The 57,671-nt window shown below is 53.3% G+C and carries 50 protein-coding genes and 3 pseudogenes (1 of these 53 running past the window's edge); 34 read left to right on the top strand and 19 right to left on the bottom strand.

Features of this window, described 5'->3' with window-relative positions:
- A protein-coding gene (locus ACR0BD_RS17370; RefSeq protein ID WP_480832291.1) for an adenylate/guanylate cyclase domain-containing protein crosses the window boundary here: on the top strand, positions 1-443 show its 3' end. 1,300 nt of this gene lie to the left of the window's left edge; only the last 443 of its 1,743 coding nucleotides appear in the window; the start codon falls outside the window, past its left edge; the stop codon is at positions 441-443.
- 150 nt (positions 444-593) lie between these two features.
- On the opposite strand, the gene ACR0BD_RS17365 is transcribed toward ACR0BD_RS17370, so the two are convergent.
- Positions 594-1,379 (bottom strand): DEAD/DEAH box helicase family protein, encoded by a 786-nt coding sequence (locus ACR0BD_RS17365; RefSeq protein WP_480832289.1) that lies wholly within the window; start codon positions 1,377-1,379, stop codon positions 594-596.
- 1,390 nt (positions 1,380-2,769) lie between these two features.
- Between ACR0BD_RS17365 and ACR0BD_RS17360 the strand changes: the two genes are divergently transcribed.
- The 3 genes from ACR0BD_RS17360 to ACR0BD_RS17350 all read left to right on the top strand — a co-directional run bounded on the left by ACR0BD_RS17360 (position 2,770) and on the right by ACR0BD_RS17350 (position 3,937).
- Complete coding sequence (locus tag ACR0BD_RS17360) at positions 2,770-2,925, top strand: hypothetical protein (protein ID WP_480832287.1); 156 nt, start codon at positions 2,770-2,772, stop codon at positions 2,923-2,925.
- Positions 2,925-3,614, top strand: a complete 690-nt coding sequence (locus tag ACR0BD_RS17355) for a hypothetical protein (protein WP_480832285.1) — start codon at positions 2,925-2,927, stop codon at positions 3,612-3,614. Before ACR0BD_RS17360 ends, ACR0BD_RS17355 begins: the two co-directional genes overlap by 1 nt.
- 74 nt (positions 3,615-3,688) lie before the next feature.
- Positions 3,689-3,937: a ParB N-terminal domain-containing protein gene (locus ACR0BD_RS17350; protein ID WP_480832283.1), complete on the top strand. Its 249-nt coding sequence runs from the start codon at positions 3,689-3,691 to the stop codon at positions 3,935-3,937.
- Here ACR0BD_RS17350 and ACR0BD_RS17345 read toward each other — a convergent pair.
- The 3 genes and pseudogenes from ACR0BD_RS17345 to ACR0BD_RS17335 form a co-directional block, all read right to left on the bottom strand.
- Positions 3,929-4,900 (bottom strand): annotated as a pseudogene (locus tag ACR0BD_RS17345) (fatty acid desaturase). The gene ACR0BD_RS17350 and the pseudogene ACR0BD_RS17345 sit on opposite strands and share 9 nt — an antisense overlap.
- A 114-nt stretch (positions 4,901-5,014) precedes the next feature.
- The gene (locus ACR0BD_RS17340) at positions 5,015-5,221 is read right to left on the bottom strand and encodes a cold-shock protein (protein ID WP_170328727.1); all 207 of its coding nucleotides are present in this window, start codon (positions 5,219-5,221) and stop codon (positions 5,015-5,017) included.
- Between the two features lie 507 nt (positions 5,222-5,728).
- Complete coding sequence (locus ACR0BD_RS17335; RefSeq protein WP_480832282.1) at positions 5,729-8,449, bottom strand: LuxR C-terminal-related transcriptional regulator; 2,721 nt, start codon at positions 8,447-8,449, stop codon at positions 5,729-5,731.
- A gap of 166 nt (positions 8,450-8,615) precedes the next feature.
- Here ACR0BD_RS17335 and ACR0BD_RS17330 point away from each other — a divergent pair, with 166 nt between their 5' ends.
- Both ACR0BD_RS17330 and ACR0BD_RS17325 read left to right on the top strand, forming a co-directional pair.
- Positions 8,616-9,029, top strand: a complete 414-nt coding sequence (locus ACR0BD_RS17330; RefSeq protein WP_480832280.1) for an ester cyclase — start codon at positions 8,616-8,618, stop codon at positions 9,027-9,029.
- Between the two features lie 171 nt (positions 9,030-9,200).
- Positions 9,201-10,280, top strand: coding sequence for a DUF2652 domain-containing protein (locus tag ACR0BD_RS17325; protein WP_480832278.1), 1,080 nt, complete (start codon positions 9,201-9,203; stop codon positions 10,278-10,280).
- A gap of 645 nt (positions 10,281-10,925) precedes the next feature.
- Here the strand turns inward: ACR0BD_RS17325 and katG are convergent.
- Positions 10,926-13,100: a catalase/peroxidase HPI gene (katG, locus tag ACR0BD_RS17320; protein ID WP_480832276.1), complete on the bottom strand. Its 2,175-nt coding sequence runs from the start codon at positions 13,098-13,100 to the stop codon at positions 10,926-10,928.
- 157 nt (positions 13,101-13,257) lie between these two features.
- On the opposite strand from katG, the gene ACR0BD_RS17315 reads away from it, so the two are divergent.
- Entirely contained in the window at positions 13,258-14,154 is an 897-nt protein-coding gene (locus tag ACR0BD_RS17315; protein ID WP_480832275.1) for a hydrogen peroxide-inducible genes activator, read from the top strand.
- Positions 14,155-14,159: 5 nt separating this feature from the next.
- On the opposite strand, the gene ACR0BD_RS17310 is transcribed toward ACR0BD_RS17315, so the two are convergent.
- Positions 14,160-14,906, bottom strand: coding sequence for an IclR family transcriptional regulator (locus tag ACR0BD_RS17310; RefSeq protein WP_480832273.1), 747 nt, complete (start codon positions 14,904-14,906; stop codon positions 14,160-14,162).
- A gap of 216 nt (positions 14,907-15,122) precedes the next feature.
- Between ACR0BD_RS17310 and ACR0BD_RS17305 the strand changes: the two genes are divergently transcribed.
- The 10 genes from ACR0BD_RS17305 to kce are packed head-to-tail and all read left to right on the top strand — an operon-like array spanning position 15,123 to position 23,722.
- Positions 15,123-15,959, top strand: a complete 837-nt coding sequence (locus ACR0BD_RS17305; protein WP_480832272.1) for a cyclase family protein — start codon at positions 15,123-15,125, stop codon at positions 15,957-15,959.
- Positions 15,960-16,002: 43 nt separating this feature from the next.
- Entirely contained in the window at positions 16,003-16,374 is a 372-nt protein-coding gene (locus tag ACR0BD_RS17300; RefSeq protein ID WP_480832270.1) for a cupin domain-containing protein, read from the top strand.
- Positions 16,374-17,159, top strand: coding sequence for an SDR family NAD(P)-dependent oxidoreductase (locus ACR0BD_RS17295; protein ID WP_480700298.1), 786 nt, complete (start codon positions 16,374-16,376; stop codon positions 17,157-17,159). The genes ACR0BD_RS17300 and ACR0BD_RS17295 overlap by 1 nt, the downstream gene beginning before the upstream one ends.
- A 3-nt stretch (positions 17,160-17,162) precedes the next feature.
- A complete protein-coding gene (locus ACR0BD_RS17290) occupies positions 17,163-18,086 on the top strand; it encodes a 3-hydroxyacyl-CoA dehydrogenase family protein (RefSeq protein WP_480832269.1) in 924 nt (307 codons plus the stop codon).
- A 43-nt stretch (positions 18,087-18,129) separates the two neighbouring features.
- Positions 18,130-19,410 carry an ABC transporter substrate-binding protein gene (locus tag ACR0BD_RS17285; RefSeq protein WP_480832267.1) on the top strand — a complete coding sequence of 427 codons (1,281 nt, stop codon included), beginning with the start codon at positions 18,130-18,132 and terminating at the stop codon, positions 19,408-19,410.
- A 50-nt stretch (positions 19,411-19,460) separates the two neighbouring features.
- Positions 19,461-20,189, top strand: a complete 729-nt coding sequence (locus ACR0BD_RS17280; RefSeq protein WP_480700295.1) for an ABC transporter ATP-binding protein — start codon at positions 19,461-19,463, stop codon at positions 20,187-20,189.
- Positions 20,182-20,889: an ABC transporter ATP-binding protein gene (locus ACR0BD_RS17275; protein WP_480700294.1), complete on the top strand. Its 708-nt coding sequence runs from the start codon at positions 20,182-20,184 to the stop codon at positions 20,887-20,889. The genes ACR0BD_RS17280 and ACR0BD_RS17275 overlap by 8 nt, the downstream gene beginning before the upstream one ends.
- Position 20,890: 1 nt before the next feature.
- Complete coding sequence (locus ACR0BD_RS17270; protein WP_480832264.1) at positions 20,891-21,754, top strand: branched-chain amino acid ABC transporter permease; 864 nt, start codon at positions 20,891-20,893, stop codon at positions 21,752-21,754.
- The gene (locus tag ACR0BD_RS17265; RefSeq protein WP_480832262.1) at positions 21,751-22,779 is read left to right on the top strand and encodes a branched-chain amino acid ABC transporter permease; all 1,029 of its coding nucleotides are present in this window, start codon (positions 21,751-21,753) and stop codon (positions 22,777-22,779) included. The genes ACR0BD_RS17270 and ACR0BD_RS17265 overlap by 4 nt, the downstream gene beginning before the upstream one ends.
- 4 nt (positions 22,780-22,783) lie before the next feature.
- On the top strand, positions 22,784-23,722 hold the full coding sequence (gene kce, locus ACR0BD_RS17260; protein ID WP_480832260.1) for a 3,5-dioxohexanoate:acetyl-CoA acetone transferase: 939 nt from the start codon (positions 22,784-22,786) through the stop codon (positions 23,720-23,722).
- A 416-nt stretch (positions 23,723-24,138) separates the two neighbouring features.
- Here the strand turns inward: kce and ACR0BD_RS17255 are convergent, their stop codons facing one another.
- Together ACR0BD_RS17255 and ACR0BD_RS17250 are read right to left on the bottom strand one after the other, a co-directional pair.
- Entirely contained in the window at positions 24,139-25,068 is a 930-nt protein-coding gene (locus tag ACR0BD_RS17255; protein WP_480832391.1) for a LysR family transcriptional regulator, read from the bottom strand.
- Between the two features lie 42 nt (positions 25,069-25,110).
- Positions 25,111-25,818 carry an IS6 family transposase gene (locus tag ACR0BD_RS17250; protein ID WP_480832259.1) on the bottom strand — a complete coding sequence of 236 codons (708 nt, stop codon included), beginning with the start codon at positions 25,816-25,818 and terminating at the stop codon, positions 25,111-25,113.
- Between the two features lie 246 nt (positions 25,819-26,064).
- On the opposite strand from ACR0BD_RS17250, the gene ACR0BD_RS17245 reads away from it, so the two are divergent.
- On the top strand, positions 26,065-26,946 hold the full coding sequence (locus ACR0BD_RS17245) for a 5'-methylthioadenosine/S-adenosylhomocysteine nucleosidase (protein WP_480832257.1): 882 nt from the start codon (positions 26,065-26,067) through the stop codon (positions 26,944-26,946).
- A 312-nt stretch (positions 26,947-27,258) separates the two neighbouring features.
- Here ACR0BD_RS17245 and ACR0BD_RS17240 read toward each other — a convergent pair whose 3' ends face one another.
- A complete protein-coding gene (locus ACR0BD_RS17240) occupies positions 27,259-28,281 on the bottom strand; it encodes a patatin-like phospholipase family protein (protein ID WP_480832255.1) in 1,023 nt (340 codons plus the stop codon).
- Positions 28,282-28,628: 347 nt separating this feature from the next.
- On the opposite strand from ACR0BD_RS17240, the gene ACR0BD_RS17235 reads away from it, so the two are divergent.
- From ACR0BD_RS17235 to ACR0BD_RS17225, 3 genes are all read left to right on the top strand, one after another.
- The gene (locus tag ACR0BD_RS17235; protein ID WP_480695896.1) at positions 28,629-29,216 is read left to right on the top strand and encodes a fatty acid desaturase CarF family protein; all 588 of its coding nucleotides are present in this window, start codon (positions 28,629-28,631) and stop codon (positions 29,214-29,216) included.
- A gap of 530 nt (positions 29,217-29,746) precedes the next feature.
- On the top strand, positions 29,747-30,799 hold the full coding sequence (locus tag ACR0BD_RS17230) for a TRAP transporter substrate-binding protein (RefSeq protein ID WP_480832253.1): 1,053 nt from the start codon (positions 29,747-29,749) through the stop codon (positions 30,797-30,799).
- Between the two features lie 230 nt (positions 30,800-31,029).
- Complete coding sequence (locus ACR0BD_RS17225) at positions 31,030-31,770, top strand: class I SAM-dependent methyltransferase (protein WP_480832251.1); 741 nt, start codon at positions 31,030-31,032, stop codon at positions 31,768-31,770.
- Positions 31,771-32,174: 404 nt separating this feature from the next.
- On the opposite strand, the gene ACR0BD_RS17220 is transcribed toward ACR0BD_RS17225, so the two are convergent.
- Positions 32,175-35,312: an efflux RND transporter permease subunit gene (locus tag ACR0BD_RS17220; RefSeq protein WP_480832249.1), complete on the bottom strand. Its 3,138-nt coding sequence runs from the start codon at positions 35,310-35,312 to the stop codon at positions 32,175-32,177.
- 15 nt (positions 35,313-35,327) lie between these two features.
- Positions 35,328-36,476: an efflux RND transporter periplasmic adaptor subunit gene (locus ACR0BD_RS17215; RefSeq protein WP_480832247.1), complete on the bottom strand. Its 1,149-nt coding sequence runs from the start codon at positions 36,474-36,476 to the stop codon at positions 35,328-35,330.
- 157 nt (positions 36,477-36,633) lie between these two features.
- Between ACR0BD_RS17215 and ACR0BD_RS17210 the strand changes: the two genes are divergently transcribed.
- From ACR0BD_RS17210 to ACR0BD_RS17200, 3 genes are all read left to right on the top strand, one after another.
- Positions 36,634-37,767 (top strand): patatin-like phospholipase family protein, encoded by a 1,134-nt coding sequence (locus tag ACR0BD_RS17210; RefSeq protein WP_480832245.1) that lies wholly within the window; start codon positions 36,634-36,636, stop codon positions 37,765-37,767.
- A gap of 317 nt (positions 37,768-38,084) precedes the next feature.
- A complete protein-coding gene (locus ACR0BD_RS17205) occupies positions 38,085-38,309 on the top strand; it encodes a DUF5993 family protein (RefSeq protein ID WP_480832243.1) in 225 nt (74 codons plus the stop codon).
- 9 nt (positions 38,310-38,318) lie between these two features.
- On the top strand, positions 38,319-38,900 hold the full coding sequence (locus ACR0BD_RS17200; protein WP_480832241.1) for a disulfide bond formation protein B: 582 nt from the start codon (positions 38,319-38,321) through the stop codon (positions 38,898-38,900).
- Positions 38,901-39,094: 194 nt separating this feature from the next.
- Here ACR0BD_RS17200 and ACR0BD_RS17195 read toward each other — a convergent pair whose 3' ends face one another.
- Together ACR0BD_RS17195 and ACR0BD_RS17190 are read right to left on the bottom strand one after the other, a co-directional pair.
- A complete protein-coding gene (locus tag ACR0BD_RS17195) occupies positions 39,095-39,301 on the bottom strand; it encodes a hypothetical protein (RefSeq protein WP_480832239.1) in 207 nt (68 codons plus the stop codon).
- 139 nt (positions 39,302-39,440) lie between these two features.
- Complete coding sequence (locus ACR0BD_RS17190) at positions 39,441-39,731, bottom strand: YgjV family protein (RefSeq protein WP_480832237.1); 291 nt, start codon at positions 39,729-39,731, stop codon at positions 39,441-39,443.
- 377 nt (positions 39,732-40,108) lie between these two features.
- Here ACR0BD_RS17190 and budA point away from each other — a divergent pair, with 377 nt between their 5' ends.
- The 4 genes from budA to ACR0BD_RS17170 all read left to right on the top strand — a co-directional run bounded on the left by budA (position 40,109) and on the right by ACR0BD_RS17170 (position 44,633).
- Positions 40,109-40,897, top strand: coding sequence for an acetolactate decarboxylase (budA, locus tag ACR0BD_RS17185; protein ID WP_480832235.1), 789 nt, complete (start codon positions 40,109-40,111; stop codon positions 40,895-40,897).
- A gap of 278 nt (positions 40,898-41,175) precedes the next feature.
- The gene (locus ACR0BD_RS17180) at positions 41,176-41,703 is read left to right on the top strand and encodes a DedA family protein (protein ID WP_480832233.1); all 528 of its coding nucleotides are present in this window, start codon (positions 41,176-41,178) and stop codon (positions 41,701-41,703) included.
- A gap of 111 nt (positions 41,704-41,814) precedes the next feature.
- Entirely contained in the window at positions 41,815-43,119 is a 1,305-nt protein-coding gene (locus tag ACR0BD_RS17175; RefSeq protein WP_480832231.1) for a CitMHS family transporter, read from the top strand.
- 599 nt (positions 43,120-43,718) lie between these two features.
- Complete coding sequence (locus ACR0BD_RS17170; protein ID WP_480832229.1) at positions 43,719-44,633, top strand: substrate-binding domain-containing protein; 915 nt, start codon at positions 43,719-43,721, stop codon at positions 44,631-44,633.
- Between the two features lie 391 nt (positions 44,634-45,024).
- Here the strand turns inward: ACR0BD_RS17170 and ACR0BD_RS17165 are convergent, their stop codons facing one another.
- Both ACR0BD_RS17165 and ACR0BD_RS17160 read right to left on the bottom strand, forming a co-directional pair.
- A complete protein-coding gene (locus ACR0BD_RS17165) occupies positions 45,025-46,035 on the bottom strand; it encodes a carbohydrate kinase family protein (protein ID WP_480832227.1) in 1,011 nt (336 codons plus the stop codon).
- Positions 46,036-46,375: 340 nt separating this feature from the next.
- A pseudogene (locus ACR0BD_RS17160) lies at positions 46,376-46,564 on the bottom strand (IS6 family transposase); the annotation flags it as partial.
- A gap of 381 nt (positions 46,565-46,945) precedes the next feature.
- On the opposite strand from ACR0BD_RS17160, the gene ACR0BD_RS17155 reads away from it, so the two are divergent.
- Genes ACR0BD_RS17155 through ACR0BD_RS17140 form a run of 4 tightly spaced genes read left to right on the top strand, consistent with a single transcriptional unit; the run spans position 46,946 to position 51,894 of the window.
- Positions 46,946-48,880, top strand: coding sequence for an adenylate/guanylate cyclase domain-containing protein (locus ACR0BD_RS17155; protein WP_480832225.1), 1,935 nt, complete (start codon positions 46,946-46,948; stop codon positions 48,878-48,880).
- On the top strand, positions 48,873-49,580 hold the full coding sequence (locus tag ACR0BD_RS17150) for a 50S ribosomal protein L11 methyltransferase (protein WP_480832224.1): 708 nt from the start codon (positions 48,873-48,875) through the stop codon (positions 49,578-49,580). Before ACR0BD_RS17155 ends, ACR0BD_RS17150 begins: the two co-directional genes overlap by 8 nt.
- Positions 49,577-51,253, top strand: a complete 1,677-nt coding sequence (locus ACR0BD_RS17145; RefSeq protein ID WP_480832222.1) for a transporter substrate-binding domain-containing protein — start codon at positions 49,577-49,579, stop codon at positions 51,251-51,253. Before ACR0BD_RS17150 ends, ACR0BD_RS17145 begins: the two co-directional genes overlap by 4 nt.
- Entirely contained in the window at positions 51,250-51,894 is a 645-nt protein-coding gene (locus ACR0BD_RS17140; RefSeq protein ID WP_480832395.1) for an ABC transporter permease, read from the top strand. The genes ACR0BD_RS17145 and ACR0BD_RS17140 overlap by 4 nt, the downstream gene beginning before the upstream one ends.
- Before the next feature lie 64 nt (positions 51,895-51,958).
- On the opposite strand, the pseudogene ACR0BD_RS17135 reads toward ACR0BD_RS17140, so the two are convergent.
- Together ACR0BD_RS17135 and ACR0BD_RS17130 are read right to left on the bottom strand one after the other, a co-directional pair.
- Positions 51,959-52,199: pseudogene (locus ACR0BD_RS17135) on the bottom strand (IS6 family transposase); the annotation flags it as partial.
- A 21-nt stretch (positions 52,200-52,220) separates the two neighbouring features.
- Positions 52,221-52,679, bottom strand: a complete 459-nt coding sequence (locus ACR0BD_RS17130; RefSeq protein ID WP_480832220.1) for an NUDIX hydrolase — start codon at positions 52,677-52,679, stop codon at positions 52,221-52,223.
- 269 nt (positions 52,680-52,948) lie between these two features.
- Between ACR0BD_RS17130 and ACR0BD_RS17125 the strand changes: the two genes are divergently transcribed.
- Together ACR0BD_RS17125 and ACR0BD_RS17120 are read left to right on the top strand one after the other, a co-directional pair.
- Positions 52,949-54,352, top strand: coding sequence for a pyridoxal phosphate-dependent decarboxylase family protein (locus ACR0BD_RS17125; protein ID WP_480832219.1), 1,404 nt, complete (start codon positions 52,949-52,951; stop codon positions 54,350-54,352).
- A gap of 421 nt (positions 54,353-54,773) precedes the next feature.
- The gene (locus ACR0BD_RS17120) at positions 54,774-56,651 is read left to right on the top strand and encodes an adenylate/guanylate cyclase domain-containing protein (RefSeq protein ID WP_480832217.1); all 1,878 of its coding nucleotides are present in this window, start codon (positions 54,774-54,776) and stop codon (positions 56,649-56,651) included.
- A 162-nt stretch (positions 56,652-56,813) separates the two neighbouring features.
- On the opposite strand, the gene ACR0BD_RS17115 is transcribed toward ACR0BD_RS17120, so the two are convergent.
- Positions 56,814-57,299 carry a DUF6653 family protein gene (locus ACR0BD_RS17115; protein WP_480832215.1) on the bottom strand — a complete coding sequence of 162 codons (486 nt, stop codon included), beginning with the start codon at positions 57,297-57,299 and terminating at the stop codon, positions 56,814-56,816.
- 66 nt (positions 57,300-57,365) lie between these two features.
- On the bottom strand, positions 57,366-57,671 hold a 306-nt coding region (locus ACR0BD_RS17110; RefSeq protein ID WP_480832214.1), incomplete at its 5' end, for a hypothetical protein.

Raw genomic sequence — 57,671 nt, 5'->3', positions numbered from 1 at the left:
AAAGCGAGGCGGAGTCGATGGCTTGGTGTGGCTATGCTTTCCTACTGCTCGGCCAGCACGAAAAGGCGCGCGACGTAGTTTCGAAAGCTATGACGCTGGACCCGCTACATCCGCCTGCCATCGACTGGATTATGGGGCAGGTCGAATTTTTCAACGGTAACTATGAAGCAGTGCTTGGTTTTCTAATGGGAGCAGCGCGGCTTAACTCGCTGGCCACTGCCTTTGTCGCTGCGTCTTACGCGCAGCTCGGACGAGCGCGAGACGCCTCCGACGCGTTGCGAGAGTTCGTCACCGAACGTCACGATGAGTTCACAAGTCGAGGTATTGTGGTTGAGGATGACACGGTCAATAGCCTTGCCCGCGGGTTTCGGTCTATGTGGCGGCGACCGGATGATTTTGAACGTCTTGCCGGTGGGTTACGGGCGGCAGGTTTGACCGGCTGACACCGACATTAACTCGTTTGTCCAAACAGCGCGGCCTCAATGACGCGTTTCTCTGCGCTTTGTTTTTTTCGGCGGCGCGAACCCAAAGCGGACAAGCACAGTTAGACTTTGCAGTTTCCAAGACGCCAAAGAGCGAACTTTTACACGAGGCTATACCCGATACCAGTTTTCAACGTCTCGGGTAGCTTCCTCGACTGTAAAAGCAGCCTCTACCTCTGCGATTACACACCGAACTTCATCCGGGCTTGCATCGAGTTCAAAAATACTCGCCCCTAGATCATGGGCTGACCCGGCAACTGAATAAATCGTATCGACCCCAATTCTGATGGCGTTTCGGTGTTGCAGTAGGTGCTCAAAAAACCGCACATAAATCATCTCCTCGTACGGAGAATGACTGTCCGCTTCAGAGATCAAACCCAATTCTGCGGCCTTGGCACACGTCAAACGCCAAGCCAGTTCCATTGTCGATGGAGGCGCATCTCTGGCCTCATCAGGATGTTTTGGGTTCGCAAACGTAGACCTTCGGAAGGCTTCGAGATTGGCACGCAAGCTCTTTGTAGGAACGGGATAGATGAATGTGGTTTCCTCGGATGCTAAGGCTGGTTCAACCTGATCCAGCTGCGCCTGGATGAACTCGGAAAACCTGTTTCCGATGATAGGGACTTCTCCGACAATTAAGTCTGTGGGGTCGGTATTCTCCGCCAGCCATCGCGCCAGTGCTCTCCGACCCCACAGCCCGGCAGCCTTTCGGATCAACGGATGAGTGCCATCCGAAACATCGGGATACCTAGCGAGTAGATCTTCGGTCTGAAACGCCTCGAGACCTGTATCCCAACGCATAATATGCACGCGACGTCCCAAGGAGACCGAAATGGATAACTGCTGACGCAACAGGAAAGACTTTCCTGATGCTGGTAATCCAGTGAAGAAAACCATGCGGCAACGACGTGCAGCGTCGGCCAGGTGTCTTCCAATCTCAGTGTCCGCAAAACTGTCGATAGAAATTGCGAATCTCCTAGTTCGGTGTCGGCAATAGGCTGGAGCGGCGAGCGTTCACCACCTCCAAGATTGTTGCCCAAGAAATCCGGCGATTTCACAGATGAATTGTCAACCTAAATTGCCCCAAAGTGAATTTTGCCTCTCAGTTATTCTCTTAACCACCTAATAACTCGCCGGTCTCAAAAATTGACCATTCCGCAGCACACGCTTCTTGACGAGCGTGCGTCCTTGACTCTTTACAGACTAGGAACGACAAGAGTGTATTGGTAAAAAATTACTCGCCGCCGCGATGCTGCCGGTTACGATAATCCAATGGCCTTCAGACTAATTGTAGCATGTGCCTCAGCGTAGGAACGGGTTCCGCTGGGGTCTTCGCTATGAGCTCGTTCCTCGCAAGCATTTGCAACTGTCACCTGACGTGCTCCAGTCATAGCGTGACCCATGAAAGAAGGCGCCGTATGAACAGCACATGGCTCTTAAATTGCGTGCTTGATGCCCGATAGATCAGGTCTCAGGCTCCGTTTCGACCATTCATTCATCGTGTTTGCTCGCTGCATTCTTTGTTTGATCCCGACACTTTTGGTGATTCTCTCAGGAACGCATCTTACTGCTCAGGTCGCGGACAATGCCCATGGGTCTGTTTGTGACGAAGGTTTCGAAAACAAGAACGGATCCTGCCAAAGAACAGACTTACCAGAAAACGCATTTTTGACGGGTAGCGCCTATGGTAGCGGCTGGGAATGCAATCACGGTTTTCAGAATGTAGGAGAACTCTGTGAGGAAATAAGAGTTCCTGAAAATGCCTATCTAGCATCAACCGGAGATCAGTGGGAGTGCAATCGGCTGTTCCAACGTGTCGGAGAAGAATGTGAAGAAGTGATAGCACCTCAAAATGGATACGTGGAAACCCGGTTTGGCGCACAGGAAATACACTGCAACTGGGGTTTTCGTAAGGAGAACAATGATTGTGTTGCGATAGATGTCCCGAGCAACGGTCGCCTGACTGACAAAAACAGCTTGGGTGGTTGGGTGTGCCTAAGAGGTTACAGAGCTACGGATAGCGGCTGCGAGCCTGTATTTGTTCCATCGGATGCATACCTTGCGCCCGAAACTTTCTCTGGATGGAAATGCGAACGTGGTTTTCGTGCTAACCGGGACAGGTGCGTCGCGATCCTTGTGCCTTCAAACGCGCATTTGAATCGAAGAGGTGACGGTTGGGAATGCAATCGGCCGTTCACACGACAGAACGATACGTGCACCGAATATGTGCCGCGACAATAGGTTGGTGCCAATCAATACCGCCTAATACATCACGAAGGACCAAACCGTGAACCACAACTCGATTGACGAAAACCCGGAAAAAATGCTCAAGACCGAAAGAGCTCATCTCTGGTCCTGCAAAGTAAAGATGTTTTTAGCGGCGACGATGTTTGTTGCGGCTACGGTGTCTGTCGCGGCGGTAATTGTAGTGGTGTTTCTCTGATGCGTAAAAATACCCCTCAGGTGACCATTCCAGACTCAAAGACTTCAGCTCGTGGTCTGGAACAGAGAGCATTTCAAGACCGCAGCGTTCGCAAGACGCGGAACGCTGACGTATCCGGAGTGATTGAGGAAGAATTTGGAAAATACTTGATTAAGGCAGGCCTACTGAGCGGCAATAGTGTTGCACGGGCATTCCCCAAGCCGCCAGCCAAAACGCAGGCAATGATTGCCGATGCAGTTGGAGAAACACCAGAATTGGCCATTGAAGCCTTAAAAGAAATTCTCGAAGCCCGTGATAGAAGACGTAGCAGTCAACGCCGTTTGGAGGGAAAGTCCGGCACCCTCGTTCCCAGTGAAAGAGAATTTACCGAGGCATTGCGCCAGATCAGGCTCACCCCTGCGCAAGTCAAAATGCTCAAAGCACTTACTATCGCGGGCAAGGACGGTCTGACCATTGGTCACCTGTCTCAGGCGGCCGGTTACAAATCACGCGAGGCCTCCATCAAGGTTTTCAAGAAAATCGGACTATTGATCGCAGAATACCTGGAACTAGATCTACCCGAATCCGGTGCGGTACGGAATGATGGCGTCGCTCAGGTCTTGGCATTTTCTCACATCGAAAGTGAAAATGAGCCAGCGACCTGGATTATGCATCAGGAACTGCGCGCCGCTGTTAGTTCGGTGCTATGACGCACGTTCCAGCCCCAGCTCTTGTAGCGAACTTCGAACCGGAACAAATGCACGAAAGGTTGCTCACGTAGCTTATGTTGGAGAAAAGACCATATCCGCTCGACCTGATCTATGTACCTGTGAAACGGGCGAAAACGCTTGATCAACAAAAAGTTCTGACGCTGGCCGAAGATATCCTGAAGAACGGCCAGAAGACCCCGATCCAGATACGCTTGGACAACAAGAGGTTCGTGCTGATTGAAGGTCTTCACCGACTAGAGGCCATTCGCGCCTTGGGCGGTGATACGGTCGAAGCCTATTTGGTCCGCGCCAGGCTACACTAAACTCTTGTTGGGATTGGCGTTTGACAAAGCTTCGGAAAAGGTCAGCAGACATTGACTTTTTTCATCCCAAAGATGCAATCGCGCACAATGCAGGCTCTCATATAGAGTAATACGCTGGCAGTTTTCCAACTCAGAATGCCCACGCAAGACCTCGTTTAACCGATAGAACGGTATGCGGCTGGCGAGGTGGTGAACATGGTGCACACCGATGTTGCCAGAGAACCACCGCAAGATGCCTGGCAGGGCATAGTGAGAACTGCCATAGAACGCGGCGTTCTGAAGGTTCCAGCCCTCTTCCCGATCCCAAGTCGTGTGTTCGAACTGGCGTTGAATGTAGAAAAGCCAAATACCAATGGATGATGCGACAATCACGGTTGGCAGGAAAACACACGCCAACACCTCAAAGCCTCCGGCCCCTAAAATCAGAGCCAATAACCCTGCAATTGCGGCGTTTGTTCCCATCGCACTTGCCCAGTACAGCCAGCCCGACCGCATGAAACCAACAGGTAAGCGGTATTGAATAAAGAACGTATAGATCGGAGCAACACCGAACAGGAAGACTGGGTTCCGGGCCAGACGATACGCGGCACGCCCGAACCAATTCCGTTTCAGGTATTCCTAAATGGTCAATGTAGGGATGTCACCCATACCACGCCGATCAAGGTTACCGGTTGATGCGTGGTGAATCGCATGGCTTTGCCGCCAAACGTCATAGGGTGTCACGGTAAGAACACCTAGAACCCGGCCGGTCCAATTGCAAACAGTGCGGTTTCTGAAGAAAGATCCATGACCACAATCATGCATAATGATGAAGGTACGGACCAGAAATGCGGCATTCAGGACGGCCAGTAATATTGCGATCCAGACACTAAATGATAACGCAAACCACGCTAGGGCCCATAGCGCGAATAACGGGACAACAGTGATCGCAAGTTCACAAACACTGCGCTTGGCATCAGGCACCCGGTATTGCGCGAGCACCCGCGTCCAGTCTTTTGGTTGCAACTTACTTGTTCTCCAATGGCTAATAGTAGCCCAGTGTGCAAACGGGCACCCAGAAAGGGTGCCCGTAAAAGGTCAGGCGAGTGCCAGATTGGCGGCGCTTTCGCGCCCGTCACGGCCAGCTTCGACATCAAAAGTAACCTTTTGACCGTCTTTCAATTCGCTAAGGCCGGAACGTTCGACTGCTGAGATATGTACGAACACGTCTCGTTTGCCGTCTTCAGGCTCGATAAAGCCAAAACCTTTGGTCGAGTTGAACCATTTTACTGTGCCATTTGCCATGGTGGAAGTCTCCTAATACTTGCCGCCCGCATCATTGCGGCGACTCGGCGTGGTCGGTCTGAATCGAAAGACTGAACGCCGAATTGGGGAGACAGCAGGTCGAAAAAGAAAAACGTAAGCCTTATGTATATGGACTTCGAGTACGCACGATACAAGCCTTGATGCTTCGGATGGCAACAGAGGAATCCAGCCTGCGTAGCGAAAGTTAGGTACCGTGTCGCCGCTGTTGCTGCCGTAGATTTTTCTCGCGAGTGCGGCGGGCCATTCGCTGCGTAACAGAGGAATTCCCGATTGCAGTCATTCATCTGAATTAAAAATCGACCAACTCCAAACCGCCTATTCGCCGCAAGCGGGATCAGCCACAGAGAATTGGGACAAAACAGTCGATCTTGATTACCACCCGATTGTCGGCATTCGATGCAGTGCAAAAGGGCCTCAAACGACTATGATAGCGAAACGCTGGCGCACATAGAGAAGCCTGTCTGTTCCCAATCTCGAAAACAATGTTTACGACGAAATACCTTCGGCTACCGCTTTCGCTGCAAGATGCGTGCGCGACTTCACGTCCAGCTTTTCATAGATGCGCGAGAGGTGAACCTTCACGGTCCCACGCGCAATGAACATTCGCTCCGCGATCTGGGGGTTGGACAGTCCTTCAGTAGCAAGCGTCACTACGCGACGCTCAGTCGGCGTCAGGCTTTCCCAACCCGTCAAATGACGCGTCCGTTTGCCTCTCATTCTGGAAATCAGGCCAATGATTGCTTCCAAATCAGAATTGGAACCTTGTGATCTGATTTTTGCCACAGCAACACCCAGCGCCTGATCCAGCTTTTCGATTCGAACACTGTGATGGTCATCTTCTACCATTCCCCGAATGAGGCTTATTTCGTCACGCGAGCGGTCTACAAATGCCAGGATACGCGTGGCATCCTCGTATTTCTCTTTGTCAATCAGAACCTCGGAAATACTTTCCATCGTGCGCAACAAACCAGGCAGCAACCCGGCATCTCGCTGGATTTCCAGAGCTTCATGTAAATGGGATTCCGCTTCGCCAACATCGCCGCGCGCGAATGCGAGGCGCCCCCGGAAGTAAGCGATAAGCCCGTTTAGAAATGTATTTTTTAACGCGGCAGACATTTCGGACGCATCAACCAGTCGTTGGTGTGCGTCGCCGTAATTACCAAGATCAATATGTGCAGCTGCCGAAGCAATCGCCAGCTGTGCCGCCCAAACAGGAATGCCAGCGGCCCTAAGTGCTTCGACATGTCCCCCGATCATGTCGAGCGTAACCTGCGGCCGGCCTGCGGCGATCTCAATCAGCCCGAGCTGAAACATAGTTTCAGGTACAGCCAGAAAAGTACCCGTAACCGTCGCAGTCTGCATCGCATGCGTCATTTCGCGACGGGCCTGATCGACGTGGCCGCGATCGGCCTTCAGTGCTGAAGACCAGGCTTTAGCAAAACCGCCCGTGGCTGGATCGCGCACATAGGTTGCATTTTCAATCGAAATGCCCAACGCTTGCTCGGCGGCATCCAGATCACCACCATCCCGTGCGAAATACCCTTTCAATGCGTTGGCCCAGGCAACCAAATAACGACTTTGATGATGTCGGGCGGCGGTTATGAGATTTTCAATCGATGTGCTACCTTCGGCAACCTCGTGCGAAAACATATGTACCGCTGTCAGAATTTTGATTGCGTGGGTCTCTGCCCAGTCATCTTTTATTTCTCTGGCAAGCTCAATGCTGCGGCTCAGCGACTGGACCGCCCCAGATGGATCTGAAACAGATTGAGCAAATCCGATAATGTCCAGTGCACGGGACTCAGTCCATTTGTCGCCAATCACTTGCGACATCTCCAAGGCCTGCATGGCTCTGGGAAATGCCAGATCCATGCGCCCTCCATAGGCGCACACATGCGATGCCCCCCATAACGCGCGCGCTGTCAGAACATCTGAGGCTTCCTCTTTTGCCAAAGCGATATCAAACCAGCGCATGCCGTGAAGGTGCTGCCCCCAAATCTCGTAGTATCCGGTCAATGCCGTCAGTAGGCGCAGCAAACCGCCCGGATCATCAAGACTTTCCGCAAACACTGCGGCGTCTTCGAGATTGTCGAACTCCGCCTGAATCTGTGCCATCAATTCAGGCCCTTCGCCTAGGATCAGCCTTTGTGCCCGATATTCCGCGAAATCGATGAAATGAGCGAGATGTGCTCTGCGCGCGCCCAGGGTCTCGTCCGACTCTTTGGACCGCTCGAGGAAGAATTCACGCATCGTTTCAAGAAATCGATATCGAAGCTCTGGACCGGACCGATCCACTTGGACAATCGACATATCGACAAGTCGCTGGACAAGATCAAGAATGGGCTCACTGCCGATTTCAGCCCCTGCCGCAATCGCCTGTGCTGTTTCAAGTGTAAATCCCCGAAGCACACACAGTCTGCGGGCAAGTGACCGTTCGGCGTCAGTCATCAAGTCATAGCTCCAGGCGACCGAAGCCCGAAGCGACCTGTGATGAGCTAACGCATCTCTGGGCGCGCCCGTCAGCAATTCGAAACGCTGATCCAAGCCGGCCAGAATTTGCGTTGGCTCCATCATCGATGTCCGGGCGGCGGCCAGCTCGAGAGCAAGCGGAATTCCGTCCAGCCGTGTTACGATCTCCCTAATAATTTCTGCGGATGTAACATCTGCCGGTAATCGAGAACCTGCCTGCCGTGCCCGTTCTTCAAACAACGCGATCCCGGCTTCGATCTTCAGCGGTGGCACCTGACGAACAAATTCGCCTGACACGCGCAAAGGTTCCCGGCTGGTAGCGAGCAGGCGCACATCGGGCGCTGTCGTAAGGATGCTTTGCGCAAGTTTGGCGCATCCGGCAAGAACCTGCTCGCAGTTATCAAGAACGAGCAAAACCCGCTGTTCGCTGAGCTGCCGGGCAATCGTGTCAAAAAGCGAGACCTGATTTTCTTCCAGCAAACCAAGGACCCGGGACACGGCCCCGGCAACACCATCGTCACGGAATACACCAGTCAGGTCGATGAACCAGACACCATCCGGGAAACTTTCAACGAGCATCAATGCCAGCTTTTTGGCAATCCGCGTTTTTCCTGTGCCGCCAGGTCCGTTGAGCGTGACCAAACGCTCGGTGTCGACGAGTTGGCGAACTTCTGTGATATCCTCATCGCGTCCGACAAGTGACGACAATTCAAGCGGCAAGTTCGTATGTTTGTCCACAATCCACCCCCTGTCCCAAGCCTAAATTCGCACATTTCTCGGGAGTAGGGGGATTTTTTTACTTGGCATATGCCACCTGGCAGATGTTCTGCAATTTGAACGCTCCTAGCCTGTTTCATATCAGAAATTCGGGACGCTCCCGGGTATAAATCAAGGAGTTAGAAACATGACCATCGCAGCTGCAGCACGCGCGTTTTTTGAAGATTGCGAGACCGGAAAAGGTTGGGAGGTCTGCAAACAATATTGCCACGACGATGCATCGTTCGATTGCCAATCCGACGCTCTCGCGGACACGACAACTCTGGAAGGCTACACGAACTGGACGAAGGCCATCCTCACGCCGATGCCGGATGGGCACTACGAGCTTAAGGGCTTTGCCACTGACGAAGAGCGCGGCACGGTCATCGCGGTTTCGATTTTCCACGCAACACAGACCGGCGATGGCGGCCCGGTACCTCCGACGGGCAAAACAGTTGCTACGGATTATGTATACTCGATGGAATTCGACGGCGGCAAAATTCGCCACGTGACCAAAATCTGGAATGACGGGGTTGCCATGCGCCAGCTCGGCTGGGCTTAAACCCTACCGCCTCACATTTGAAACACTCAACGCTGCCTGAATTATAAACTTTGGGCGCGTTGGGGAATATCGAATGCGTCAGGTAAGAGGCGAATAGCAAAATCTTGGAAGCCGCCATATGGGCTGGATTGTCGAGGACCGCCCGGCGCAGCGCTTGATCGGAGAAAGTCAATGACAACGACATACACGGGTTGTCTGCTGATTGCCGATATTACCGGCTACACTCAGTTCCTGACCTCTTCGGAGATGGATCATGCCAATCCCATCCTGCAATCTCTTCTAGGAGTATTGCTTGAACAGGTTGGAGATCCTCTGCACTTCTGGAAAACAGAAGGTGACGCAGTCTTGGCCTATTCGACCCGTCAGGAATTCCCCTCAGGAGAGACGTTTCTCACAATCTGCGAAAATCTCTACAATGCCTTTACACTAAGACGTCAGGACATAATCGCCAACACCACATGTCCTTGCCGGGCTTGCGCCAACATTGTCAATCTAGACCTGAAAATCATCGCCCATCACGGCCAATTCGATGAAATGCAGCTGGGTCCTACAAAAGACATTTCCGGCGCCGATGTTATTTTGGTCCATAGAATGGCCAAGACCGACGTCGCTGATCATACTGGCATACACAGCTACGCGCTGTTTAGCGAAGCGGCGGCAAACGCGATGAATATCAGTGACATAATGGAGCCCTTTTCCCAGGATTTCGAACATTTTGGTGAGGTCCCCATGAAAGTCTACGACTTGGCAAAATCATGGAAAAATATGCGCGCTGGTCGCCAACGCGAATTCCTCGAAGAGCAGGATGGCGTCTGGACCACACGATATCACTTTGACGCTCCGATTGGGGTTGTTTGGGAGGCTCTCGTGGCTCCTGAACATAAACTGAAGTGGATGAATCGCGTCAGTGATATCAAGATTGAGAACCCAGCGGGTCGCCTTGGTCGGGGGTCCGCCTATCATTGCGCACACGAATTGGCTCAATTTTTCTATCGGGTCACAGATTGGGAGCCATTTGATTATTTTTCGACACGTATCATAGACCCTGCGCGACCGGACATTAGCTTTCCTGAGACGTACCATCTAACGGCAACGCCTACGGGGACAGAGCTGCGGTACACAATGGGTATCGCCACTGATGCGGAAGGTAAGCGTTCTGAAATTTCCGAACGCGAGTGTTCCGGTTTCTTGAAGGAGTTCTGGGCAGTTTCTTTTGCCGATTTGAATGAACAACTCAGACAATCCCAATAACTCCATTCCACGCAAAGAAGGAATGGGAGATCCAACTTCGAATATTTCAAGGTCCGATGGTCCGCGACCTGCAAATTTGCGAAGTGAATCCCGCTGCAGTTCGCTTGAACGACCGGTTTTCACGCCGTACAGCGGCGCAAAATTTTCCGCATTGCTGCATTTTTGGTGCTGCGAGGACCTGCAGCAATAAGCCCAAGGTACAGGTTGGGCTCATATCCGACCTCGGAAGCAGTGCGGCATCTATATGTGATGTTCCGCCCTACCCTTACCCTCTCGGACGGCCCATAGCGGCCGTTCGTCAAGCCTTGTATTGGCACATCGTGGTTCCTAATACCGGACATTCGCTGCGCCCGCGAAAATTTAGGACGAAAAAGACCTATCAAGGCGTTCAAAAGTAATTTAAATCAGCGGCTTGTCAAAAACAGTATCTCCAGAAAGAAAATCAAATAAGATTTTTTGAATAACCCAAAGCGAGTTAACAACGTGTAAGCTTTTGATCTGCGCAACCACTCGGTTTTGCTGACGGCGAGACCCGCAGCAGTCTTCTCGCGAGCCATAAATCAAATGAATCGCCCATTCCCCGTCTCTCAACTAAAATAGGGAAGTTTCAGAGCCCCGGCTTGAGGCTCTGCTTTGATTGAACGCTTAGACCAAATCGAACCGGTCTGCTGTCATAACTTTGGTCCAGGCCGCAACAAAGTCACGAACGAATTTCTCGCTATTGTCAGCCTGCGCGTAAACCTCGGCATAAGATCGCAACACAGAGTTCGAACCAAAGACCAAATCCGTACGGGTCGCCGTCCACTTCAATTCAGACGTTGTGCGATCGCGCAACTCGTAGGTACCGTCTTTACGCGGATGCCAGCTATAGCGCATGTCCGTCAAAGTTGTGAAAAAGTCCTGCGTCAACGCACCGGGACGGGCAGTGAAGACACCAAATTGCGTATCCCCGTGATTGGCACCCAAAACTCGCATACCACCAACCAGAACCGTCATCTCACGCGCGGTCAAACCCATAAGCTGAGCCTTGTCTAGCAGCATTTCTTCGGCGCTGACTGCATAGTCTTCCTTTTGCCAGTTGCGAAATCCATCCGCCAAAGGTTCAAGCACATCAAAGGACGCCTCATCCGTCATTTCGGCGCTGGCATCCCCTCGCCCGGGCGCGAACGGGACAGGAACAGAAGATCCTACCGCTGCGATTGCTTGTTCCAGGCCCACGTTACCGGCCAGAACAATGACATCCGCGAGTGATGCCCCCGATTTTGTTGCAATAGGTTGAAGTAAGTTAAGTACTTTCTGCAATCGTGCAGGCTCATTCCCGGCCCAGTCTTTTTGCGGAGCAAGCCGAATGCGCGCACCATTTGCCCCGCCTCGCTTGTCAGAACCGCGGAACGTTCGAGCACTATCCCAAGCGGTGCTGATCATTTCGGCTATCGTCAACCCAGTTGCAGCGATCTCGGCCTTCACCAAGTCAAGGTCATAGTCGACATTGCCCTTGGGAATCGGGTCCTGCCAGATTAGGTCTTCGGACGGGACATCAGGGCCGACATAGCGTGCCTTTGGCCCCATGTCGCGATGGGTAAGTTTGAACCACGCTCGGGCGAAGGCACCATCAAAAGCGGCTGGATCCTTACGGAATCCTTCCATGATTTCGCGATAGCCCGGATCCATTTTCAGCGCCATATCAGCGTCAGTCATGATCGGCATAACCCGGATCGAGGGATCCTCGACATCAGCCGGCATATCCTCGGGGCTGATCTCGACCGGCTGCCACTGCCATGCGCCTGCCGGACTTTTCTGCAGCGCCCATTCGTGGTCAAGAAGCATGTCGAAATACCCCATATCCCAGGTTGTCGGGTTAGACGTCCATGCACCTTCGATCCCACTGACCATAGTATCGCGTCCGATACCGCGACCTTTTGTGTTCATCCAGCCGATACCCTGCATTTCAGGCGGCGCAGCTTCGGGATCGGGGCTTAGGTTCTCAGGGCTGCCATTGCCGTGACACTTGCCGATCGTGTGGCCCCCTGCGGTGAGTGCCACGGTCTCCGCGTCATTCATTGCCATCCGAGCAAACGTTTCCCGCATGTGCATTGCGGTTTTCAAAGGATCCGGCTGTCCGTTCACACCTTCTGGATTCACATAGATCAATCCCATTTGAACCGCTGCCAGTGGGTTTTCCAGCGTCGCGCTATCGCCAACGTCGTCGTATCGACTATCACTGGGTGCAAGCCATTCGGTCTCATCACCCCAATAAATATCAGTCTCAGGCGCCCAGATATCCTCGCGACCAAAGGCAAAACCAAAGGTTTTTAGGCCAGCCACTTCGTAGGCAATTGTGCCCGACAAAACGATGAGGTCGGCCCAACTTACGCTATTTCCGTATTTCTGCTTAATCGGCCACAGAAGGCGGCGACCCTTGTCTGTGTTGACGTTATCTGGCCATGAGTTGAGCGGCGCAAAACGCTGGTTGCCGGTTCCGGCCCCGCCGCGACCATCCGCTGTCCGGTAAGACCCTGCCGCGTGCCATGCAACGCGGGCAAACATGCCGACATAGCTGCCCCAATCTGCAGGCCACCAGTCCTGACTGTCCGTCATAAGTTTGCGCAGATCCGCTTTCAGCCCTTCAACGTCCAGAGAATTCAAGGCCTCACGATAGTTGAAGTCTTCGTCCATCGGATCGACGCGTGCGCCGTGTTGATGAAGAATGTCCAAGTTCAGGGCATTCGGCCACCATTCGGTGACTGACTGGCCGGCAGCGGTGTTACTACCATGTGCAACAGGGCATCCGCCCGAAGAGTGACGAGGGGTTCCGTCCATGACTGGCTCCAATTCAGAACAATAAGTTTCTTTACGTCTCGCCGACGATTTCATACATGTCACCTAGCGGAACAGGTATGTTCGGCTGCAGCTTGAATACCTTAAGCGTCTGATAGAGTGAAATTTGTTGTTTCAAACAGGGTGATTAAAAAAATTTATGAAAAACCTTACAATACGCCATCTCAGATACTTTGAGTCTCTTGCCCGGCATCAGCATTTTGGGCGAGCAGCAGAGGATTGCGCCGTGTCGCAACCCGCGCTGTCCATTCAAATCAAAGAGCTGGAGAATATCGTCGGCGCCCCGCTGATCGAACGGGCCGCGCGCAAAACGTCTCTGACACCTTTGGGCGAGACGTTTCTGGACCGCGCGCGCGAGGTGCTGAAATCCTTTGATGATCTGGGCGATATCGTGCGTGCGACAAACGGACCATTCGAAGGGACTTTGAAACTGGGCATCATTCCGACCATAGCGCCGTATCTTTTGCCCCGGCTGATGCGCGCGATATCCATGCGATTTCCAGCACTGGAACTTCACCCCAAAGAAGCCGTAACCCCCAGCCTGATCTCTGGACTGCTCGAATCCAAGCTGGACGCGGCGATTGTTGCGTTGCCAGTGTCTGAACCTACATTGCAGGAATTCGCACTATTTGAGGAACAATTCGTGCTTGTCCGCCCGCTGGAGGAATCGAACCAGCCCGTGCCGGATTTGAATGCCATGCATGCCATGCGGTTGCTGCTGCTTGAGGAAGGTCACTGTTTCCGCGATCAGGCGTTGTCTTTCTGCACCCTTGGCGGGCGAAAACCCAAAGACATTCTCGAGGGCCCATCGCTCAGCACCATTGTACAGATGGTTGGGGTCGGCATTGGTGTGACGCTTATCCCAGAAATGGCCGTCCCGTTCGAGACACGGTTGGCAAATGTTTCCGTGTCGCGATTTCCCGATCCGGGCCCGACGCGGACCGTTGGGATGATCTGGCGCAAAACAACGCCACTGACGCAGCAGCTACTTCAAATCGGGGCAATGGTACGGTCCGCCGGACGGTCCCTGCCCTGACGGTTTCAGACGAATGTTTCGGCGATATTGGATGCAGTTTCCAACAACGCCGTTTCTATCTTTTCGCGCTGTTCTTCGAACCGGGACGATGGCAAGGGGACCGAGATTGCATGCAATTCTCCACCCCAGTCCCGAAACGCGAACCCAATAGCTGAAACGCCGCCGGAATGTTCATCAAGGTCATAAGCAAGCCCGGTATTCCGCACCGTTTCAAGCTCAGCCAGAAACCGTGTCATATCCCGGTCTAACCCGTTGCGGGCCCATTCGTTTGAGATCAGCCGTTTCGCTTCATCCTCGGGCAGTTGCGCCAGACAGGCTTTACCGTTGGCAGTTGAGGTCAGCGGAAAGACCTCGCCCACCCGCGATACGGTGGTCAGACGATGAGTGCCCAGTATCTGATCCAGAAATACCATCCCGATGCCACGCATAACCGCCAGATCCGTGGTCTCACCGGTTTTTCGGGCCAGTTCGTTCAACAGCAAGCGGCAATGTTCGACAATATTGTATTGGACCGACCCAGCCAGCGCGCTGAGTTCCGGCCCTAGCCGAAGGCCGCCGCCGTTCGCGTCTGTGATAACGAACCTCTCCTGCGCCAAAGCGCTTGTGATTCTCTGTACCGTAGAGCGGGGCAGATCAACCTGTTCGGCGATCTTCCCCAAGCTCATCCCGCCTTCGGTCTCTTTGAGCACCCGCAGTATCGCGGCCGCCCTTGCTATGACCTGGATGCCACCTTTGTCATTTTTATCAAGCATTTGACCACCTATTCCCCGGCTAACGGCTTGGCGCGACTCAAATCATATTCAGCAATAGTTGTCCCGCATTGCGATACAAGTCAACCGTATTGTGAATTTTATCTTGACCACATAGCGGTGCATATGCATCACTATGCGAGACAGGTGGGAGGAGCCACCCAGACATTACGAAACACCAAAACGCCGGTCAGCCGGCGAACCAAGGAGATGTGCCTGATGGTTGAAATCCGCGGGATCGAGTTCGAAGCGAACACCGACAACAACATGGGATTGGAGTTCTACAACCTAAGCCACCGCTATGGGTTTCAGTGCCCAAACTGGCCGTATTTCAAAGACGTTCAGATCGACCGTAAGCACTATATGGCCAAGTCCGGTGTCCTGAGTCAGACGATCACGACAACCATGCACGTGACCACACACATTGATGCCCCGGCTCATGTTGTGCAGGGCACCCCCTTCATCGACGAAGTGCCCCTGCCGCATTTCTTTGGTACCGGGTTGGTTGTGTCCGTTCCAAAGAAAAAATGGGAGCAGATCACGGGTGATGATCTGGAAAAGGCATGTGGTCATGCCATCCGCAAGGGCGACGTCCTGATCATCAATACCGGCTGGCACAAGCAGTATGAGGATGGCGACTATTTCGCTTATTGCCCCGGTCTGGTGCCCTCAGCGGCCGCATGGATGATCGAAAAAGGCGTCAAAGTTGTTGGCCACGATACGCAGGCCAATGATCACCCATTGGCAACCGCAATCGGGCCGCAACGGAACGGACCCATTATGCCGCATCTGGAAAAAGAATATTTGGAATGGTCCGGCGGCACCCCTTGGGAGGTAGATTTCCCCGAGTGGGAGCCTGTCCATAACATGCTGTTCTCGAAAGGCATTCTGGGGATTGAAAATGTCGGGGGCGATTTGGATGCGGTCACCGGCAAACGCTGCACCTTCGCCTTCTTCCCCTGGAACTGGGATCGCGGTGACGGCTGTATCATCCGTCTGGTCGCGATGATCGACAAGTCCCAATCCTACCGCATTGCAGATGGCGCGGACTTCTGAAACCTGCGGCCGCTGTCTCGGGTGGCCCGCAAACTGACTGTTTATGGCAGAGGCAGACATGCATCTCAAACGCTTTCAAGACGCCCAACCCTACGAGGCCCCGAACCATTTCGGATGCTACGGGTTGCGACTGCAGGGGTTCGAACCGGGCGGCCCAACTAACCAATGGGTCGGGTTCAGCCAGTTTCTGCCCGGTGGCGGCGCGGGCCCGGATTCGACCCCTTTCGAGAAGGTCTATGTCGTGCTTGAGGGCGCAATGACCGTGATCAGTGGCGGTGCTGAGACGACGCTGACTGCGCTGGACAGTTGCACGATTGCGCCGGGAGAAGTGCGGACACTGGAAAACCGCTCAAACCATACCTGCAAGATGCTTGTGGTCATCCCCTACCCGCCAGAAACTCAAGGACCAAACTGATGTCTGATCCCCTCAAAATGTTCGATGTCAAAGGCAATGTCGCACTGATCACCGGTGCCTCGGGCGCATTCGGCATGGTCGCCGCGCGCGTGTTGGCTGGTGCTGGCTGCAACTTGGTGCTTGCGGCGGGTAATCCCGACGCACTCAGTGAGATTGCACGTGAATGCGAGGCGCTTGGAGCTGCCGTGAAAACCGTGAACGCACGTCCTTCGGATGAGGCTTCGTGTGACGCGTTGGTCAACGTTGCCGTAGATACCTTTGGACGGTTGGACATTCTAGTCGTGGCCTCCGGTATGAACAAGGTGGCCCTGATCAACGATATGGAGCCGGAAACCTTTGACGCGGTGATGGATGCCAATGTCAACCAAAGCTGGCTGTTGGCGCGGGCCGCTGCCGCGCATATGAAGTCAAATGCCTATGGCAAGATCATCTTTGTCAGCTCTGCCCGGGGTACTCTGGGCCACCCGGCGGGCTACACGGCATATTGCGCTTCAAAGGCTGCAGTCAACGGGATAACCAAGGCTTTGGGTTGTGAACTTGGGCCGACGGGTATCACCGTAAATGCGATTGCACCCACGGTATTCCGCTCACCTCTAACAGCTTGGATGTTCGAGGAAACCGATGACGCCAAGGCCGTGCGGGATGGATTTTTGACGCGCGTTCCCAAGGGACGGCTGGGAGAGCCGGAAGACTTGTCTGGCCCCCTGTTGTTCCTGGCATCACATGCGTCCGATTTCTACACCGGACATATCCTTCACGCCGACGGCGGCTATACGGCGGGTTGAACGATGGTTCCTAAGAAACAGCAAATGGCCGTTATCGGTGCAGGGCTTATGGGACACGGGATTGCCCTGACGCTGGCCAAGGCCGGGCAATACGTAGCAATCACGGACCCGTTCGAACAAGCACGCCAAACGGTCGCTCATCGCATTCGATCCAGTATGGCAGCAATGGGGGATGACGACACGACGATCGCCAAAGCGCTGAAGATGATCGAGATTTTTGAAACCACCAGTGCCGCGGTTCGGCAAGCAGATGTGGTATTCGAAGCAGCGCCGGAAAAGCTGGAACTAAAGCAGGCCATCTTTGCCGAAATCGAAGAGAACGCGCCAGAGAACTGCATTCTGGCGTCGAACACTTCGGTTATGCCGATCACCCAGATTATGTCGGGGCTACGGCTGAAGAATCGTGCGTTAGGCACACATTGGTGGAACCCACCGCATCTGATCCCTTTGGTCGAGGTGGTCAAAACGGAATGGACTGACGCCGGCGTAGCTCAGACAATGTTCGATCTGCTGGCATCTGCGGGTAAAACGCCTGTGGTTGTTGAAAAGGACGTGCCGGGTTTCATCGGTAACCGTCTGCAACACGCGCTTTGGCGCGAAGCCGTTAGCCTTGTTGAAAATGGCATTTGCGATGCCGAAGCGGTGGATACCGTCATCAAGTCCAGTTTTGGCCGCCGTCTGGCCGTGCTTGGGCCGCTGGAAAACGCCGATCTGGTCGGTACGGACCTGACGCTCGATATCCACGAAAACGTCCTGCACGATCTTGAGACCCGGCAAGCGCCATCTCCTTACCTCAAGTCGCTGGTAGCCGGTGGCAAGCTCGGGATGAAGTCTGGCGAAGGCTTCAGACGCTGGTCCGAAGGCGAGGCAGACGCCCTGCGCCAACGCGTAGCAACACATCTGAGACAGATCGAAAAGACTTTGTAGACTGAATGAAAAGCTGGCGGGAGGCCGGCGAAGGGAGGATACAATGAAAAAAACACGCATCGCACCAACTCGACGCAGGTTTCTGACCACAGCGACAGCAGCTTTCGCTACGCCCGCGATCTTGAAGGCCACCCGGGCCTATGCCGCCAATCCTACACTGAAGATCGGCAGCGTAAGCCCTCGCACAGGACCATTGGCGGGCTTCGCCGAGGCAGACGAATACGTCCTGCAAGCTGTACAGGCCGCATTTTCCGCGGGGTTGGATAACAACGGCAAAACCTGGAATGTCGAGATTATCTCGAAAGACAGCCAATCCAACCCGAACAGGGCGGCCGAAGTTGCCGCCGACCTGATCTTGGGCGATGAAGTGGATATCATCGTTGCGGCTTCGACCCCGGATACCGTGAACCCGGTCGCTGATCAGGCCGAGATAAACGAGGTGCCCTGCATCACCACCGATTGTCCCTGGCAGCCCTACTTCTTTGGCCGCAACGGCGTGCCGGGCGAAGGGTTTGAGTCCACATTTCACTTTTTCTGGGGCCTTGAGGACGTGATCGCCGCTTTCCTGGGCATGTGGGATAAAACTGGCGTTGCCAAAAACGTGGGCGGGTTGTTCCCTAATGACGCGGACGGCAACGCTTGGGGGGACGCAGAGCTTGGTTTGCCGAAACCTCTGGCTGCCGCAGGGTACACTCTGACAGACCCGGGCCGCTATCAGCCGTTGTCGGATGATTTCTCGAACCAGATTGCAGCTTTTAAGGACGCGGGTTGCGAGATCGTCACCGGTAACATGATCCCCCCCGATTTCGCAACCTTCTGGAGCCAATCGGCACAACAGGGTTTTAACCCCAAGGTAGTTACCATCGGCAAAGCGCTGCTGTTTCCATCGGTGATCGAGTCGCTGGGCGACCGGGGCAATGACCTGACAACCGAGGTTTGGTGGTCACCTCACCACCCGTTTGCGTCATCGCTTACTGGGATCACCTCAAAAGAGCTGGCCGAAGGCTATACTGCCGCGTCAGGGCGGCCTTGGACCCAGCCATTGGGCTTTAAACATGCGCTGTTTGAGGTCGCGGCGGATGTCATAAAACGCACCGAAGATCTGGAAGACCCCTATGCGATTATCTCTGCCATCACCTCGACCAACCTAAATACAATCGTGGGACCGGTGAACTGGGGAGACGGCCCGATCAATAACGTCACCAAAACCCCATTGGTCGGGGGGCAATGGCAGAAATCAAATGACTCGTATCAGCTGCAGATTGTTGCGAACGATACAGCGCCCGAAGTTCCTGTAACCGCGGACATGCAGTTGCTTGGTTAACTGCGAATTCGGTGCCCTTTTGGGCACCGCACCCCACCTTCGAGGAAAAGATGACGACTCTCCTAACTCTTCAGGATCTGAGCAAAGCGTTCGGCGCGGTCACCGTGTCCGATCATATGAGCTATGAGGTTCAGAAAGGCGATGCGTTGGGAGTCATTGGTCCCAACGGGGCTGGCAAAACCTCGATGTTCAACCTGATCACCGGTACGCTGAAGCCAAATTCAGGCAAGATCCAATTCGACGGTCAAGACGTCACGAAATGGAGTGCAGCTCGTCGCAGCCATGCAGGTATTGCGCGGTCCTTTCAGGTGCCCCAACCCTTTTCAGGCATGACCGTGTTTGAAAACGCGATGATCGCCGCAACCCAATCGGCAGGTCTGCACGGGCACAAGGCCGAGGCGCTGTGTCTGCAGGTTCTAGACCAGACCGGGCTTATGCCCAAAGCCAACGTTTTGGCGGGCAGCCTCACCCTGTTGGAACGCAAACGTCTGGAATTGACCCGCGCGTTGTGCGCCAAACCCAAGCTGTTGTTGCTGGACGAGATCGCCGGTGGTTTGACCGAAGGCGAATGCCAGTCGCTTGTCCAGACAATCAAGGACATTCACACCTCGGGCGTCACAATCATCTGGATCGAGCACGTGGTCCATGCGCTTTTGGCCGTGGTGGACCGGCTTATCGTGGTCGATTTCGGCCGGAAGATCGCCGAGGGCGATCCTGCAACCATCATGGACAGTGCCGAAGTCAAAGAAATCTACTTGGGGATCGAAGCCGATGCCTGATCCCATTTTGCAAACCAGTGGGCTGAATGCGCATTATGGCGATTTCCAAGCCCTTTATGGGGTCGATCTTGACGTCGCCCAAGGCGAAGTTCTGGCGATCATCGGTGCAAACGGCGCAGGTAAGACGACCCTGATGCGGTCCATTACCGGGCTATTGACGAACCAACCCGGACAAATCCGCTATCACGGACAGGATATCAGCCAATTGCGCGCCGATGAGGTCGCAGCGCTTGGCTTGGCGATGGTGCCCGAGGGGCGGCAGCTGTTCCCGTCCTTATCAGTCAAGGAAAACCTGATGATCGGGGCGCAAGTTGGTCGGCCCGGCCCATGGGATCTGCGGACAGTCTACTCCCTGTTCCCAATCCTTGAAGAACGCCGTGATCAGGCCTCAACGTCTTTGTCCGGCGGGCAACAGCAGATGGTGGCCATCGGACGCGCATTGATGGCCAACCCCAACTTGATCCTGTTCGACGAAATCAGCCTTGGACTGGCCCCGATCATTATCAAGGACATCTACGACGCGCTGCCCGGCATCATCGGTGAGGGTATGAGCGCGATCATCGTCGAGCAGGACATCACAAAGGCCCTGTCGGTTTCTAGTCGGGTCTACTGCCTGCAAGAGGGGCGCGTTTCGCTGGAAAGTGCCTCGGACACCGTATCGCGTGAAGATATCTCGCGCGCCTATTTCGGGATCGAATGACATGGACTGGCTGAACGCAATTCTACAGGGCACCTTGCTGGGCGGGCTATATGCTTTGTTTGCGGCAGGGCTATCTTTGATCTTCGGCGTTATGCGGCTGGTCAATATCGCCCATGGCGACCTGATCGTTCTGGCCGCCTATCTGGGTCTTACCGTAACGACCGCCACAGGGATGCATCCTTTGCTTGCTTTGGTGGTCGTTGTCCCCGCCATGGCCTTAGTCGGCTATGCCCTGCAGCGCGGGCTTTTAAACCAGACGTTGGGCGACGACATTCTGCCACCCCTTCTCGTGACCTTCGGTCTAAGCGTCATCATCCAAAACGCCCTGCTAGAGGTGTATACCGCCGACCCGCAGGACCTCAACGCCGGTGCCCTAGAAACCGCAAGCGTTTCGGTTGGCGGGCTAACGCTGGGCGTGTTGCCGCTGTTGACTTTCGCAATCGCGGTTGGGGTTATTTGGGCCCTGCAATGGACCTTTTATCACACCGCATTGGGCCGTGCCTTTAGGGCGGTGTCAGACAATCAGGATATCGCGCAGCTGATGGGGCTCAATCGCCGACACATTTTCGGCTTGGCTATGGCGCTGGCTTTGGGCGTCACCGCAATCGCCGGTATCCTGCTGGGTATCCGCACAAGCTTTGATCCCTCGATAGGCGGAGGCCGCCTGATCTTCGGATTTGAGGCAGTGATCATCGGTGGCCTCGGCAATCTGTGGGGCACATTGGCTGGCGGCGTCATTCTGGGTGTTGCGCAAACCATCGGGGCCAAGATCGACCCGGGTTGGCAAGTGCTGGCAGGTCATATCGCCTTTCTCGTCATTCTCGCCATCCGCCCCAACGGCCTTTTCCCGAGGATTTCAGGATGAACCTTCAGGATTACTCTATATCCCGCACATCGCGCGCCGCGCGCGTCGCTGCGATCCTTGCCGCAATTGTGCTGCTGATCCTGATCGCAGCCCCCTGGTGGGCTGGGCGCGCCGAAATGCGCCTGATGGGAGAGATCTTTCTATATCTCTCACTCGCGACGCTTTGGAATCTGATGGCGGGTTATGCCGGTCTGGTTTCGGTCGGCCAACAGGCTTTCGTCGGCTTTGGTGGCTATATGCTGTTTGCCCTGACCATCTTTGGTGGTTTGCATCCTCTTGCAGCCATTGCAGCGGCTGGGCTTCTGGGTGCTCTGATCTCCATCCCGGTTGCGGTTTTGATTTTCCGGCTGCGCGGTGCGTATTTTGCAATCGGAACCTGGGTGATTGCCGAGGTGTTCCGGCTGGGCTTTGCCCAAGTTTCGGCGCTGGGTGGTGGCTCGGGGTCCTCACTCCCGGTCGCTATCGTGCGCTCTCTGGCGTCAGGCAGGGCGATGCGCGAAGCTGTCAGCTATTGGCTGGCCCTTGGGGCCGCGATTCTGGTCGTCAGCGCGGTTTACCTGTTCCTTCGGTCCCGACAAGGCCTGGCCCTGATGGCGATCCGCGACAATGAATTAGCAGCTGGCAGTTTGGGGATCGATATCTGGCGCACGAAATTCGTCGTCTATGTCGTAACCTCTGCCCTGACCGCGATAATCGGCGCACTGATCTTTCTGCAGAAATTGCGGATTTCGCCGGACGCCGCATTCAGCGTCAACGACTGGACTGCCTTTGTCATCTTCATAGTGGTCATCGGAGGCATCGGTACCATCGAAGGACCGATCATCGGCACCCTTGTCTTCTTTCTGCTTCGCGAAACGCTGGCCGATTTAGGCACCACCTACCTGATCGTTCTGGGCGTGGTGGCAATCACCGTGATGCTGAAAGCCCCCAAAGGCATCTGGGGCGTTATCCGCAACCGCTACGACCTGCAACTCTTCCCGCTGGGCTACCGCGTCAAACAGGCCGGTCAATCAAAGGAATTCTGATCCCATGGCTCGACAGAACAAAACCATTATCACCTGTGCTGTTACCGGTGCGATCCACACTCCGACTATGTCAGATTCCCTACCCTATAGCTATGATGACATTGCCAGACAGGCCATCGAGGCGGCCGAGGCCGGGGCGTCCATCCTGCATCTGCACGCACGCAATCCGGAATCCGGGGCACCGTCGGTCGATGTTGATGACTTCGCCCCGTTCCTGCCCCGAATCAAGCAGGTGACAGATGCGGTTGTTAACCTGTCCACAGGCGGGTCACTGACCCTGTCCATTCAGGACCGCATCACCCCGGCCAAAACCTTCAGCCCCGAGATGTGTTCGATGAACATGGGATCTATGAACTTCTCGTTCCACCCGTTGGCAAACCGCTACAAGGACGACGACTGGAAGTTCGATTGGGAAAAGGACTATGTCGCGCAGTCGGACCAGAACATCTTTCGCAACACATTTCGCGACATTCGCGAGGCGGCCGAAACGCTGGCACCTCATGACATCAAGTTCGAGCACGAATGTTATGACGTCGGGCACCTTTATAATCTGAAATTCTGCATGGATATCGGATTGTTCAAAGCGCCCATCTTCATTCAGTTCATCTTTGGAATTCTGGGTGGAATCGGGCCCGAGGTCGACAACCTCATCTTCATGAAACGCACCGCTGACCGGTTGTTCGGCGACGACTATCGTTGGTCTGTTCTGGGTGCTGGCGGTGCCCAGATGGCGCTTGGGACGACGGCCAGTCAGATGGGTGGGAACGTACGGGTCGGGTTGGAAGACAGCCTGTTCATATCCCGCGGGAAACTGGCCGAGAGCAACGCTCAACAGGTCCATAAAATCCGCCGTATCGTGGAAGATCTAGGAAGCACCGTCGCCACGCCAGATGAAGCGCGCGAGATACTGGATCTCAAAGGCGGCGACCGTGTTTCGTTTTGAATCACGCAGCCCTTGTTTCCCAATTGGTTGCTGAACCCAAGCGATATAGAGACAGGTTTTTTGCAACGCCTGTCAGCGATTTAAGGGACGTGATTGAGTGGATAAGGAGTACCTAAATGCTTGATCGAGAACAGATCGACAATTGGAGCGACGGTAAACCTCAGATCAGACGGCATACTAACACAAACCAGATGACTCTTGAGGACCAAATCATTTGGTTCTTGGCCAAAACCGCCTATTCCGTTCATTCGCCGAAGTTTTTTGAATGCTGTGTTCACAGCCCACCTTCCTGGCGTTCGCTCCGTGGGCAAATCTGAAGGCCGCACGGAGTTCACATTGTGCGGACAAACTAGACTTGCACGACTGCGCAAAGCGTGACTGCTTAGCGCCTGCCCTCGACCTTGGCGTTAGGATATCTAAACTCCCCCAAGACCTAGTTGTGCTTGTGTTTCCCAAGGGGGATTTGCGCCAATCTCTGCGACCAGAAAGTCCATGAACACCCGCACTTTTGGTGACAGCACGTTGGACTTGGGATAGATCAGCCACAAGACGTTGTCTTCTGCGGCTTCGACTTCCGGCAGCACTCTTATCAGACGGCCAGAATTCAGATGGTCATGCACGCTCCACAGGGCGTTCAAGGAAATACCTGCCCCGGCTAGTGTGGCGCGAACCTGACTTTGACCGTCATCGATAATCAATTGGCCTTTGGCTGAAGCGGGATCGAAAATAGCGTTTTCGCCTCCCGGTCCTGTCAGTGACCGCGGTTGGAGGTCTTGGAAAGCGATCAGACGGTGGTTTGCCAGATCGCCTGGCGCTTCGGGGGCGCCGTGCGAGTCGAGATAGCTCGGGGCAGCGCAGAGAACGCGCCGATCATCGGCCAATTTACGGCCCTTCAGGCTGGTATCGACAAGTGGCGCGTTTCTGAGGGCCAGATCATAACTGCCTTCAATCAGATCGAACTGCACATCTGACAAATGCAGGTCGAGCGTGAGGTCGGGGTGCCGTTGCAGAAATTTCGGCAGGATCGGCGCGATGTAAAGTTGCGCAAAACTGCTGGGTGCCGCAAAGCGCAGAGTACCTTTTATGGTCGCTGTCTGCTTGCCCAAAGCCGTAAGTGCTGCCTCTTCCTGTGCGATGATCTCGCGGGCGAACGGCAGGAAATCGGCGCCTTCGACGGAAAGTGACACTTTGCGTGTCGTGCGATGCAACAGCTCAGACCCCAGGCCTTGTTCCAGCTTGGCAAGCTTTGCGCTTGAGACAGCCGGGGCCATGCCCAATCCGCGCCCTGCAGCGCTGATGTTCAACATTTCCGCTGCCCTTACGAATAGGCGGAGCGGTGCTGTCAGACGAATTCTAACCAGTCTCAGTTTGCCACGGAAACTGCGAACCTATCCGGAACAAAGTTGACGCCACTCGGCAAGAGCGACGGTGCGTGTCAGCTTGAAAGTGTCCCGGCTGGTGAGCGATCGTTCCTGGTTGAAGTGGTTGTAGACGGAGGAATGGACGAAAACGAATTTCTGTAAACTTCGCATGCGCCTGAAACGCTGCATCGCGCGTTCTCTTCGTCGGAAAGGCAAGTGCGAGTTCTCGACGCGGTTATTGAGCCACCTGCCCGTCTGTTGTTTTTCGAGCACGCCCATTTCTCTTAGCGCGGCCCTGTATGAAGCGAAGCGATCCGTTACAACTTTATCCGCTCTACCGTATCGCTTCATCAATTTCTTGAGGAATTTCAGTGCTGCAGCTTTGTTTCGGCGTTTGGTGACAACGGCTTCCAGCACCTCGCCTTCATGATCGACAGCCCGCCAAAGGTAATGCCGCTTGCCATTCACCTTCACGAAAACCTCGTCAACGTGCCACTTCCATTTAGAGAACGCGCGCAGCTTCTGAACACGCTTTCGTCTGATCTCAGCAGCAAACATCGGGCCAAACCTGTTCCACCAATATCGGACAGTTTCGTGGCTCACATCGATGCCTCGCTCGTGCAACAGATCTTCGACATTCCGGAGCGAGAGCGGGAAACGGATGTACAGCATCACGGCCAAACGGATAATCTCGGGGCTGGTTTTGAAGTACTTGAAGGAGGCAGGTTTAGTCATAGGCAATAGCTACGCAACACCCCTGCCCCGCTCAACCCAAGTTCTTCTGACAAGACCATGGCGGCGGTTTGAAGTCTGTATGGCGGACAAAACGAGCAATCGGTGCATTCGGGCCAGTGGCCGCTTGTTAATCGTATTAAGAAAAATAGGTTTTCTGGAAGATTGTACGCGGAATGCCTAAATACTTGGAGAAAAGTCGCAAGAGACCCGATGCGACACCCGTCATTGATAAGGAAACTGCTAGCTTTGACTTCAGCCGTACTAGCGGGAAACTCTTCCGCAATTGCAACCGAAAACGACGTTTCGCGCATTGCGCTTATTTCCGCATTTGAGCCTGAAATTGAAGTGTTACGAAGCCGTTTGGAAAATCCGCAGAGTCACCAAATCATTGGACGCGAATTTGTGTCAGGCGAGCTTTCCGGAATTCCCGTCTTGGTGTTCTCTTCTGGGGTTTCAATGGTCAATGCCGCTATGACAACACAGTTGGCGCTTGATCACTTTGAAATCGGCGGGATCGTCGTTTCTGGTGTAGCAGGAGGCGCCGATCCCATGTTGTCAATTGGGGATATCGCCGTTCCGACCCAGTGGGGTCAATATATGGAAATGGCCTATGCCAGACAGACTGACAATGGATATGAACTTCCTCCTTTTCTATCATCCGACTTCCCGAACTTTGGAATGATGTACACGCTGAATATTGGCGTGTTTGAAGAGCTTGCCGGACATGGTGAGAGCCGCTTTTGGTTTCCCGCCGATAAAGACTTCTTGGAAGCAGCCAAAAGAGCAGCAGAGACGGTAAGTCTTACGAGTACAGATGCCAACGGTCGAGAATTAGAACACAAGCCAGTAGTTCATATCGGCGGAGGCGGCGTGACAGGAACAGCTTTCGTTGACAATGCAGACTTCCGTGAATGGGCTCATAACACATTTGATGCACGGGTCTTGGATATGGAGACAGGTGCAATTGCTCAGGTCGCCGATGCCAACGGTGTTCCTTTCCTTGCTTTCCGAGCCTTGTCTGATCTTGCAGGCGGTGAATCAGGCGATAATCAGTTCGACATCTTTATGAACTTGGCGGGAGGAAATCTTGCCAATTTAGTAGAAGCCTTCTTAGACGAACTCAAATAGAGATCATACTTAACGGGTGAAGGAACCCAAACCCAGCATCCTTTCTATATCGCTGGGATAATCGACCGACTTTCAGTTCTTGTCGTTTAGCGGCTTCTATTTTTACGCAAATGCAATATTGATAAACGTCAATCGACCATCGAAACAGCCATTCATAGAAATCGCATCATCATTCGCCTTTGGCTCGAAACGGGTCTCGGAAGCAATGCAGCATCTGTGGCCGATTTTGATGGATATGTAGGAGCTTGCGGCCCATTGGTGCCGTTCATTTGCGAGCGCGTCGCTGAGCAGTTGCCAATCATGGCCTCTGGATCAATCGACATCGATTGATAGTGCCCTGGCGACTTCACGAATTAAGTTATTATTTTCCTTAACGAAATCTTGGCTTGCTGTACGAATTGACGTGATCGCTGTTTTCGTATGCTCGAAACCGGAAACGCCCTCAACATCATCTGGTGCTAGGAAAAAGGATTGCGTGGTAACAGACGGGTCAATTTTCGACAGCTGTTCCAGTGTGTCCTGACTTATTGTGTCCTCGCCGCTAAATACAATTTCCAGGATTGGCGCTAACCAGTCAATCACTCCGCCTGCTTCAGCCGTTCTGGAAGACACGATTTGCTGCGGTTTCGTACCAATCGACACAACAACAAAGTTCTTGTGATCCGGTAGATTTGTTCGCGCTTGCAAGTAGGCAATCTCACCCGGCGAGTTTAGAACTAAACCGGCATCAAAGAACGCACCAGATGCATGCTCTCCGGTCAAGGTGATGGCAGGAAAGAACATCGGAGCGCTTGTCGCAGCACCGATCAAAGCATGCAGGTGGATGTTGCTATCAACTTTGTCCCAATTTCGAAACGATCGAATTCTGTTTTCCTCCTGAGAAAAGACAGGGAACAGTGCGGGACGCAGCAATTCATTGAACCGCGAGTCTCCAAACCCGTCTCGAAAGACCTCTAGACGACCATGATTTGGTATTACGGGTCCAAACAAGCCTCGACCTGTCAATACGGCATGATAAGCGGGAACACCCAAAATATCCTTTGCATACTCGTCGTAGATGTCTATGGCTTCTGCGGCGGTAGGTGGCGGGCTGCCATCCAACCCGGGTTTGAACAAAAGAGCCCCGATAATTGCACCTGTCGATGCACCCGTTACAAAATCAAAAAGCTCATGAGTGCGCTTTCCCGTTTCTTCTTCTATGGCTTTCAATATCTCAAGCTGTGACAACCCGTACAAAGCACCGCCATCCATTGCCAGAATGCGAACGACATTTGGACTATCCGTTTTCCAATCGACCGGGTCGGTGAAATCAGAAGTCTCTGGCCAGCCTGTCATCTGCACTCGGTTTGCGACCGAATATTTGGAATAAGTTACGACGCCGACGGCGTATAGACCCAGAGCCAGAACGAGCCAAATGAAGACTTTTCCACAGGTTTCATATAGACGTTTCATTGTATCCTTACGGTTCCACTCTGCGGGTAAAGTCAGTCGAGTTTGTCATATTCAAACGTAACCCGACTTACGATGATGTTTGTTAAGAGGTTCTAGGATTCGCTAGGAGCATCTACATTCGCTCAATTTACAAGCATCAACGGCAAGCGACGTTCAACTAAGTTAATTTTGATTAAAAGTACTCAAGGCACACTTGCAAGAGCGGGTGGATCAGCTAGGACTGGTGTCCGATGTATGAAATCGTTTTTGTCGCGCTGCAGGTTGTTGGTTTGTTGTTGCTTGCGGATTTCGCCAGCGGAGTCTGGCATTGGGCGATGGATACGCTGGGCACTGTTGACGCTCCGATCTGGGGTCCGAATTTCGCTTTTCCGAATACGCGACACCATGTTGATCCGACAGACATTCTCAAAATCCACTGGCTACACGACAGTGCCCTGCTGTTCACGATCGCGGTCCTAATCGCTTCTATTTCTTGGTTCTTCGGTGTTCTTTCTTGGCAATTGGTCGTTTTTCTTTTGATAGGCAGTCTCTCAGAACAAATTCACCGTTTCGCACACGCACCGACTGTTCGACTGCCGGCGGTGGTTTCTTACCTTCAGCGCTTTGGTATCCTTCAAGATGGACGCCATCACTGGCGGCATCACACAGCTCCGAACACGACCCACTATTGCGTAATCACACCATGGGTGAACCCCGTGCTGGAGAGCATTGGGTTTTGGCGCGCGCTTGAACGCGTCCTAGTGCCGGTTTTTGGCGCCCCCCGCAGACCGGATCTGCAAAACCGCCCTTGGTACCGCGATCGTGCCGCTTGGAATTGAGTTCTGAGCTTCTGTTATTTGGGGTCACAAGCCAAACGGGTTTGTCACGATGAGTGACTTATGAATACTAGAGTTAGAACACACACGGGTCTGCGGTATTGAAGTCAAAAAGACAACTTGGCTTTGTGCAGCGTTCGCACGTTCAATCAAAGCGAGCCATTACCCACTTGCAACTTAACACTTTTGGCAAAATCACGGGAGAAGCATCGGCTCCATCATTCTGGTCTTTAGTGGAATAACCGTTTTGGTTCATGCCGGGAAATGGCGATGTAAATAGCCGACCCAAAGCAGGCATCCATCTGTTTGTCTCGATGCTGCAGTCGCACCCGTATAGCTGCCGTTCCTAGAGCACGCGAAATTTTGTAGGACGTCAACTAAAGGTCTGCAAACTAATGCTGCAGTTTGATCTTGCACGAATTCATTTAATTTCATGGATAATAAAGACAGCTTTGATCCACATTTCGAAAGCACGCAGCACTTCGACAATCGCGCACCCCAAAAAAACTGCCGCAACCGTCCCGGAGGACAACATGACAAAGATGACCAGACTGGCCCTAGCCGCCTTACCCTTTGTGGCCATAAGCGGGCCGAGCCTTGCGCAGGACGTCACAATCACCCTGCAATCAGCTTTTCCGACCAACCTACCTGTCATCGACACGATCCGGCAGTTCGAAGCTGAGGTCGAAACAGCCTCCGGCGGGACGATCCAGATCGAGTTGGCTGAACCTGGCACCATTGTCCCACCGTTCGACATTCAACAGGCGGTCTCTGACGGCCAGATCGACGCCGGATATACTGCTGCTGCCTACCTTCATGGGTCCTTGCCCGTTGCATCGTTTTTCACTTCGATGCCATTCGGGCCGCAGGCGCTTGATTATATGGCATGGTTCTACGAAGGCGGCGGTCTCGAGCTCAATCAGCGCATGTATGATGATGCAGGCTTTGACATCGTGACTATGCCACTAACCTTCACCGGCATGGAATCGGGCGGCTGGTTCAACTCACCCATCGAAGGGAGCGGCGATTTTGCCGGGCTCAAGCTGCGCTGGTCGGGGTTGGCCTCGGAAGTGCTGGCAAGTCTAGGCGCGGACACCGTTCTGATCGCAGGCGGAGAGATCTTTCCATCGCTTGAAAGTGGCGCCATCGACGGAACCGAGTTCAGCTTTCCCCAGGTGGATCTTGAGCTGGGTTTTCCTGACGTGGCTTCTTACTACTATTTCCCGGGCTGGCACCAACCCTCGACGATGGTTGAGTTAGTCATCAACCGCGACGTTTGGGACGGGCTGACAGACAGCCAGCGCACGATCATCGACATGGCCGCCAGAACCAACGCGATGCGTTCGGTCCTGCGGATGGAAAACTCACAAGCTGCCGCCGTCGCGCAAATGACAGAACAGGGCGTGGAAGTCCGTCTTTACAGCCCCGAAACCCTAGACAGCCTCCGGGAAGCGTGGGACGCGCTTGTCTCCGAAATGGCTGCAGCTGACCCCTTTGTGGCAGAGGTCTGGGACAGCTTGCAGGCCGCACGAACGCAACAAGACGCCTGGGACACGTTAACCGAAACACCTATGCAGCGCCCATGATAGGCCGTCCCAGTGCGGTCCTTAGGCCTCTGCGTCAGGGGGGTGAGATGAGCCGTGAGCCGGGCGACGAAGGGTTCTAAGCCGTTCTCTGCGGCCTGCATGATTGGCTGGTCGCAGACCAAAGGACGCGGAAAAAGCGACAGTTTGCAGCAACCACGCCAGCGGCTGCTTTCAGTTTTTCTTGAGAACCCGTAAGTAGAAGCCCAGCATAACCCAGCTTTGATCGAGCAATGAGTGATCCCACAGAAGACATTTACGATCCCGCGTTTGTAGCCAGCCTTTTTGACCGTTGTTCATCCAGCTATCGAAGATGGAGTGCAATTAGTTCGTTTGGTTTTATCGCGATATGGCGACGTCAATGTGTCGCTCGTTTACCTGCTCCACAAAATCCCAGCCCTATCGTGGTTGATTTGATGGCCGGAACAGGTGAAGTCTGGCCTTATCTGCTGCGCCGCTTTCCCGGCTTAGACAAGATTACAGCTTTGGATATCTCCCACCGAATGCATCTTGAGGCAGTTGCTCGGCTACATGGTGCATACGCTGAAAAGATAGCTCACATTGAGGCGGATGCTTTAAAAACCGACCTCAATGCCAATTGCGCTGATCTATTAGTATCTACATTTGGGCTCAAAACGTTCAACGCTGACCAACAGGCAATTCTCGCAAGGCAGATTTTTCGGATATTGAAGCCCGGAGGCAGCTTTGCGTTGATAGAGGCGTCTGACCCGAAAGGCTGGGTACTCCGTCCAATTTACCGGGTCTACCTAGATAAAGTACTTCCGATGGTTGAGCGATATTTCGTGAGAGGTGCTAATGACTTCAGCATGATTGGAACTTACACGCGAAACTTCGGCGATAGCACCCAAATGGCAAACGCATTGATGGAGGCTGGCCTGTCAGTTGAAATCAAGAAGCACTTTTTTGGTTGCGCAACCAGTGTCGCGGGCATGAAGCCAGTCGATAAGGATTAGAATTACAGACACTCGCGCCCAGCACAGCATCAAGCACTCTGAGCTCGCTCCTGCCATCAGAGTCGCTGCTGCATGATGTTATGAGTTGCGGATCGCAACGACGAGTACGGGGCGGCATGACCTGTCGTTAAGTCAATCGGGTCAAAGGTCTGGACCTACGTATTTTTCATCAAAGAGGCACATTTACTGGGAAATTACGTAAATCAGCATTGGATCACTGTCGTCGGTGCAGAGACATAGCTAGTTAAGTGGGAAAGTGTTTTACAACTTCACTCACTCTCTAGCCGGTTGGCGCAAAGCAAGAGCCAGTAGATCCGATGCCACCCGAAACCACGTATTCGAGCCGCTTGTATGACCCCAGTGTTTCCAAGCCATGGTTCCTTACATTCCACCACTTCGGACTACTACGTCTTCGAATGTGCTGATCGCAGACTGCCTGACAAACGCTCAGACATACGCTGGAATACTGCATACAATACAGGGATCATCAGAAGGCCGAGGGTGCTATCGATGATCATGCCCGCAAAGACAGGATAGCCGATAGACACTCGGCCCGCCGCGCCCGCGCCGCTGGCCAGCATCAGCGGTAGAACGCCCATTATGAAGCACAGCCCCGTCATAGTAACAGGACGGAAACGCATATGGGCAGCCTTAATGGCGGCATCATCAATGGACATGCCGTCGTAGCGCCGCAAGTTATGCGCGAATTCAACGACCATGATGGCCTTTTTAGCCGCGAGGCCAATTAGAAGAACGATACCAATCTGTGCGTATATATTGTTGTTTAGCAGGGGTATGAATTGCAGAGGTATAAGCGCACCCAGGACCGCAAAGATGGTGGACGCCATGATGGCAAGCGGCAATATCCAGCTTTCATATTGGGCGACCATGAACAAATAGGCAAAGATCACGGCAAGCGCGAGAATGAAGAGGACGAGATCACCGGCTTCAACTTCTTGCAGGGTTACGTCGGTCCATTCAAGGATGTAGCCCTCTGGCAAAGTCTCCGCGGCGACCCGTTCAACCATGGCAATGCCGTCACCGGAACTGACCCCTGTTTGTAGCTGGGCGTTGATCGAAGCGGAGTTGAACAGGTTGTAGCGATACAGAATCTCGGCTCCAAGCTGCGGTTTGACCGTAACGAAGGTACGGAGGGGAAGCGCTGTACCCGACGCGTTCTTGACGTATACGCCGTCAATCTCATCAAGCGATTGCCTGTGTTGAGCATCAGCCGAAACAACCACCCAATAGACCCGGCCCTCGCGCACAAAATTATTCACGTACAACGACCCAAAGCTTGCCTGCAGCGCTGTGAAAATACTGCTGACATCCACTTGCAGCGCTTCGGCCCGATCTCGGTCAATATCCAGGAAATACTGGGGCGCATTCGCCGACATTGAACTGTAGGCCTGTTGTACCTGCGGTTCTTTCATGAGGGCTGTAAGCAAGCCGTTCTTGACGGCATCAAATTCGTGAATGTCGCGGGATTGCAAATCCAGCAACTGCGCCGACAGCCCACCTGCCTGCCCAACGCCGGCAATTGCAGGAAGCGGGAAAACAAACGAGGTCGCCTCTGGTCGTTTCGCGAGAATATCGTTCAGCGCGAACATGATGTTGTACCATTGGGTTTCTTTAGTCTTCCGCTCATCCCATGGATCAAGCAGCATCACCAACATGCCCACATTGGACTTGTCCCCGGCAATCAGACTGAAACCGGCAACTGACGTAACCGAAGATATTCCGGGATGTTGTTTGACCTGTTCCCCAATGTCCAACAACACCTCTTCGGTGCGCTGCAGCGAAGCCCCGTCCGGAAGGGCGACACTGGCAAACAGAACGCCATTGTCCTCTGGCGGGATAAACCCGGTAGGCGTGTTTAGAAAAAGATAGATGGTTCCGGCTACAACGCCAGCATACAGGATCAAACACAAGGCCTTGAACCGTAGCATCAACCTGACCAGTGCCACATATCCATCCCTGCAGCGGTTGATCGCATCAGGAACAATGCGGGCAATCCCCTTGGGGTGACCGGTTTTGCGACTTAGAAACTGAGCGCAAAGCACCGGGCCCAGCGTTAAGGCGTTGATCGCCGACAGGGTAAAGGCAAAGGTGATTGTCAGCGCAAATTGCAGGTATATTCGGCCCGTAATCCCTGGAAAGAAACAGACCGGAATGAATACGGCAGCCAGGACAAAGGTCGTCGCAATTATGGGCCGGGTGACCTGAGACATGGCTTTGAGGGTTGCTTCGCGCGGCTCAAGGCCCTCTTCTTCCATGATCCGTTCTGTATTCTCGATAATGATAATCGCATCATCGATCACCAGCGTGATTGCCAAAACGATGGCAAACAAAGTGATCATATTGGCGCTGAACCCAATCAAATAAATCAGCGCGATCGTTCCAAGCAGGGACACAGGTATGGCTACCGCAGGGATAATCGTGGCACGAATGCTCAGCAGGAACATGAAAGTCACGGCCACAACGATGGCGGCCGTTATGGCCAGCGTTGTAATAATCTCTTCAATCGACTGGCGCACCGCATCAGTGACGTCGTAGGCAAGAATGTATTCGACATCATCAGGGAATTGCTGAGAGAGTTTTTCAATTTCTGCCTGCACGGCAGTCGAAACATCGATTGCGTTGGCCCCGCTTTCCTGAAAAATCGCCAGTATCGCTGAAGGTTGACCGTTGTAATAGGCAATGGCTGAATAGTTTTCGGCGCCCAATTCGATGCGCGCAATATCCTTGAGGCGCACGAATGAGCCATCACCCTGCGCTTTAACTATGATGTTTTCGAACTGTTTTGGATCGTCCAACAATCCTTGAGCATCCAGGGTGAACTGAAAAGCAGTCGCTTCATCGCCGAAAGGCGCCGCGCCGATCTGCCCTGCAGCGGCTTCGATGTTCTGCGCTTGTATTGCGGATTCCACGTCAGAAGCATCGATATTGAGGGCCGCCATCTGATCCGTGTTCAGCCAAACCCGCATCGAATAGTTCAACTGGCCAAACTGCGTAGCTGCACCCACTCCGTCTATCCGGCTGAGAGGGTCTTGCAGGAAATCCGCCGAATAGTTGCTGAGAAACAGTTGGTCGAAGGTTTTGTTGGGCGAGACCAGGTTTATCACCTGCAGCATGTTGCTGTTCTGCTTCGAGGTGGAAATCCCTTGCTGCGTCACAGTCGCGGGCAGAAGCGGAGTGGCCAGTGCAACACGGTTTTGCACATTGACCGCTGCAATGTCTGGGTCTGTATTGATGTCGAATGTGATGGTCAGGCTGTACGTACCCTCACTCGACGACGATGAAGACATGTAAATCATGCCTTCCACTCCGTTGACCTTTTCCTCGATCGGGGTCGCGACAGCATCCCGAATGAGCGCGGCATTGGCGCCGGGGTAACTTGCCGTCACCTGTATTTGGGGCGGAGCGATTGACGGGAATTCGGCTATGGGAACCAACCGCGTTGCGATTGTCCCTAACAATATCATGATCACCGCCAGGACGATGGCAAAGTTCGGACGGTCAATGAAAAATTTGGACAACATATACGAGACTACGGTCTAGGATTGGTTTTCGGTCGGCGTGACTTTTTGATCCTCCCGGACTCTTTGCAGGCCCTGAACAATGATCAGATCCCCCGCCTTCAGGCCCGAAGCTACAACCCAATCACGACCAGTTTGCGAACCCAAGGTAACATCCTGACGTTTCGCGATATTTTCACTGTTCACAACAAACACGAAGTGACCCTTTTGGTCCAACTGGATGGCGGTCTGAGGGATCACAACCTCGGCTTTCGCATTAGGGTCTTCGAAGGTGACCGTCACTACCTGTCCGGGGATCAGCAGGCCGTCAGAGTTTTCGAATGTGGCACGGATTTCAATCGTGTCGGTTGCTGCGTCGATTTCGTTGCTAATGTAGGTGATCTGACCCGGCTGCCCATAGGTCGCGCCGCTTGTCAGTTCCAGCCGAACACCCAACGTCGATGTATTTTGCCCGATCAGTCCTTGCTGTCGCTTTTGGATCAGATCACGTTCGCTGACATAGAGGCTGACATAGATCGGATCGACGCTGGTGATAGTCGCAAGCACGCCGGAATTCGCGCTAACAAGATTGCCAACATCGACGTTTGACTTCGATATGCGACCGTCGATCGAACTGGTGATCGTTGTATAACCCAGATTGATATTAGCCTGTTCCAACTCGGCTTCGGCCTTGCTGACTGCAGCCTGATCCGCGCCTAGCGTTGCTTGGGCCGCGTCAACCGTGGATTGTGGAACATCGTCGCGTTGTAGCAGAGCCAGCTGACGCTCATAGTTCACCTCTGAACCTTTTGCCGTGGACTTTGCGCCGCTGACCGTCGCAGCGGACTGATCGACAAGCGCCTGATAGTAGTCGCGCTCGATCTCAAAGAGCACATCGCCTGCTTTGACTAACCCACCTTCGACAAATTTTCGCGCGTCCAAGGTGCCTTCGACACGCGCCGTGATGTCCACCGTACTAACCGCCTCTACACGGCCAACGTAGGAATCTGACAAGCCGGGTTTTTGCGTCTGCGCCTTCTCAACAAGCACGCTTGGTGGGGCAGTATCAGTCTGCGCATGAGCCGCCCCCGCCGAAACAGACAAAAGAGCGGTCGCCAGAACGAACCAAACACTTCGCATTAACCCAAATCCACCTTTGTCTGAAAACAACTGGTGCGAGCGTCGCATTGGTTTGCTCACCAGTCAATCATTCAAGCCGCAAGGATGCCAATAGCGCTTTGTGAGGTTTACAAAGTGGGCGGCAATAAAGGTTCACCCATCGCGCTTGATGATCTTGCCGGGGCCGCTATGACTTACCCACCCCCAACTTGGAAATAGGGACCGCATGAAGCGCCTCATTCAAATAATCGGAACGGTTCTGGTCTGTCTGATCCCCATTGTGCTAATTTACGCTGCAAGTGTGTTCGCCTACGGCAGGTATTTTTACGAAAGCCAATCTGAACTACCGGGCTGGCCGGAGAAAGAAGACTTTGGCGATCCGCTGGAATGGAGCACCGAAGATCCCAAGCGGGTGCGCATACTGGCGATGAACGGTGGTGCCTTATATGGCCTGGCAGAGCTCGAAGTTCTGAAGGCGCTTGAGGAGAAATCGGACAAGCCCATCCACGAACTTTTTGACTTTGTGGCCGGGTCGTCGACCGGCGCAATTATCGCCGCGTTGTTATTCAGCCCCACCGGGGAGAACGGACAACCGATCACGGCCGAACAAGCGCTGGAAGACTATGAGCAGTATGCAAGAGAAATTCTTGGTATCCCCGTTTATCATAAAATACTAACGGGCCATGGCCTGTTCGGACCAGCCATCCCAAATGAAGGCCGGCTTAAGGTGTATGAACAGGCGTTTGGTGACACCAGGTTCAATGACCTTCTTCGCCCGGCCATGTTCCCATCTTATTCGCAGAAAGAGAACGGGCTTAGGGTGTTCCGAAACTGGGATACTGTCGAGGGCAACATCTACCTGCGTTCACTTGTGACCGCTGTGACCAGTGCTCCGGTCTATTTTCCTGCCGTGACGTTCTCGGGCAAACACACATCCGGAGAATTCCTTGGGGATGCGGCCATGATTTTGAACGCCCCGGGTGATATCGCCTACCTGCACGCGCGCTCGCACCTGCCGGAACATCAGGAATTCGTAGTCGTCGCGCTTGGAAGCAAGCTGCGACAGCCGGTATCATCCGCAACCGCCGAAGGTGGCGGGCTGATTAAGTGGTTCTTTCCAATGATGCACATGGTTTTCAACGGAGAGGCAACAGTCAGTTCGCACGCATTGCAAAGGCATGCGGATTTTGAGTCGTCCATTGATATCGACAGCTATTTCCTGTCACCAGACGCGGTCGCAGGCGTTAACGGGTTCAATCCTAAACAAGAAAACATCGACCTGATCCGCGCCTCTGGCCAGCGCTATGTCGAAGAAAACTCTGAGTTGATTGATGAGGTTGTGCAGAAGCTCACCAACTAGATTCAGCAATAGTCGCCTCTGCACCAAAGACTTAGGGTGCCATAGAAGGAACTTTGATCCGCTGTTAGCTTCGGATGCGATTTGCCACTTCACTATTCGGTCTGCCAAAATCCCTGCAAATACGAGCGAGCATTCCATTTTGTACATCGCGCATCGAATGTGGTCATTCGCGAGAGCTTGACCAACTAAATTGATTAATCTTCATGTTTTGTCTGACGTCAGTATTAACGAGACGCATTCACCGTGAGCAGTGTCCGCTATCCCAACATCAAAGGACGACAAAGGGCGCGTCTGATGGTCGCCAAAGACTTGATTAAATGGCCAGAAACGGCTCAGCTTACGCACATTGGTCACCATTGATACAATTGATCCGCAAGGAGCATCCTATGATCGCTTTACTTTTTGCACTTTTTGCAGGCGCGATGACGCTCGCATATTTCGAACTTGTTAGGTCTTCGTACGCTGTCTTCGTACTTGCTCTTGTGATGAGCACTTACTGGCTGAAGTTTCACGCGACGACCCCACTTTCCATTCAGCTGTGAGGCTTGCGCATGTCACCTGAATTCGCTCGAAATATGAATGCGCTTGGCACCCTGGCAGTTTGCCTTGTGCTAATTCTTGCCTTTTATTTCCAGCTCGTTTTGTACGAGCTGCCCTGCCCGCTGTGCCTGCTGCAACGCGTTGGATTTGTAGCAGTTGGGTTTGGTCTGGGATTGAACCTTTTGTGGGGCACGCGCGCAAGGAACTATGGAATAGCACTTGTCGCGGCAATCTTCGGAATAAGCGTTTCAATCCGACAGATCCTTTTGCACATCGTACCGGGAACGGGACACTACGGCTCACCTGTACTCGGTTTGCATTTTTACACTTGGGCTGGAATAGCCTTTGGTCTGGTGATCCTTGGAACTGCGGTCATGCTCGTGTTTGAAAAGCAATATGACCTTGCCTCAGACGTTAGGGCAACGGAAAGGTTCGGCGGCAGCCAACTCGCCAAGGCGGCATTTTTCCTTATCTTGCTCTTGGCGGCACTCAACGCCGGTTCTGCTCTGCTGGAATGTGGACCGGGTATTTGTGACGATCCGCCAACGGACTACAAGTTGTTGGATGAGCTTGGGGGTACGGCCGATTCATAAGCGCATGAATTAATCAATTCCCAACAGAGATCCGTTTGTAAAAGCTATGCGTGTCACCTAGCAGTCTAGTCACGCCTCAGTGCTCTCAACCTTTTGGTTTTTAATTATAGTGGGCGAACTGAACGCTCTTAGGGACACGTATCCCTTTTTCCTAACTTTTGATGTTACATCTATTATTCTAAAACTAAGGCACTCTAATTGTTTTCGTCTGGTGGTGGTTTAGCCCGCTGAGTGAACCGACCCAACGATGGAAGCTTCACGCCGAGATCGTATACGAGCAAGCCATAAAATGCGGTCGCGAGTGGAATGCCATTTGCTGCAATCTCAACGATAGAGCCGGTCACAAAACCATGCGCCATCCACATGGAAAAAGACGTCATCGCACCGATCCTAACAGCCATAGCAGAGTCACGACTTAAAAGTGTTAAGGAAAGCACCGACGTGCCAACCGCCGGAAGTATTTGCGTAAGGGATCGGCTCAGCAAAAACGAAATCGAAACAGCGGACGCCCCAACCGCAGGCAAAAGATGAAGGGGGTTTTCAAACGTGAAATACGCGGCGATCCAATAGAGGATGATGAAAAAAAACGATAATCGGGTTTCGGTACTTTTGACTCACGACGCTAGAAACAATCAGCTGTACGGCTATGAGCGCGGCGATAATCGCCGCAAGCGGTACGCCCAGTGCCACGTAGTGCGCTACCCAGAAGATGTTCGAAAACCCCAGAAACAGAGTTAGCTTGTTGCGCTCTTTTGATCTGGCAGAGAAAACTTGAAAACCGAAAGCAATAGTTCCGAGGAGTTGCGCAAGGATGTATGAGATTGAAATCAAAAGATGCTCTCCTCTCTATCAGTTTGCGCTATCGGCCGGGTAGCCTCTCTTTTTTGCAGTTTCAGGGGAGGACGATACGGCTATACCCCTAGCTTCGCAGTCTAAAGAGAACCCACGCAGATCAAATCTGTTAAGAAAGAGCCTCCCGATATACCCGCTGTACGGAAATACAGTTGCTCGAAAATTAGGCGAATACCTTCTCGCAGCTCACTCTGGCGCCCCAAACTGATAGTCACAAAAGGGAAATGCCAAAGCTTGGAACGTGTAGCAGAGCCTTAGTAGTTGCCCGATCGTATGAAGGAAGGGATACTGAGCAGGAACGCGACCCATTCAAACTCCGAAAATAGGTCCCTAAACCCGCAGTCGTGGATTTTCCTATGGACACAGAGCTCACCTTTGCAACAGCGACGGCCAGCCATAACAACAAACAGCGGTTTCAATCCACCGAACACGCGCACGAGTACTATCAAGCGTCGCTGCTGAGCGCTGTGATGCAGGGCGTATACGACGGAACGGTTTCAATCGGTGAACTGCTTAAACACGGAGACTTTGGACTCGGCACGTTCAATGCGCTTGATGGTGAGATGATTGTATTGGATGGCGTGGCGTACCGGCTTGATGGAGAGGGAAAGGCGACAGTTGCACCTGATACAGCCTTGACGCCTTATGCCGCTGTCGTCAATTTCGATCCCTCCTTGTTGCTTTCGGTGGAAACGCCAACAGACAAACAATCCTTTGAAGTTCAGCTGGATAAGATGGCAGAAGCCAAGAACCTGTTTTATGCCGTTCGATTTGTTGGGCGCATCAAACACATCAAATACAGAAACGTTCTGCGTCAAAGCAAACCCTACAAACCTCTGCTGGAAGTTGTGAAAACTCAGGCAGAATTTGAGTTAAGTGATGTAGACGGTACAATTCTGGGTTTTCGATGCCCCGACTATGCTGTGGGTATTGGCGTGCCGGGTTACCACCTTCATTTTATTTCCAGAGACTTAAGCAAAGGTGGTCACGTGCTGGACTACACCCTTTGCGACGGTCAATTAGAGATAGACCATACGTCTACTTTGCACCTTGAACTCCCTGAAACCAGGTCGTTCTCAGACGCCAATCTGGCCGCAGGCACTTCGGCAGATGGAATCCTAAAGGCGGAAAGCAACGGGAGTTAGCCACCTTAGTCGCCCTCAGGCAACGAGCTATTCGAGGAGCGAAGAAAATCGCGAACGGATTTTCCGAATGAAGATAGCCGGATGGGTCAACTAACGGCCAAACGGGCGACCCCAGCTTTCTGAAGGTCAAACCCCTGCGTGGAATATGCCATGGCCCACGAGGTCAGTTTAACGCCATCGCTAGCGACGTTACAGATCCATCATGGCGCAGATGTTCGCATCCTTTTCAACACTTTCCGGAAACTTCACCTTGTTGGCGCTGTTTCTCGCTCTCTTTTTTGGAGACATTTGGTCTACCGCTTCCCGGTGAAACGATACTCATTACAACGTCTGCTATATCCAGCCAAGGCGATGTAAGCATTTACTTGGTTGTTATTGTGGCGATCCTCGCTTCAATCACCGGAGACAGTGTCGCCTTTATGATTGGCCGACGGTATGGGCGCATTGTTGTTTTAGCCTACGGGAACAGAATTGGCATAACTGAAGAAAAGTACCGGGCTGCGGAAAGATTCACCGAGTCTTATGGCGCAGCAGTGGTCGTCGTTGCGCGTTTCTTCTTATTATTGCGCCAGCTGAACGGGTTGGTGGCCGGAACCGCAGGCGTGCAGTGGCACAAGTTCCTGGTCGCCAGCATTATTGGATCATCGCTGTGGGTAGGTTTCTGGACAACTACAACGTACAAGATGGGAAAAAGTGCCTCTCTTCTTCCTTGGATAACGCATCATGTGTCGCTGTTCGTCGCAGCAATCGTAATCGCATTGTTTTCGCTGGGCACGGCGCTCTACCTACGTGCGAAACAGCTCTGACCACAAAACAGGTGCCAGGCTTGGCGCCAAGCCTAAGCCACGGGTCGACTTGACCCAACTCCCAACTCGGCATTGAGTAGACCCAACTGAGATAGACTGGGTTCGATTCTTATGGCGTTAGTCGGATTGGCGACGGTACTTCTTGTCGTCCTATCGCTGCTGACAGGACGGGTAGCACCGGTGATTGCGCTGGTACTATTCCCACTGGGCGGTGCGATCATAACCGGCTTCGGTCCCACAGAGCTGACAGAGTTCTTCAATTCCGGCCTGGCTCGAGTTGCCTCCGTCGCTACGATGTTTGTGTTTGCCATTCTGTTTTTTGGGGTTTTACAAGATACAGGGGTGTTCCGTCCGATCATCAACTGGATGATTGGGATCACAAAAGGCAACCCGGTCGCGATCACAGTAGCAACTGCAATGGTAGGTGCCTTGGCTCATCTCGATGGGGCCGGAGCAACAACATTTCTTCTTACCGTACCGGCGCTTCTACCCCTTTACCTCGGGGTCGGCATGAATCGCTATTTGATGTTACTGATGCTGTGCCTAGGTGCGGGTATCGCCAACATGTTGCCTTGGGCCGGGCCGTTGGGGCGCGCATCGGTCGTGTCCGGAATCCCTGTGTCCGAGCTTTGGCAACCCCTGATCCCCATCCAGGTTATTGGGTTGGTTCTACTGGCTGGCTTGGCGGTGGCCATGGGGCTACGTCAAAAAAAACGACTGGAGGCCTCATCGGCAGAGACCCGGCAGAGCGGCGACGTATCGGCTTACAAAATTCAGGCGACAGCCGAAGAGGCAACCCTTGAACGCCCCAATTTGATATATTTGAATGCAGGGCTTTTTGCAGCAACGGTTGTTGCTTTGGTGCTTGGCGTTTTACCGCCCGCGTTTCTTTTCATGATCACCTTATCGGTGCTGTTGCTGATCAACTATCCCAGCATCGACAGCCAGATGGAACGGATGAAGGCACATGCGGCTTCGGCCCTCACGATGGCCGCCATCATCTTTGCAGCTGGCGCGTTCCTGGGCCTTATGGATGGGACCGGTATGCTCCGCGCGATGGCTGTGCAACTGGTCGCAGTGTTGCCAGATACAATGATACCACAACTGCATATTTTCGTGGGCCTTATCGGCGCACCATTAGAACTGGTTCTCAGCACGGACGCATTTTATTTCGGCCTCATGCCAATCGTTCTCGAAGTCATGGGACCAACACAGGTACCGACCGAAAGTGTAGTTCACGCCATGCTCATCGGGAACATCATCGGTACATTTATAAGCCCATTTTCGCCAGCACTTTGGCTGGCGCTGGGACTGGCAGGCGCAAACATGGGGCGTCACATCCGATTTTCCCTGCTTCCGCTTTGGGCCTTCTCCATCGTGGTGTTCGGCGTCGGTTTTTTGCTAGGATTGTTTTAGTCACTGGCCGGAGGCTAAATCTCTGAATTGGGTACCCCGTGGCTGATGGTCATCGTTTTTCATGGCGGCGTTTTGTTGGGGCTGTCGACCTTACCGGATCAAGGGATTTGAAGTGAAAAATTGGCCTGCTCAACCAGCGGAAACAGCAACACCCACAATTCAACTGTGGCTTTGATTGTCCCGGCAACCGTCAATTGTGCCGTAATACCATTATAAACACTTAATTAATTCCATTTCATGTTTCTCTCCGATGGTTGAATAAAATCCCCCTCTACCAATATCAAAACGAGGGTTAAGATAGGGAGGTAGCTATGACATCCTCAGATCGGACAATTGTTGCGCCCCGCGCAGCAACTGCCCTCCAAACTCTAAGTTTTGTGGGTGGGTCAGATAATTGGTTACTTTAAAAGCCAGCTGTTCAGCATACGAGACTTCTCGATGTTTCGAGTGCAGGAACTCCGCAAGCGGGTACAGCCTGAATTGGCACATTAGGGTGATTGCTTAATGCTTATCTAATGACGATCAAAGATCCTAAGGCGCGCCTTTTTCTAACACATTCACTTGGACTTTCTTTCTGTTCCTTATTTGGGAGGTGAACTATGGTTTTTCGCAACAGCCTGATCTGTGCATCCGCGACGCTCTGCATCTTGGCTCCGGCTTATGCACAAGACGTAACTTTGATCACGCCTTACCTGACCCAGCCTGGGACTCAGGCTTATGTGGAGAGTTTTTCCGAGCGCGCAGACGAATATGGTTGGACCGTAAATATCGTCCATACTGACGGCGATCTGGAAGCCGTTGTTGAAGAGATGGAAAACGCGGTCGAGCAGGGTATCGAAGCAATCGTTGTAAACATCGATCCAACCCAGATTGAAAAAGGGTTACAGACAGCAGCTAACCAAAAAATCCCAGTTGTCGGTTTAGATGCAGGGAACCATCCTCTCTTGTCCGCTAACATCACGTCCAATGGCTACGAAATGGGAGCGAGCACTGCCGGATACATCGCCAACAGAATTGGCGGTTCAGGCAACGTGGTCATGTTTACCTACGACTCTTTTCCGCCCGTTCGGGTTCGCAGTCAAATCGCAGACACAGTCTTTGGGAGTTACCCCGACATCTCCGTAGTCGAACGGATCACCCCGGAAATTAGTGACGGAGCCATTTCTGATAGCCGTACAAAAATGGATGAAATACTCGCGATTTATCCCGAGCCAGGTAGCATATCCGCCGTGTGGGCGGCATGGGATCAGCCTGCCCTAGGAGCGCTGCAAGCGATTGAGGCTGCGGGTCGCAGCAACGAAGGCATTATAATCACCGGCATAGATGCCAACCCCCAAGCAATTATGGCGATCGCTGATGGAAGTAACCTTGAGGCGACAGTAGCCCAAGATTTTCATGCAATTGGCCAAAGAACGGCAGACACAGTCGCGAAACTATTGTCGGCTGAAGTTCTGGACCAACGTGTGATTTACGTTCCTTCCAAGCTCGTCACTGCTGAAGACCTTCAACACTGAACGCTGAACACCAGAAAACCGCTGCACAGGAAGCCATCATGGTGGTTATATGATGCTGCGATTGCGACCCGCATATGCATCATTGAAAAGACGAACGAGGAAGAGCGTCCCTATCTTGTCTCTCCTGGTGACGAAAGTGCCGGGCTCGTCGGAATGGGGTTCGCCGCAGCTCTGGGCGCTGTGGCGCACTGGAACGACCCGGTGACACCAATATTCGCGCTTGTTTTGCTCAATCTGCTCGTAGTCCTTACGTTCCGTCTGCAGCCGAGCACGCCCCAATAGAAATGCTTGAAATAGAAGATTTATGTATCTTAAGCATCTCCCAGACTTTTTGAATTACCGAGCTACCGATGCACTGTGACTGCGGCCAGTGGGGGTTTTCTTTGGGCGTTCAGAACGTCTGAAATCCAAAACCCGCTGCCATGCTCATGCATTCTTTCAAAGGGCGGACGCCAGCTGAGGCTGAAGGCGCTGTCAGGCAGGCTGCGGCGACGCTAACCCCGAATTTCAGACAATCTGAGGGATCATTTTCTTGATGAACTCCGTGCAGAAACCCCGCGGCAAAGGCGTCCCCCGCGCCGAGTTTCGAACGGATTGAACCTGCTGGTATGTGCAAAGCCGGTTGTATGATCTGCATTCCACTGCGGGCCACATAGACGACACCGTGTTCGCAATGCACCACAACGGCCTTTCGGATGCCGAGTTCCAGCACCTTCTGCGCAGCAAGAGAAAGGTTTTGCGCTGTCAGATCAGAACCTTGGAAACTGCTGCCGCACAGCCAGCCCGCCTCCAGCTCATTCAAAAGAAGGAAGTCCAGATAGGGCGCTGCGCTCGCCACGATATCTGCAAGAACCGGATGATCGCGACTGACAAGATCAGCGACCGTAAGCATTCCAGCATCGCTTGCGCGTTCCAAAACCCGGCTGGCTGCAGTACGACCTGTCGCGTCTTTGTGGTCCAGTGCGTCCAGCATGGTTAGGTAGCCAAGATAGAATATGCGGGTGCTGAAATCCCCGAACTGAAGCGTTTCCAGTGAAAGCTGTGCGTTGGCACCCGGATAGTGAAAAAACGTGCGCCGGCCTGTTGAAATGACCGACATTACGTCTGTCCACGATGTACCGGCCTTAGAAGTTGTGAATATATGCCCGGTTTCTATTCCCCGCTGTTTGCAGGTTTCTTTGATCCATTCCCCGTCGGGGTCGTCGCCTATCGAAGCCACGGCGTTCAGAGGGTATGGAACCTGCATGGCGGAGAGGTTGCTGAGCAGATTGAACGGCCCGCCGCCACTATGGCGGCTATGGGATCGAACCACCGCAAGATGATCTTGCCGCGGATACTCCTCGACATGTTTGACATGGTCGACAATAAAGTTTCCCGCCGCCGTGATCCCCTGTCGTTTCATCAACCGCAACCCAACCCAAAATGTCTGATTATTGAATGATTACGCACCGACCCGATCAGATCAAGAAATCCCAAAGGGCTGATGCGATCCACTGCTGGGACCTGCGAAGCAGACCGGCAGACTGTGAACCTCTCTTTCGTTGCCAAAATCGTAAAAGAAACGAACCGTCACGACTACATCCAATTTGCTCGGGCTAGGGCGGTCGCCCGTGAAAGAACGCTCCACGATTTCAGGGACGCCACAGAATGGTGCTGTAAGTCGATTTCGAACCAGACTCAGTTTACCGTGGAAACCGTGACCCTATCCGGAACAAAGTTGACGCCACTCGACAAGGGCAGCGGACCGCGTCTACGTGCCACTTCCATTTCGAGCATGCACGAAATTTCTGAACACGCTTTCTGCGGATCTCAGAGGTAAACACCGGGTCGAACCTGTTCAACCAATAGCGGACGGCCTCATGGCTGACATCACTCCTGCGCTCGTGCAGCAATTCTTCGACATTCCCAAGCGAGCGCGGCAAACGTGTGTATTGCACCGCCTGCGCTCAAATTTTGTGCGTGTGAGAGCGGTTTGACCGATTGCAGCCAAACATTCCTATTGGAACCTTCGCACAATGCGTGTGTTATGTTCAGTTGAAGTACCACCGGGGCTTGGCTCAATGCGAAACATTCAGGAAAGTCCAGTCGATGCAACGCCCTCCAAAGCGTCTAATGTAACTACACGGGGCTTTTCAGTTCCGCTCAAAGCGACAATTCTCGTTGTTTTTTTTCTGACAACAGTACCGGTTCTGGTGGCCATAATTCAGATTAATTACCAATCGAGTGAACGTGTACTCCGAAATCATGCCACAGAGATTGTCGAAAGGTTCCGCAACGAAACAATCCGACAAATAAACTCGGAGTTTCAAGCATTGAAATCGCTTGTCGCAACTGCGGCAGAGCTTGGTCGACAAGCTCCGGACCTGTTCACCGACAGCAGAGCACTCGTCTATCTATTCGAGATGTTGGGCTACAGCGAAACGCTGTTGAACATATACGTCGGTACAAACGATGGCGAGTTTCGCCAAGCGAGGCGCATTCATGATCTCGATGCGTCGTTTCACGGAACCAAGCCTCCGGAAGGCGCGCTCTATGCTTATCGTTTGGTCGAACCGTCCAAAGGCCCGCCAATACTAGACAGGTATATCTTTCTTGATGGAGAACAAACCGTTCTTGGCGACGTCGGGATCGATAGCGACTATGACCCCCGCCGCAGATCTTGGTATAACGAAGCCGCAGAAGCGGGTGGTGTTATCATCACAGATCCCGAGCTTTTCTGGGCTTTTGGTCTTGTAGGATTTACTGTTGCCGAACCTTACGCTGTAGACGGTGAGTTGCTGGGCGTTGTAGCGGCAGATGTTACACTGGATCGGTTTTCGCAGTACCTGGCTGAAAACCCCGTAAGCGAAAACAGCGTAAGTTATATGCTGGACAATAGTGGGCTGGTTCTGGCGGCCTCGGACGGCCTGACGCAATTTGGTAGCGACAACAACCAAGTGGCTTTGACACATGTTGCAGACGCCACAAATCGAATTGCAGCCAGAGCCTATGGTCAGAGCCATGAAACGGCAGGAGCGGAAGTCTTCGATTTTTCTTATGAAGGTCGGGATTTCGTCGTTGCGCTGTCCTCGTTCCACGAAAACCTGGGCAAACCCTGGCGGCTGATGGTTGTTACGCCACTTGACGACTTTACGGCTGAATTTCACGCGAGCAATCGCAAAACGCTTATTATTGGTCTGGCTGCCGTTGCCTTCCAACTCACCGTTATTGCGATTATTGCTAGCCTCGTCGCCTCCCCTCTCCAGCGGCTGGCGCGCAAGGTTAAGCGGATACAATCCTTAGACAGGGCTTCGGATCTCGCGGTCGTTCGTTCGCACGTTCGAGAAATTGAAATTCTTTCGTCGGCAATCGAGACGCTGGATACGGCAGTACAGGCTTTTGCCCGTTTTGTCCCCGTTGAGTTGGTACGACAATTGCTCAAGTCAGACCAAAAACTTGAACTGGGCGGGCAAAGTCGTTTTCTGTCGGTCTTGTTTTGCGACGTCGAAGCGTTTTCAACCTTGGCAGAACGAATTGCAGCGCGAGATTTGCTGGATCGCGTCTCCGCGCTTTTGGGGATGTTCAACCGTCGTGTGCTTGAGGAAAAGGGTACAATCGACAAGTTTGTTGGCGATGGTGTGATGGCCTTCTGGGGGGCGCCTTCACCTCTGGATGAACACGCGTTTCATGCCTGTGTAGCGGCATTGTCTGTTCAGCATGATCTGGAGCGTTTGAATCAAGATTGGCGTAAATCCGACGAGCCTGAGATGCGCCTAAGGGTCGGCATACACTCCGACGTGGTTTTGGTTGGCAATGTCGGCTCAAGCGAACGCATGAGTTACACTGTTCTGGGCGACGGGGTAAACATCGCGGCTCGGCTGGAAGACTGTAACAAGATTTATGGAACACAGATCTGCATCAGCCACGACACCTTCCGCGAAGCTGGTGATAGATTGTGCGTACGTCCGATTGATGAGTTGCAGGTAAAGGGACGACGCTCTCTTGTTACAATCTACGAACTTATGGGGGCTTATGGGGCCGGTGAAAGGTTCGAGCCATCAGAGAAAACTGTGGAGGTTGCTCGTCTAAGTCGGCGCGGGTTTGAAGCGCTGGTCGCAAGAGATCATTCTGCCGCTCTCGTAGCCTATCGCCAAGTTTTGGAAAGCTGGCCTGAAGATTCGGTGGCCAGCTTTCATGTGAAACGGCTGGAAGCGGACGAAGCCGGTACGGGCTCACGCGCCTGGATACGAGAAGTCGACGATGAATAACCTACACGTTACCTCTATGGCGGATCCGTTTCGGCCCAGCGACTACTCAGCCGCGATGGTAAGGTGTCTTCAAGATAATAGCGACTTAGTCAGTGGCGCCCGCGTTCTTGATGTGGGATGCGGCAGCGGAGTTCTGCTTGCAGCTGCAGGCGCAATAGGTGCAGCACAGCTGACAGGTGTCGATATTGAGCCCGCAGCGGTCGCGGCAACCATCGACTTGTTAAAAAAACAGGGGATTTCGGCGCCCTACGACATTCACCAAGGCCAGCTCTTTACTCCTTTGAATTCTCGGCAGTTCGATCTGGTTTTGGCTAACCTTCCTCACTTTCCAATGGATCAAACCGCGCTCGAAGGACGTTTAGCGTCGTGGAGCGCCGGCGGCCCCAGCGGTCGTCAGTTGTTGGACCAATTCCTTGAAGGTCTGCCGCCTCATCTTGCACCACAAGGCCGCGCGATAATTGTGCATAATGCTTTCATCAATCTTGAAAAAACAAAAGAGAAAGCTGCCACACTTGGCCTCTCACTCAACGTTCTCAACGCCTTTCTCGTCCCATTGCCCCAACCCAAACTGGACTTAATGGCCCGCGATGTCCTGATGCGGGAAACCGGGAAATCGATCATTCGTTTCGGCAACCATACTTTTGGCGAGGTGGCTGTGTTGTCGCTTGCCAAATCTCCAGCCGATGGGGAATTTTTGTGAAAAGTGCGGCTGTGATTATTTTGGCCGTCTGGCTTCTGGCCTCTGCCTTGATGATTGCGCCCGCCAGCGCCCAAACGCCAGATGAAGCCCTCGACACACTATTGGCCGAGGCGCAAGCCAAGTTGCCAACAGCGTGCAACGATCCAACGGTTGATCGTCTGGTTCGAATACTGTGCTCAGGCCGTATGCGCGTCGGGGTCAGAGGCCACTACCCTTTGTTCGCCACGCGCAATGCAGATCGATCCGACCGGGTAGGCTATGACACAGATGTGGCCCGGGCCATTGCAAAAAGGTTTGGCGTACAGCCTGAATGGGTACATGTGCGCGCCGCGACCCGAATCTCTACTTTGGCAGAAGACGGCGCTGACGTGGTGATCGCGACCATGGGGCACAATACGCGTCGTGACAGTCAGGCACGGTTCATCCGTCCCCACTATTATCAATCGGAAACAATCATAGTAGGCCCGCGCGAAACGGACGTTTCAGCTTGGTCGGATGTCGCCGAACGCCGTGTCTGCACCACCATCGGAAACTATGCGAATGCGCATCTGGTCACAAAAGGTGTTCGCTTGATGTTGTTCGAAGATGCTGCTCGCTTACCGGAAGCGTTGAATGAACAAGTCTGCCGATTGGTGGCACATGACGACAGTTTTCTGGCCTCTTATCTTTCGGAACCATCTTTTGGCGCGCGGTTCGAACCCAAGTTCGGTTTCGATCCGGTGCCTTGGGGAATAGCGGTTGCACAAACCGAAAGCGACGATCTGGCCCGGGTGTTGGAACTTATCAGTCAGATAATGCACCGCGACGGTGAGTTCCTGGAACTCGCGCGCAAGAATGGTATTTTTACACAATTCTTGGCAGAGCAAAGCAAACTCTGGCAGACATCGGAGTGTTCAACGGTGGCTGCGTTGCGAGACCCTGCCTGCGTTCTACCTGCTCTTGACGCGACTCCACCTCCGACTGCTTTTGCTGACACCGTCCACTCGGCAAGCAATTGGATGGAAGACAATCTTGGTTTTTCCCCGACCTTGCCAATGCTCACAAGCCAACCGGCGTTCGACCTCTTCACCGCCGGCATATTTAATTCTTTCATTCTTGTAATAGGGTCGCTGTTCGCAACGCTTGGCTTTGCCTTGATCATCGGTCTTCTTGCCGCGTTTCCAAACCGTTTGGCGCGTTTTTTGGCCTGGAGCGTTATCTCGGTCATTCAGTCTTCTCCGGTGATCCTGACGCTGGTCATAGTCGCCGCGGTTGCAAACGCAATTTTCACATACTCTCCTGCAGTGGCCTTGGGATCTGCAATAGTTGCGCTCGGCCTAATGAACGGCTGCAACGCGGGTCAAGCAATCGGTGAAGCCGCAGATACTCTGCGGCGAGACGGGCAGAATGGCAGCCGTTTTGACTTATCACTGTTCCGCGAGGCTGTAAGGCGGTCTCTGACACAACTGCTTTCGTTTTTGGTCAACGCCGCCAAAGGCACACCAATTGCCAGTTTCACCGGCGCACCTGAGCTTCTCAGTGCTTTAACTGACATCACCTCTTTCGCGGCTGGCCGAGCCACGACCTACACGTTGGTCTTGCTATTTTATATTGCTGTTGTGATTTGCGTCGTCCGGGTTTGCGAGGTCATGCGCAAACGGCTTGATGTGCGTTTGCAGGAGGCCAAACCATGACCGACCTGATGAATTTGCTTAGCTCGGATTATCCAATCGAGTTGCTAACTGGCATGGTCGTTAACTTCCAGATCGCGTTGATTGCGTTGACGCTTGGATTGGCTTTAGGTGTTCCGTGCGTGCTTTTACTACTCATGGGGCGTGTTTGGAGGCACGCAGTTAATCCACTCATCGGCTTAATGCGCGCAGCTCCAACTTTTGTCGTGATGTTTTTTTTGTTGAACATTATCCCCCGGCAATTTCAGGTTTTTGAAATCAACGTGGTGCTTTCACCCGAGCTGATCGTAGCATTGTCGCTGGTACCTTACGTTGCGGCTTATGTGGTTGATAACGGCATGAGCGCCATAGTCGAACTGCGCGGCGGTTCGCGTGAAGCGGCGCTGTTGTTCATTCCTAATCTTGTCCGCGCTTTCGTTGTTCTGGTCATGTCATCCAGTGCTGGCGTGGCAATAGGTGTAAATGAAGGCATCGCTGTCGTCCTTCGCGAGGCCGAAAGATATTCGACCCTTGGCGATCAAATGTTGGTCTTTGCGATCGGTGTATTTGCCTTTGGTGTCGTGTTTCAAATCGGCTTCGCCTTCGTCCGAATTGCGATGCGTCTGTTTTCAAAAACCAAATCCAGCGAGACACATTCTCTATGAAAAGTGTTGGTGATCTCAAAAGCAAGGGGCAGCGACCTAGCTTGTGATGCTCTCGAAAAGGGCCAAAAACCTCGTCCACGTACCCATTTCTGCCTAGAGAACGCACCCGACCGCCGAACGCGCCTCCACCTAATCTCAGAAGCAAACACCGGGCCAAACCTGTTCCACCAATATCAGACAGTTTCATAGCTCTCATCGATGCCCCGTTCGTGCAGCAGATCTTCGACATACCGAAGCGAAAGCGGGAAACGGATGTTCCGCATTACCGCAAGCCGAAGTTCCGCGTTGGCGTAGCTGAGCTGCAATTGGAAGCCTGTGAGGTAGGCTTAGCCGTCATTGCGTAAAAGGTGGGTTCTTAGTCCGTTCGGGTACAGTGCAGGTCCATTGTCCAAATCCAGTTCGCTGAGATCGAACCATCGCGCAATGACTGTGCCGCCATGGGCTTCATTGAATTCAATTCGATCACAACCCTCGAATGCGCGTTCGGGTAGCGAAACTTCAAATACCGCAATGATCTCGTGACCGCGGGAACCCTCGTGAAAGTACATGTTTTCGAGAAAAAACGGCTTCCCGTTGGGCAATACATCAACGTTCAATTCTTCCTTGAATTCCCGGATCATTGCGTTTTCCAATGTCTCCCCGAATTCAACACTTCCACCAAGCGGGCGTACTCCTTTTATTCTGCCCTCGTCATCAAGGACTTCTGCGGCAAGAAGTTTACCCTCACGCCAATTCAAACCAATTACTTTCACGCGGATTTCTTGAGGAGGACGCCATGTCGACATTTCGACACGGTATTGCAATCAGTTAGAGTAGTATAGGGCTCGCACCGGACCTTGGCTGCAAAGTACTTAGACGGCTGTGAGGCGGACAAAAGTATGCTTTCGCTGCGGTTGAGCTAATGACCGCAAATAGTTTAACCAGCTGGCCAAAAACATTCGTTCTCGGGACGATCCAAGCTAGCGATCTCAGCCTGCCTGACAATTTCCTTGGTAATTCTACACAGCGCTCGTACCCTCGCTGTCGTAGCTAATGACGACTAGTGGAGAGCGGTATGGCTCTAAGCCCTGACCAGGAAGCAGCGTTTTCGTTGGCTTTGAGCGCAGCGCTGGCTTATCGACGCAACGATCATACCCAACCAGTTTGTCCTTCAGAACCTGCACCTGCCGCCCTGGAGCGGTTTCGCGAATGCATGCCCGAACAAGGAATGGCCGCTGATGCCGTAGTCGGAGAGCTGATTGACCGAATAGAGCCCGGATTGATGGGTACAACCAGTCCCGGTTTTCTTGGTTGGGTCATTGGCGCGTCTCACCCTGTCGCAGTCGCGGCGGACTGGTTAACGTCAGCTTGGGGGCAAGTCGCCAGCTTTGCCGATATTGCACCGGGTACGTCAGCCGCAGAGGAAGTCGCTGCAGGTTGGCTGCTGGACTTGCTCGGCTTGCCCGAAGATGCGGGGCTGGGTTTTGCTACTGGCGCGACCATGGCAAACTTTACAGCACTTGCCGCCGCCCGAACTGCGCTTTTAGACAAGGCTGGCTGGGATGTCGAAGCGAATGGGCTATTCGGAGCGCCTCACGTCAACGTCGTTCTGGGAGCTGAAGCACATTCCTCCGTCTATCTGACACTTCGAATGCTGGGTTTCGGCTCAAAACGCGTCCATATCGCAGATGCAGACACACAAGGCCGAATGCGTCCTGACCGGCTTGCTGCAGTATTGCGGGAAGTTGATGGCCCGACAATCGTATGCCTTCAGGCGGGCAACGTTAACAGTGGTGCGTTCGATCCGTTCGAAGACCTAATTCCCATCGCTCATCAATACTCTGCCTGGGTGCATGTAGATGGGGCATTCGGGCTTTGGGCCGCTGCAGCGCCGGGAACCCGGCCTCTGACAAAGGGGATGGCCCTTGCCGATAGCTGGGCCGCAGACGCTCATAAGTGGCTCCAGATACCCTATGATTGCGGGGTTGTTGTAGTCCGAGACCGTGGCGCGCAACAGCGTGCAATGGGATCGACCGCCAGCTATTTACCCCAAGAGGAACGCCGGAATCCGTCGGATTACGCTCCTGAGCTTTCGCGGCGGGCGCGAGGTATTGCCGTCTGGGCCATACTTAAAGCCCTGGGGCGATCCGGTGTCGCTGAGATGATCGACCGCCATTGCTCAATTGCGAGACATATTGGTGATCGTCTTGCGCAGGAGCCGGGACTTACGGTTCTCAACGATGTGGTCCTGAATCAAGTGGTTCTGACGTGTGGAGATGCGGACGACCCAATTTCGGACCGCATGACAGAAGCAACACTAGCCGCCGTGCAAGCCGAGGGCACGTGCTATCCAAGTGCTGGGCATTGGCGTGGACGATCCGCAATGCGAATCCCGGTTTGTTCCGGTCCCATGACATTGGAAGATGGCGCCCGCTCAGCAGAGGCAATAATTTCGGCGTGGCGACGCATCCGTGATTAGGTTTGATTACGTTATTGGCCACACCTTAAAGAGTGGACATTGGTGTATCCGGCAGCATCAAGTACTTTGGGCTCATTGCTGACCTCGGTGTCGGCGCAGCATCCACGAACTCGTGCCGACGTGGCATAGTAAGGACGGCCCAGAGCCGGCATCTAACGGCAGGTCGCGATGCTACGGTCGCAGCCCGCTTACCTGACATTCGCGGCGACCGCGAAATCTCTAACTCTTTCTACTAGTGATCAGCGGGACTTTGCTGCCATCCGCATTTTTACTCAAAAGAGCCGCAGTCAGGCACAGGTTCACGGCTGATGCCTTAAAAAGACTTAACAATCGCTCTTTTTGGAAATGTGCGTTCGGCTAGCGCATCTGGCCTAGATGCAATATTGCGTTTAGCGTGGTGCCCACTGTGGGAGTTCAGTCTTTGGAAAGACGTCTAGCAGCGATACTTGCAGCCGATGTGGTTGGCTATAGCCGTCTTATCCGAAATGACGAGGCCGGCACTCTTGCAAGGGTCAAAGCCCATCGCGAGCAGTTTTTTGAACCAATTGTCGCTTCACGACATGGGCGCATCGTCAAATTGATGGGCGACGGCTTGCTTCTTGAGTTTGCAAGTGCAGTTGAGGCCGTTCGGAGTGCGTTGGACATGCAGCACTACGTAGGCGTCGCCAATGCTGACCTGCCGCAAGATTCGCAGGTGCGTTACCGAATCGGCCTCAATGTTGGCGACATCGTCGTAGATCAGGATGACATTCACGGGGATGGTGTAAATGTTGCCGCACGCATTGAAAGCCTGGCTGTCCCGGATGGCATTTACATGTCGGCTAGCGTTTTCGAACAGGTCCATACCAAGCTCGATCTCACCATAGAAGATTTGGGGAGGCGAGAGGTCAAGAACATCTCCGAACCCGTTCACATCTATCGCCTTACAATGGATGAAAAGGCAAAAGCCATCGTTTCTCCTATTGTGCCACTTACTAAGAAGCCAACGAAAAATCGCCTGATTATGATAAGTTGCACCGCAATTGTCCTGACGTTAGTAGCCGCCGCATGGCTACAACCTTGGTCCGTGGTGCGATCCCCAGACACAGATGAACAAGCGGCGGCCCTGTCTGGCAAACCCTCAATCGCGGTCATGGCGTTCGACAATCTCAACAACGACCCGAGCCAAGATTATCTAAGCGACGGACTGAGTGAGAACATCTTGACCGCCTTGTCCCGTTTTTCAGACTTCTTCGTAGTCGCCCAAAACTCGACTTTTTCATATAGGGACACTCCGGCAGATATACAGAAAGTGTCAGAAGAATTGGGTGTTCGCTACATTGTTGAGGGGAGCGTTCAAATTGCCGGTGAGCGTTTGCGCGTGACGTCCCAACTCATTGATGCGAGGACGGGCCAGAACATCTGGGCAGACAGCTACGACCGAGACCTACTGGACATCTTTTCAGTACAGGATGAGATAACGCGAACCATAGCTTCGCTTCTCTCCACGAATATCGATCTGGCAGAGTACAGCCGTCTTAAGCATCAGCCTACTGATAGTCTTGGCGCTTACGAATTGCGCAAACGTGCGCAGGAGGAATGGTTTACCTTCACGAAAGAAGGAAACATCAAGTCAGAAGCGCTTAGCGCAAAAGCCATTGCTCTGGATCCGAACTATGCTGGGGCGTATGTCGAAAACGCTTGGGCACACATAAACGGGTATCGTTGGGGGTGGACGAACTCTTTAACGCGAGAGGAATCACTGGAGCGCGCATTTGAGATGGCGCGGAAGGCCATTGAACTGGAACCCTTCAATTTCAAAGGTCATTGGGTCTTAGCCAATGCAACTACTCAAAGCGGTAACCTTGAGCGAGCTGCTTCGCTTTACGACAAAGCGATTTCTCTGAATCCAAATTCGGCATCCGTTCTGGCAGATTCCATCGACCCGCTCGTCTATGGCGGCAAGGCGCCTGAAGCCGTTGAGCGCATGAAACTGGCGATCCGGCTGAACCCACATCACCAAGACTGGTATCTTTGGAATCTGGGTTGGGCTCAGTACTTCGCCGAGGAGTATGAAGATGCCAGGGCTTCAGTTGAACAAATGAATGAAATACCCGACGGCTTGAAACGCACCTACGCGCCTATTCTTTTACGCCTTGGCCTTCCCAGTGATGCGCAGACCGTTATCGATGAGTTTCTGGCGGCCAATCCCGAATTCACTATCCAAGAAGCGATGAATGCGCCATTCGAGAGTGAGGCATATCTCAATCGGTGGGTAAGGGATCTGCGAAAACTGGGTGTGCCTGACACCAAAGAATGAACGATTTTTCGAGTTTCGCTTTGCGGGTGTCGCCACCAGACTCAGACACCCACAACTATCGCGACAAACTTTAATACTGCGGATTGCATCGTCAATGACCGCCTCGCGGTCAAAGTGTGATTTCGCTATGACTGCGCGAATAATGGCTTTGGTTGCCAAACCCTAAGCGGATTCGTTTGCGTCGTGGAATATCCAGACCATGCGGTCAACGAACCAAACCTTGGGCCCGATCGAAAGCACCAAACCGCAAATGGTCGCCCACGGGTCGAGGATGATCAGACCCCATACGAGGATCACCATTCCGAAAGCAGACATCGCGGTTAGTATGTTGGCCATGCGGACGTGATGCTCTGCAATAGGAACCACTTTGCGCTTGAGAAACAGTCTTTCGCCCATAACACCTTTGGCGGCCCAGCTGTCAATCTTAGCTGGCGGACCAAATAGCCTCGGGTTCGTCCACGTCCACAAGACCGCCAAGGCTAACGGCACCAATGCCCACCAGCCAAGCCAGACTCGCGACCAAATCGCAAGTGCTATGATCGGCAGGCAGCTGAAGCGAGTATAGACGCTCCATGGGTTCGCGTGACGGGCCCATGCCTCATCGTCCATCGCCATTAGGCGCTCGGCTGCTTTGAAGATGTCTGCCATTACACAATACTAGCTCGGAGGCCTCCTAAAAACCATCCGAGTTCATACGCCGGTCATTGGTTTCTTCTACAGCGAGTGAAGCATCGGGCACTTTGCAAACCTCGGAGCAGATGCAGCATAGGCCCCTGCCCTGCCAGCTACCAACGAGCTATCGGCCCAAAGCTGCCATTCACCTGCTGATCGACATGCTGCATTGCGGCCCGTCAGACCTGATGGGGTGGATGGCTCCTGCTCCAACCGGCGTCGCAATGCGCCATAGTGCAGTTGTCTAAGACTGCTAGTGAGAGGAGCCACCCCATGCAAGTTACCACAATTGGCGTTGATCTGGCCAAGAACGTTTTCCAGGTCCACGGGATCACCGCCACTGAGGAA

Source organism: Ruegeria sp. G5 (assembly GCF_056533365.1).
Note: the sequence above shows the minus strand (reverse complement) of the source record. Positions and strands in the feature narration are given on the sequence as shown.

Coding starts and splice junctions, on each gene's coding strand:
- ACR0BD_RS17285 (WP_480832267.1), top strand. CDS start 18,130: ATGAAAAAAACACGCATCGCACCAACTCGACGCAGGTTTCTGACCACA.
- ACR0BD_RS17205 (WP_480832243.1), top strand. CDS start 38,085: ATGGCCAGAAACGGCTCAGCTTACGCACATTGGTCACCATTGATACAA.
- ACR0BD_RS17305 (WP_480832272.1), top strand. CDS start 15,123: ATGGTTGAAATCCGCGGGATCGAGTTCGAAGCGAACACCGACAACAAC.
- ACR0BD_RS17300 (WP_480832270.1), top strand. CDS start 16,003: ATGGCAGAGGCAGACATGCATCTCAAACGCTTTCAAGACGCCCAACCC.
- ACR0BD_RS17195 (WP_480832239.1), bottom strand. CDS start 39,301: ATGGCTGTTAGGATCGGTGCGATGACGTCTTTTTCCATGTGGATGGCG.
- ACR0BD_RS17270 (WP_480832264.1), top strand. CDS start 20,891: ATGGACTGGCTGAACGCAATTCTACAGGGCACCTTGCTGGGCGGGCTA.
- ACR0BD_RS17210 (WP_480832245.1), top strand. CDS start 36,634: ATGAAGCGCCTCATTCAAATAATCGGAACGGTTCTGGTCTGTCTGATC.
- katG (WP_480832276.1), bottom strand. CDS start 13,100: ATGGACGGAACCCCTCGTCACTCTTCGGGCGGATGCCCTGTTGCACAT.
- ACR0BD_RS17330 (WP_480832280.1), top strand. CDS start 8,616: ATGACCATCGCAGCTGCAGCACGCGCGTTTTTTGAAGATTGCGAGACC.
- ACR0BD_RS17165 (WP_480832227.1), bottom strand. CDS start 46,035: ATGAAACGACAGGGGATCACGGCGGCGGGAAACTTTATTGTCGACCAT.
- ACR0BD_RS17340 (WP_170328727.1), bottom strand. CDS start 5,221: ATGGCAAATGGCACAGTAAAATGGTTCAACTCGACCAAAGGTTTTGGC.
- ACR0BD_RS17250 (WP_480832259.1), bottom strand. CDS start 25,818: ATGACTAAACCTGCCTCCTTCAAGTACTTCAAAACCAGCCCCGAGATT.
- ACR0BD_RS17230 (WP_480832253.1), top strand. CDS start 29,747: ATGACAAAGATGACCAGACTGGCCCTAGCCGCCTTACCCTTTGTGGCC.
- ACR0BD_RS17200 (WP_480832241.1), top strand. CDS start 38,319: ATGTCACCTGAATTCGCTCGAAATATGAATGCGCTTGGCACCCTGGCA.
- ACR0BD_RS17240 (WP_480832255.1), bottom strand. CDS start 28,281: ATGACAGGCTGGCCAGAGACTTCTGATTTCACCGACCCGGTCGATTGG.
- ACR0BD_RS17310 (WP_480832273.1), bottom strand. CDS start 14,906: ATGCTTGATAAAAATGACAAAGGTGGCATCCAGGTCATAGCAAGGGCG.
- budA (WP_480832235.1), top strand. CDS start 40,109: ATGGACACAGAGCTCACCTTTGCAACAGCGACGGCCAGCCATAACAAC.
- ACR0BD_RS17355 (WP_480832285.1), top strand. CDS start 2,925: ATGCGTAAAAATACCCCTCAGGTGACCATTCCAGACTCAAAGACTTCA.
- ACR0BD_RS17150 (WP_480832224.1), top strand. CDS start 48,873: ATGAATAACCTACACGTTACCTCTATGGCGGATCCGTTTCGGCCCAGC.
- ACR0BD_RS17365 (WP_480832289.1), bottom strand. CDS start 1,379: ATGGTTTTCTTCACTGGATTACCAGCATCAGGAAAGTCTTTCCTGTTG.
- kce (WP_480832260.1), top strand. CDS start 22,784: ATGGCTCGACAGAACAAAACCATTATCACCTGTGCTGTTACCGGTGCG.
- ACR0BD_RS17115 (WP_480832215.1), bottom strand. CDS start 57,299: ATGGCAGACATCTTCAAAGCAGCCGAGCGCCTAATGGCGATGGACGAT.
- ACR0BD_RS17265 (WP_480832262.1), top strand. CDS start 21,751: ATGAACCTTCAGGATTACTCTATATCCCGCACATCGCGCGCCGCGCGC.
- ACR0BD_RS17170 (WP_480832229.1), top strand. CDS start 43,719: ATGGTTTTTCGCAACAGCCTGATCTGTGCATCCGCGACGCTCTGCATC.
- ACR0BD_RS17225 (WP_480832251.1), top strand. CDS start 31,030: ATGAGTGATCCCACAGAAGACATTTACGATCCCGCGTTTGTAGCCAGC.
- ACR0BD_RS17140 (WP_480832395.1), top strand. CDS start 51,250: ATGACCGACCTGATGAATTTGCTTAGCTCGGATTATCCAATCGAGTTG.
- ACR0BD_RS17325 (WP_480832278.1), top strand. CDS start 9,201: ATGACAACGACATACACGGGTTGTCTGCTGATTGCCGATATTACCGGC.
- ACR0BD_RS17275 (WP_480700294.1), top strand. CDS start 20,182: ATGCCTGATCCCATTTTGCAAACCAGTGGGCTGAATGCGCATTATGGC.
- ACR0BD_RS17220 (WP_480832249.1), bottom strand. CDS start 35,312: ATGTTGTCCAAATTTTTCATTGACCGTCCGAACTTTGCCATCGTCCTG.
- ACR0BD_RS17280 (WP_480700295.1), top strand. CDS start 19,461: ATGACGACTCTCCTAACTCTTCAGGATCTGAGCAAAGCGTTCGGCGCG.
- ACR0BD_RS17125 (WP_480832219.1), top strand. CDS start 52,949: ATGGCTCTAAGCCCTGACCAGGAAGCAGCGTTTTCGTTGGCTTTGAGC.
- ACR0BD_RS17350 (WP_480832283.1), top strand. CDS start 3,689: ATGTTGGAGAAAAGACCATATCCGCTCGACCTGATCTATGTACCTGTG.
- ACR0BD_RS17315 (WP_480832275.1), top strand. CDS start 13,258: ATGAAAAACCTTACAATACGCCATCTCAGATACTTTGAGTCTCTTGCC.
- ACR0BD_RS17235 (WP_480695896.1), top strand. CDS start 28,629: ATGTATGAAATCGTTTTTGTCGCGCTGCAGGTTGTTGGTTTGTTGTTG.
- ACR0BD_RS17295 (WP_480700298.1), top strand. CDS start 16,374: ATGTCTGATCCCCTCAAAATGTTCGATGTCAAAGGCAATGTCGCACTG.
- ACR0BD_RS17130 (WP_480832220.1), bottom strand. CDS start 52,679: ATGTCGACATGGCGTCCTCCTCAAGAAATCCGCGTGAAAGTAATTGGT.
- ACR0BD_RS17290 (WP_480832269.1), top strand. CDS start 17,163: ATGGTTCCTAAGAAACAGCAAATGGCCGTTATCGGTGCAGGGCTTATG.
- ACR0BD_RS17215 (WP_480832247.1), bottom strand. CDS start 36,476: ATGCGACGCTCGCACCAGTTGTTTTCAGACAAAGGTGGATTTGGGTTA.
- ACR0BD_RS17175 (WP_480832231.1), top strand. CDS start 41,815: ATGGCGTTAGTCGGATTGGCGACGGTACTTCTTGTCGTCCTATCGCTG.